Raw genomic sequence first — 57,671 nt, forward strand, 5'->3', positions numbered from 1 at the left:
TATGTTTGTACTAAGTGTTTAAGCCGCCAATGTGCGTAACTCACCGCAACCACACAAAGAAATCCTTCTCCTCCTCCCCATCCTCCCCATCCTCCCCATCTCCCCCATCTCCCCCATCCCCCATCCCCCATCCCCTTAAGAAAAATTTTCAACCTACGGGATCCCAAAAGGGGGCGATCGCGATTAAAATCTTGGTAGATCTACCCGAGGAGTTAACGCAATGGAGTCTCTTGCATACATCCATCTTGCTGAAGCCTATAATGAACCTTTAGAAATCCCCTCAGTCCAGGTAAACTGGCCTAAAAAAGGCTGGGGAAACCGGATCGGAGCACTTGCGCTGAGTGCTGTCACCTCTTTCCTGGCGATGGGTTCTCCCGCAGTTGCATTGATTCGTCCTGGAGATGCCGGTTCAGAAATTACCCAACTGCAATATCGTTTGCAGGAACTGGGCTATTTTACCCCTGAAAAATCGGGTTACTATGGCGACTTGACTAAACACGCCGTCATGGAGTTTCAAGCAAAAAACGGTTTAACTCCTGATGGAATTGTTGGTCCTGAAACGAAAGCTGCCCTTGAAAAAGACTATCCTCAAACTCCAGAACCAACCAGTCAGCCAACAGTCCGACTTGGAAGCAGTGGCGGAACGGTTTTAAGAGTCCAACGGCAGTTAAGCTCATTAAAATACTTCGATTATCAGAAAATGGATGGTGTTTTTAATGAAGCAACTGAAGCGGCTATCAAACAGTTCCAACAAGATTACGGTTTAGAAGCTGATGGTGTTGTGGGGTTAAAAACTCACACGGCCCTGCGCAACTATACTGGGTTATAAGTCTGTTTCCAATCCCTGACTAGAGTTACGCAAATTTTGTCCTGTAACTCCACAGAGGGTAAAAGCCAGTCCTGTTCTGATCCTAATGCCTATGGAGGCAAGGCGTAAGTCCAGGCTGAGTTTCTTTTCCGCTATGGCGCACGCCCTTGTGCGCCCCTTTTGTCCCGGATGAAAGTCGGCCTGATTTTAAGTGGAATCGTCTTAAAAACCCAAGGGACTGTAATACCCACAGCGGCATTGAATAGAGGCGATCGCCTCCAGTAAATATAAATCTCCATTCGTAAATAAATCCTCCCATAGTAGAGGCAAAATTTCTACATCACCCACCTGGGCTAACACTTCCGCTACCTGTTGTCGCACTAAACTATTTCCTTCTTTTAAGGTATAAAGTAAAGCATCAACGGCGATAGAAGTCCCGAGATTTCCTAATGCTTCGATGGCGGTTTTGCGCACGGAATAAGTATTATCAATTAAAGCGACATTCAGCAAAGATTCTACGGCGCGATCGGAGCCAATTTGACCGAGAATTTTAGCCGCTTTTTCCCGAACAAAGCTTGAATTATCGGACAGATTTTCGAGGATTTCATTTAAGGGTTTAGATAGCTCGATCGCTGAGTTTTGGTCATTCCCACAGGCGGGAGCAATCATGGCCGCTCGGATTCGATCTAACCCTTGTTGGGCGCGGAGTTTTACCCATTCATTGGGGTCGGTTAAGGCGGTAGTGAGGGCATTTTCTGCCGCAGTTGTACCAATTTCTCCCAGGGCGATCGCCGCACTTTCTCGGACTAAATATCGGGGATTATGTAACGCCAAAATCACTTGTTCAATGACTGAATCCTGAGCAATTTTAGCTAAACCATAGGCGGCGCGAGTGCGAACAAATTCATGGGAGTCGCCTAATGTATTGAGCAATGCCGTAATGGTTTCTTCATTGCCAATTTCTCCTAAAGCATCCGCTGCCGCAATCCGAGTATTCGTAACCGAATGATTTAAAGCCGCCAAAATGGTATCAATGGCGGGCCGATCGCCTAGTTTCCCCAAGGCGATCGCCACACTCCACCAAGTGGGCGAATAATCTTGATTAGAAAATACTCGTTTAAGTGCAGTAATCGCCACCGGCGTGGCAATTTTTCCCAGTGCTTCTGCCGCACTTAAGGGCACCGTGCGATCCGAGTCTTCTAAGGCTAAAATCAGCGCATCAATTCCGGTACTATACCCCAAATTCCCTAGGATTTCTGCGGATTTTTGACGAATGCTGGGCATTTTATCATTCATCCCTTGAATCAGGGGAAATACCACTGCTAAGGAGGCGATCGCCCCTAATGCTTCCACCGCATTTTCTCTGATCCGATAATCGGGATCATTTAAAGCTTGTTCTAAATAAGGGATAGCATAATTAGACCCACTGATTCCAAACAGTCGAATCTTGAGCTTAGGTGGTAAAACCTGGCGATCGAGTAATTCTAATCCTTCATCCTGAAATGGGGTTTTAACCGAACCCGCTAGTTTTGTCCCCAGTTTTAAATCAATTTCAAACCCTAATTTCACCATCCGAATGGCTTCCGTGCGATCGGTAACCTTTGCCAGCATATTCGCAATAGAATCCGTCCATTGCAAATGGTTGAGATAGTCGCGTTTTAGAGTCTCATCACTCAAATACGGGAGCTGGCTGAGGAGAGTTTGAGCAGATGGCATATTTGTCAACACTGATGGTGGGGCCTGGAATGAATGGAAAAGAATATTAGAAGACTTCAAAAAAAGTGATTAAAGTTAGCTTATTAAGTTTATCCCTTTTTTGCATCTAATCGCCGCTAAATAGAACACAAAATGGGTTAATTGGACCGAAACTTTTCAGCCTAGGGCATCCGAGTATCTATTAAGTAATTGGACCAGCAAGGGGATTTTTACAGCAAAAGGGTTACTCATGGGGGTATCCCTTTGGAAAGAAACCTGGGTTCTAGCCTGGAGGGTACTGATTTTCATGGGATAAACCCATAAGACTGGCACCTTAAACTTGAGCATAAACACCGTTGGCTGCAATTGCAGGTATCCTGGAAAGTTGATGGCGATCGCCGCGAAGGAAACGAACCCGAGGACAAAATTAATGACCCTGATTTTAACCAACGACGATGGAATAGACGCCCCTGGTATTCAAGCCCTTCTGAATGCCGTGGGTGATCATAAAACCGTGATGGTGGCACCCCGAGAGGGATTATCGGGATGTGGTCATCAGGTGATTACCGATCGCCCCATTCACGTTGATCGCCGGTCCCCAACCGAATATGCGATCGGCGGAACCCCTGCCGATTGCACTCGCATCGCCCTCTCTTGTCTCTGTCCCGATGCCGCTTGGGTCCTTTCGGGTATCAACAACGGCGGGAATCTCGGCATTGATGTTTACCTCTCTGGAACCGTTGCTGCCGTCCGCGAAGCTGCCATCCACGGCATTCCCGCCGTCGCTATTTCTCAATATCGCAAAGGCGGACGTTTGGTAGAGTGGGAACGGACGACCCAATTAGCGATCGCTGTCTTGCAGGAATTATTTGATCGCCCTCTTGAACCGGGTACTTTTTGGAACGTGAATCTACCCTTTCTCGAACCTGACGAACCGGACCCGAAAATTGTATTTTGTCAACCCTCAACGCAACCCTTGCCGGTTAAATATCGCATCGAAGACGAGTATTACTATTATGAGGGGGTTTATGGGTTGCGCGATCGCACCCCCGGTACCGATGTCGATGTCTGCTTTTCTGGGAATATTGCCGTTACCCTTTTGGGATTGTAGAACGATCTGCCTAACAAAAAGGTCAGTCGCCTTCTACGGTACAATAAGCCTTGACAACAAAAAAGAGTAACAATCATGCGGATATTAATGATGGGCGGGACCCGGTTTATCGGGGTTTATCTCACTAAAATTTTAGTTGAACAAGGGCATTCCGTCGTTCTTTTCAATCGGGGTAATAAACCCGCCCCCGTGGAGGGAGTTGAACAAATTCACGGCGATCGCACCGATGAATCTCAACTCAAAGAGAAACTCGCCTCCGAACAATTTGATGCCATTTTCGACAATAACGGACGAGAACTCAGCGATACCAAACCCCTGGCTGATTTGTTTAACGGCAAAGTTAAACATTTTGTATATATGAGTTCCGCCGGGGTCTATCTCAAGTCTGACCAAATGCCTCATCGAGAAGGAGATGCCGTTGACCCGAAGAGTCGGCATAAAGGTAAAAACGATACGGAAACCTATCTAGCCCAGCAGGGATTACCGTTTACCTCAATTCGTCCCACCTATATTTATGGACCCCAGAATTATAATCCGTTAGAAGGGTGGTTTTTTGATCGGATTGTGCGCGATCGCCCCATCCCGATTCCGGGAAATGGATTTCATATCACCCAACTCGGACACTGTTATGATTTAGCCAACGCAATGGCAGCAGTCCTCGGTAATGAAACTGCGATCGGGCAGATTTATAATATTTCCGGCGATCGATATGTCACCTTTGATGGATTAGCCCGCGCCTGTGCAGAAGCCGCCGGAAAATCCGAGGTCAAACTCATCCATTATGACCCTAAACAATTTGATTTTGGCAAACGTAAAGCGTTTCCCATGCGAGTCCAACACTTCTTCGCCGACGTCAATAAAGCCATGAAAGACCTGAACTGGCAACCCAAATTTGACCTAGTATCTGGGTTAAAAGATTCTTTTCAAAATGACTATTTGGCAACCCATTCAGACCAAGCAGAAATCGATTTTTCTGTAGATGATGAAATTATCAAAACCCTCAGTTAATTAGGAGTTTCTTAAGCAACTCCTAACAACGTTAGGCGGTTAGCTGAGTAACGTTCGTAGAACTGATACCAAATCCGGTTATTAAAAGTCGGTTTTCTCTCTGACGCCGCGCCCGCTGGCTTCGTCTGATGAGCTGCCACCCTTGAAGGTGCGGGGTTTTATAGGCGTTTCAAAATCGGATTTTCTATGAAGTTCTGGGAACAGGAACAGTCATAAAAATAGAGGTGTAAGAAATACACCTCTATTCCTGAATTCTTAATCGAATCTCAGTCATATCCGCCGAGCATTTTATTCACCCATGAGTTCTTCCAATCGGGTTCTGACTTGTTGTTGAAGTTGTGGATTTTGTTCAATAACAGCCCCAATTTCATTCAAGCGATTGAGATCGAGTCCGAGACTAGCGATCGCTTGCTCTTGTTTCTCCTGAGACTCTTCTTGAATTTGCTTTCCTTCTTCCATGACTTGAACAAATTTTTCTTGTTCTTCTGGAGAAATATTTAGATTAGCTTGAGCATCAGGATTTCCTTGTCCTTGAACGTTCGCTTGATAAATCTCTGCAAACCGTTCTTGACTAAACCCTTGCCGTTCGATGATTTGCAATATGTTTTCTTGAAACTGTTGTTCAATGGTCAACATTTGAAAGATAGCCCGAGAAAAGTTATCGAGTTCCTCATCACTAATTTGAACTCGATCCATAACTTCTATGGGACTCTGTTGCGAGCTTTCCTGGGTTTGTGCGTAAGCAGCAGGTATCATTCCGATCAGCAGCAATACCAGTACGGAACTCGCGGTTAAAAGTCGTTTTAACATTTAAAAGGTCTCCATTATCACTCTTGCTTGTACTGTGTCAGGGGGGTTCAGGCTTGACAAAGCTAGACCCGTCACAGGTTGCGGTGTTGAGTTCGGTCTCAACTCTGGGGTGCGGCAAACTTAGGACAGCCCTAAAAAACAGGATTACTAACAGATGAAAACTATCTGCTGCTGTAGTACAAGTGGAAATCGGCGCTTGTAGGGCATAGTGAGCTTAATGGGGTCAACTTCCCAGACGTGGGGAATCACGCAAACGAGCCTACCCTCAAAGAAGCGAATGGAATACCCAAACAACACAAGATACCAGCTTATATAGGTTGCCTTTTTAACGCGCTCAACCAGTACAGGTTAAACTTTATTTTGGGAAACTGTCAAGTCTATGTTCAGAGGTTTAGAAATCGATGACACAGCACACCTCCAAAAGCACAGTCCCCTGCCTATCCTCAATAGCATCCCCTGTGGGGGAGCAACGTTGAAGGGTTGTTGTGATATGCCATTGCCCGAAATGTGGGTCATTCGATGGGAATAAAATATCGAACTCCCCTTTGTGGGTCTGAATTTATTCCCTAGTTTAGCGATGATCAAAATAAAGCTAATCCCTCTATCGATAGATCGTTTCTCTATTCAATGACTCAGGTCTTGAGTACCCTGCACTCATTGGAATAGAGTTGAACAGAGTGATGGAATTAGGGCAGGTCTTGTTCCATTTTGGCTCACTGGATCTATATCTATAGGAAGAAAATTCAGCAGAATTAAACCTTGATTAAGGATTAAGAGTCACTCCGTTGAGGCCAGAGGTAAATCACACCAGAAATCCAGGTTAGGGCCACAGAAATCCAGAAGGCAACGAGGGCGATCGCCGACCATTCCCCAGGCAGAGGCGCAATCAACAGCGCGATCGCCAGGATTTGACTGACGGTTTTTAACTTTCCCCACAGATTGGCACCGGCGATCGCCGCATTACCCGTTAAAGCGGGATTGATGCGCCATCCGGCGATCGCCAATTCCCTAAACAAAATCAAAAAGACCCCCCAAGCAGGCAACTGTCCCAGTTCTACCAGGGACATCAAGGGAGCCAAAACCAATAACTTATCCACTAACGGATCGAGAAACTTCCCCAACTCCGTCACTTGATCCAGTTTTCGAGCTAAATAGCCATCCAACCAATCCGTTCCTGCCGCCACCAAAAAAATCACCACGGAGATCCATCGCAACCTCGGCGTAGGGTCTGACAGGAAATACAGTAGAAAAGGCACCCCCAATAAACGGGAGAAAGTAATCCAAGTTGAGAGCGTCATAAATGGCTCACGAGAACAGAATAAAAAAAACCTAGGGCCGACCGAAGGATTGGCCCTAGGTTAACATAATTTGACTCAGAATGTTTTGTCCTGTCCTCGGAAACTGCGTTTAGCAGGCTCCTTTTTGGTTAAAAATGACCTGGAAGGTTTTCAAAATTAGGAGGAGGTCATAAAGAATCGACCACTTGCGCTGATACTCCAAATCCAGGTGAATCACTTGTTCAAAATCTTTAATGCTAGAGCGTCCATGAGTTTGCCATTCTCCCGTTAGACCCGGTTTAACGTTCAAACGGTCTAAATGGTGGGGTTGGTAGTCCTCCACTTCTTTTGGAGTCGGTGGACGAGTGCCAACTAAACTCATTTCCCCGCGCAGAACGTTCCAAAATTGAGGCAGTTCATCCAGACTTGTACGACGGAGAAACCGGCCAACTCGGGTGATGCGAGGGTCATTTTCGTTTTTAAATAGATGTCCTTTAACTTCGTTTTTAACCAAATGCTGGAGATGTTCAGCATTAACGACCATTGAGCGGAATTTCCACATCCGAAAATGACGGCCCTTGTAGCCACAGCGGATTTGGCTATAAAGTAGGGGTCCTGGATTGTCTAACTGCATAGCGATCACCAGGGGAATAGCAATTACTGCCGTAATTGCTAACCCGACTAATGCTCCAACTATATCAATGAGACGCTTGGTTTTACTGTCCAGGGAAGGATGACCTTCTTGCCGAATCGTTGGATCAGAATAAGTCGCTTCAATAGTGGAGCTAGTGGCGGGATTAAGTGTAAAGGGAATAGATATATCAATTTTATGAGTATGAGCAGTTAACACGAGAGTCTCCCGTTGGGTTTGGGGTGGTTATCCTGATTCTTTAACCGACTCTACTCAATTTTTTGGGAATTCGGTACAGCTATCCCCTAGTATTTACTTAAACTTTGAAATGTTAGTCTGTTTTGTAAAGTTTTCATGTTGTTTAAAATGAAGTCCGAGTCTTGAGCAACACATGGAGCCTGCTTTTTGACGGTCTGAAGTGCTTCCTAGACATCCTAGACCTTTAAAGTCAACTGGCGCAACCCCACTCTTTAGCGATCGCTCCCTTGAACTTGGACAACGCTGCTATGTCTGAGTCCTAGGTTAGGCCACATATCCGATAAAATCACTTTTTTCTGTATTTTTTAATACATTTCTCACTCATTATCGAGAAAAATTTTCTGAATGATGGCGTGGAGGAGTTAAAAACTCACTTAAATAAAGGAGTAGGGGGTCTTCAAACTGTTGATGAGTGGTTGTGGCGATCGCCTCCAAATATTGTAACAACCGCCGAGACTGTTCAAGATTCACCCGATAAGTACCCTCAACCGGCTCAAACAGCGGGATATCCGATGTGAGAGGATATTCCGTCGTCGTTGCCAGTTCAGGCATGGGGACTACACTGTTCCCCGTTGCACTCAACCCCGGAGGTAAAACCCCCTCCAGGAACCCTTGAATCCGACTACCCAGCGATCGCCCATGAATCCCGCGACGTTCCACCAATGCCACAATTTCCCGCAAGGAACGGGGACAGTCGTCCTCAATGGCGCGTAATAACTCCGCCAGTAAAAAATAATCCCCATACTGCTGCCGATTCAAGTCCAGAACCCGAGGATATAAAGGCAACGCCGCCAACCCGAAGGCAATTCGACTCGAACCCGACCCCCGATTTCCCCGGGGTGGATCGGCAATTAACGTCGCATTCGGGAGTTTTTGCCGCATCCAACCTTTTAACGAGGGGGATTGCGCCGTCCCCCCGGTACAGACTGCGCGTTCAATGGCGATCGCCGATAAACCTGTTTCAATCAACAACCCATTCAGTGCTTGATTCAAAAAATTGAGAAACGGCTCAACCACTAAGCTTTGTAACTCCCGGTGCGCGATCGTCCAGCGAAACTCACCCACCGTCACTGGATATACATCTCGCTCTTGCAGCGCCAACTTCACCTCTTCCGCTGCCGCTAACAATTCTCGTCCGGCGGGATGTTCAAGTAATCGCTGCTGGAACTGCATTCGCCGCACCCCATCCGGTTCTCCTGGACGGGGTAATTCCAAATCGCACCCCAGATACCAATATCCCCAATTTTCCCGACGGGCTACCTCAGTCCAAAATAACTGACAAATTATATCTTGATCTAACCCTTGACCCGCATAAGGAAAATGGCGAGTTTTGAAGTGAGACTCACTGAGTTCTTCCAAATTTTCGGGTACAGCAACCAACGCCAACTCCGTCATCGTCGCACCGGAATCGATCGCCAATCCATAGCGCGTACCCACCGCCCGAGAGCGGTGCCAACTGGCTCCCGGTCCTTCTTGGGGGTGAAAATGTCGAGATAAAACCGAAGGAATCGTCACCCGTTCCCCACCGACTCCCGGAAGCACCGAGAGCCATGCGGCGATCGCATTTTCCACAAATAGCACTTGGGACGGGTCTTTGATTAGTTTCGCACTTAAGATAGATTCCCGAATATTAAAACAATAACTATCCGGCCAACTACCGGGAAAACTCACAATGACCCCGCGCAACTGAGCGATCGCCTGGGGAAACCGATCCGGTTCTAACCCGGCAGCACCCCCAATCGACGCAGAAGGTGTCGCCATCGTTAGGGCTGATGACACCGTAGCAACGGCGTGACTGCGAGGAGAAGAAGCAGAGGGCAACCGGAGCGATCGCCCCGAACCTGATGCCACTTCCACCACCGGCAACCCATCCCCCTGGGCTACTGGAGCCACCCCAGCAGCGGCGATCGTTGCCAACAGCCCACTCAACGCATCCAGCAAGTCGCTTAATCCGAGGGACCGTCCATGCGATCGTAACACCACCTCGCGTTTTGCCCGCTTACGATTCAGCAACTCCAGGGGGACAACCGTCGGGTGCATTCCTCGGTCCCAAGGATTGTCCTTCACTTTCGTTCCCGCAATCCCCGGCAACAACAGCGGTTTAAACGGATGCAACCACCATCCCTGGGACCGGAGATAAACTTGAGAAGGCAACCGAAACGTTGGGTCAGAACCCGGAGAACCCAGAGGATACCAATAGAGCGGATATAGCTGACAGGTGAGGCGATCGAACAAAGCTGCCGAAAGGTGAGTCGTCCCCAGATCAATTCCCAAATACCAGAACCCTGCTGATCCGTTTGGCACTGCCATTCTTCTGTTCCCCCCTTAGCTGGTTGCCGTACCAAAATGAGTTTAACCGTTTACTATCCTAAACGCGCAGGTCTTCCCCGGAAAAACTCAGGTGGGGCATTTTTGAGCCTGCTGACGGATCTGCAATTCCGAGACTAGGTTTTGAGACTTAGCCTTTACCCCGTCTGGGTTTCGGGTTCGGTTCGGATGGCTCGATCCTCTCGAACCTCTGAATTATTCTACAGCACCCCGATGATGATGATAAGGGGCCTATGCTGGCGTCAGACTGTTCCTTGATTTTTCGCTAGATAGAACGAGGGCGATCGGGAATGGATAACCCATACAAAAACAGATGCAAAATTTCTAAGGGACACAGGGGAGGGCTAGGAATCCTCAAATTCTCATGTCCGGGATGAAGATGAAATCTGATTCCTCCCTTATCATTATCATGACCGGGTGGATTGAGGTCAAAACGGAGAAATTTAACAGTAAAATCTTCAGGAAAGCGAATTTCAAAGTTAAATCCCAGAACTTGGGCTTGGTTGGGATTTTCGTCGATGAGAATGGCAAAATCAAACCAACAGCGATCGGCTCTTTCAAAATGAGGAAGGTCTTGACGGCGCTTTAAGTTTTTAGGCCCGCCCATAATCGAAAAGACTTCCTTACCATGCTTCCCGGATTTTTCCATTTTTAGTAACTTGTGAATTTCATGAGGTTTTGTTTTTAAAATCTGTTCATCTGAGGCGGTATTCAGGGTTTTAAATATTTTCCTCTTAAAGATTATAGCACTTTCAATATCAGTTTTTGGGGTAGCCTCCCAGAGTCTATCCTGAATCACCGGCCCCATTTTTTCCCATCCACTGTTACCGTTCAATGAGATCCTCCCGATCTAGAAGAACAAGCCATTCGCCATATTCAGGTTCTGTGGGTAATTCTTTAGCTTCTGCAAGGGCAATCACTTCGGCATCCGACTGTCCGGACCATTCTCGCAGTGCAGATAATCTCGCTTCTCTTTCGTCATCGGTGAGCCAGTCTGCACCTTGATTTAATGCATAAACTCTAGGACTCAACCAACTAAAAAAATTGGGAGCATTGGTCCCGATCGCCCGAAGAGATTGCGAAGATAAAATGACCACTCCTCCTCGCCCTTGGCGGTTTAACCGACTTCTAAGACTGTCCAGATGACGCCAATCGTTAGGGTTCCAAGTTTCCAAATTCCACAGCAGTAGATAATCAGCCCCTGAGTTATGAATGCGCTCAAAGACTGCGCTCACTCCACCCTCCCCAGAAATGCTCTCGACTTCGCACTCCGCCAAAATTTCAATACCCGATTGTAGATCTTCCAGAACTTCATCAACGTTTGAAGGCGTCACAACAAGAATCGACCAAATATTACTTTCAGGCTGGGATCTAACTCTCTGCAAAAACTCATCCAGAGAAACTGACGCAATTTCATTACCCGATACTGATTTTGCCATCAAAACTAATTCTATACTTTACTTTTGGTGATTAAAGGTGAAAGAGCGGGATGAACGGCGTGGCGCAGTTCTGGATATCTGTACTCTAAAATCTTTCCTTCGACCAATAATCTAATATCTTCCTCGGTTCTTGGAATAAATTTGCCTTCTTTTGAAACTCGCTCCAGGGTATCCAGCGATTCATCAGAGATTCCAAAGACTTTAGCTCGGCCAAATGACTGAGCAGCCGCCTCAACATGAGCTTCGTTCAAATTATCGGTACCGGATAAATAGGCTTCCTCAATCGCAGATTGAGTGAGGTTCATCAAATCCCGCAACATTCCCCCGGAATAAAGAATCAAGCGATCTACTGAGGATTGATCCAGAAACCCTTTAGATGCACGAACGGCCAGAATATTGGCAAAGAAATCTCGAGCATCTAGGTCCTTGGCAACATCAAAACAGGGTTGATAAGAAAAGGAGTTAACTGAACTCTCAAAACGGTTTTTATATTGGCTGTAAGCCGCCTGTATTGGGCCAATTAAAACTACTCCTATTCCCAGTTCTGATAAGATTTTTACATCTTGAATAAGTTCCAAAAAAAGTTTATCTTCATAAAGGCGATCTAATCCATCCAATAATAGCACGATTGTACCATACTTTTTGGATAAAGCTTGTTTTATCGAATTTATGGCTGCTAGTAATTTTTGAATTTCTTTAGGTACTTTTGGTCCGATTGGAATAATTCCTTTATGTTCTACAAACTTAAACATAGGATCAGAGTCATAATCATCCTCACCATACCTAAAAACTCTCTGGTTATAACCGTATGCTAATTGGCCAATGGTTTCTATAAATTCACCCATATTTTCGTGGTCCTGATCGGAGACAAGTTCAGATATAGCCACCGCAGCCATTGCCAGTAGCACTCCGGGCTTCATCTGAGAAATATCGGCTTCTAAGCTGACATCCAAATAATGAGCGTAGGTATCTTCTAATTCGTTAATGCGATCGCGAGCAATTAATAGTTCCGTTGTTTTCCCTGAACCAATCCCACCAATTAACAAATGGGTAGAAGAAGGGCGAATCGCGATTCGTCCGGCGATCGTGTCTGCTAGGGATTTTTTCGGATGGGGTACATAGTGACCCCGTTCGACCGATCGCGCTGGATCTGCCGACCCCTCAAAAGCAGCCATTTCTTTTCTAAAACGCTCAAGTCTATTAGACATATATAATGAGGCAATTGCTTGACGTTGGATTAAATCTTATTCTAGCTTAACCGTGCGATGAATAGATCTGTTGTGAAGAGACCCTCTCTATCTCCCTCTTGCCAAGAGGAAGCATTAGATTTGGACCAAAAGTCTAATAAAAAATAACAATTCGGGGCCGTTATGAACTATTGGAGTAGCCGCATTAAGTGCCTACTCCAACAGTTTTGCTGAGGTTAATGTTCCGCATCCAAGGGGTCTATTTAGAGACATTTGGAGCATCGGACCAACTTTCAAAGAAATTATCCAGGGTGGGATTGGCGAGGTCATCATCCGGGGAAATGGGGACCTGTGGGGCATCTGGCTCAGGTTCGGGATCGGGTGGTGCCGTGACCCCCTCCTCATCATCCATGAAGTTAGCGAAAAAGTCTTCTACTGTCTCATGGTTGACATCTTCCTCCGCTGTGACTTTGACCACGGGAGGCGGATTCGTTGCCATCAGTTCGGCAAAAATATCATCTAAGGTGGGCAAAACATTATTTGATCGCCCCGTTGCCTCGGGTTTACGTTCCCCATTAGGACTAGAAGAACCAGCGGTCGGTTTAGAGCCAGTTTTTTGGGAGTTGAGGGAGTTTGACTGAGGTTTAGAAGGTTGAGCTGCTTTTCCGGGCGGTTTTCCCGGCGGTTTCCGACCGGTTTCGGGCGGGGAAGGGCGTTTTATCCCTGGGGTCAAGTCTGCTTCAAGTCCGATCGCCTTCTGGTCCCGGTCCCCTGCCTCTAGGAGGAACTCTCCTCCATCGGCATCTAAAGATAAGGGGTCTGTTGACGAATCCGGGAAAGAAACCTCTCCCCAAACCCCTACCCTATCAGGGGAGGGGTTTTGAGGCTCCCCGGGTTGGGAGGTTGGGTCCAATTCACCCATAAAATCATCTAAAGAAGCCTCTCCGCTTTCTTCCCAAGGCAGGGTTCCATCCAACTCCTCTAAGCTGACTGCCTCGGATAACGGGGGTTCAGCGGCGAGGTCCTCCAGCCATTGTTCGGCGCTTAACTCGGTCCCTTGCCAGTTCGAGGGGTCCTGACTTGCGCCCTTGGTTTTTGCTTCCTCTAATTTGGAAAGGTCTTCATCTAAGCGTTTGATGCCAGTATTACTCAGCCAGAGATTGTCGAGGTCCTCTTCTAAGTCCTCATCTGGGAGTAAATCTTCTTGGGGAGAAGCCGGAATATAGCTGCTTTCTTCCCAGTCTCCCGCTAAATCGAGGTCCGAGGCGATCGCCACCTCTTCAAATTCCGGAAGCCAATCCTCCATCAAGGAATCGGCGGTATCCTCCACCATTTCCGGTTCTTGATCGGGCAACGCTGCGGGTTCTGGGGAGACTGCGGTTGCCTTGGAAACCGTCTCAAAATCAGCAAATAAATCGTCTGTGGGTTCCTCAGTTGGGGTTGCTGGGGGTTTCGGTTCTTTGGGGGGTGCGCTCTTCTGGGGTGGGGGTGGGGCGTTGGGTTCTGAAGCCGATCGCGCTTTGGTGATTTCTTCTGGAATTGAAGCGGAATCGTCTGACTCCGTAAGTAGGGACTCTAGGCGATCGCCAAAGAGAAACTCATCCATATATTCTTCTGAATACTCACCCCCCATTCCTGGGGCATCCGTGCGACTCTCCAAGTCCCCAAATAAGTCATCCTCGCCATAGGGGGAAGTCTCCTGAGTCTCACTACTGTTGGGTTCTGCACTCAGGGCGAATAAATCCTCATCCCCGGTTGACTCCGGGACAAATGGGGAAGGGGGAGGGAGATTTTCTTCCCGATCTAAACCCTCGGATAACTCCCAATTTTCCGGCAAGTCATCCTCCGTTGTTACCCACCCCTCCAAACCTAATTCAGGTAAGTCCTCGAAGTCTAGTTCTGAGGGAGAAATCAGGCTATTTTCCGGGGCGATCGCCTCGGACAACTCCTCCCCTTCAGCAATCTGAGCCCATTGTGCAGCCAGTTCAAAGTTGTCTTGCGACAGTTGCGCCCGCGTTTTGGGGAGGGTTTGAGGCGCTGTCTCCATTGCCTTATCCAAATTCGGAGATGCCTCGGTTATTTCATCCTCCGCTGCCTCCATTTGCGGGGTTAATTCGGCTCCAGCAAAGGGAAAAGTAAGCGGTTCAGGGTGTTCTTCCAAAGAGAGTTGAGACCCTGATACCGGCGCAGAAACTTGGGGCATTTTGGGGCGCTTTTGGGGGAGAGATTCAGCCTCGGGTTCCGGTTGGAGAGAGGGACCCGGAGCAGTTTTTGGAGGGTTCGGGGGAGTGGGTGGAGATTCGAGGCGATCGCCCGCAGAGTCTAGGGTAGAGGGTTCGGGGTCGGATTTGGGGGGGGAATCCAGCTCTTTGGCGATCGCCGCTTGAGTGGTAGAAAGTAGTCGCAGGGATGATTTTAAATAGGAAGAAGTCTCTTGACCTAAAAGCTGGGCCAAGTGATTGACCAAGGCGCTAAACATCAGTTCCCCTTGTTGTCCGAGGCGATGCATCTTATCTAAGCCTTGAACCAGGGAGTCATTGTAACTGTTGACATTGCGTTCCAGGGCTTCAAAGACAACCCGTAGAGTAGAGTCGAGAGACATCAAGAGGCGATCGGATTCCCCCTGTAAGCGCTGCAACTGTTCTAATCGGGCTTCCGGGGATAACAGACCCGAATTCTGGGCTGTAGTAAAGGCGTTGAGATCTTCGCGGAACTTAGATTCGAGAGCGCTTTGTTCCAGGCGATCGCTCGTACCCTCCGTTAAGAGTTGGGTTTCTATCTGTCCGATCGCCTGAGAAACCTGCTGGGTGAGGCGGTCTTGCAGAGGTCCGAGTAAAGCTTGGAGAAAGTCGGCGATCGCTTGCTGTTGATGAGCCTGTTGTCCTGCTAGAGTCTGGTAATGCTGTTGTCTTTGCTCCAACTGCCGGACTTCTTCCATCAAAGAATACCGCTCTTGCCGTAACGTAGCGATTTCTTCCTGTAAGGGCTGCATCAGGTTAGTCCGTAACCCGCTCAAATCTTGCATCAGCGCTTGTAAAACCGCTTGAGCTTCAGCCGCTTCGCTCATGGATCCTGGGGCGATCGCATAAGGCGGCAGGGTACTCACCGCCACCCCTAGGCTGCCCTCGGAGGCCAACTGGGAATCCAGATAAAGACGAACTCGCTCCAAAACCCGGCGAGTCTCTCCTGAACTCCACCACGCGAGGCGGGAGTTCATTTTTCGCAGAATTCCATCAATATCTGCAATCAGTGCTTGTAGTTGATCCCGATTAGAACTCACCATAGAACCTCTGGCGATAAGAACAGCACAGACTTCCCCTCTGCCCCAAAAATACTGGTACTTTTAACGTATCGTAGCTTGGACCGAGGCAATTTTTTGATTCATTTTCCGACGATTCCAATGGATATACCTCGAATCTGGGCTAGGGCGATTGATTAGGGTTATTGCTACTACAGCCCGCCGGGGTACAGTTTGAGATCCCCGGGACAAAAAACCAGGTTTTTGGCCCAGATTTAGGTGCTTTCAAAAGCCAATAGTTTGTCACCAACCGGGTGGGGTTTCCTCAGATTGTACGGACATCCTCAAACAAGAAAACGATTAGGCTTGATTGCCAACGGTTGCCGTTGAATGGATTGGTTTGTGGAGGCTTTACGGACAACTGCCCTAGGGTAGGAGTTAGCCGATGGCAGATTCGGGATGGGAGGATAACTTAATTCTGGATAGAAGCCCGAAGAAACAGTCAAAAACACTGTTCCAGATTCCTGCCACCTTTTATCAGAATGCCCTAACCTCATTTTATTATAAATACCTGACTAAACCGGACCTAGGGAAGGGCTAACCTTAGCAGGATTCACGGTTAAAACCACTTTTCTCAGAAAAGGGTCAGGGCTTGAGCAAAAATAGGGATAGAGAAACCCGGTTTTTGGGTTGGGGTGGGTCAGTCCTGAAAGCGAGGGAGGGTAAAACGCAGACCCCCCAGGGATATTGTCAAGGGTCTGTGGGGTCAGCCTCGCGAATAGGTTATTATGGCTAAGTGTTTTCTGGGATTTTATTAAAAAACGATGTTTCTAGTCGAGTCTGGCTCAATGGGTATCTGGGGACCTTAAAACCAGGGTTCTTAAATTTGGGATGCCTACCTTCGTCATTTCTGAGTCAGGGAGGCGGGTGGGAGATAAAACTGTGCCGAATCACCCTAGGAAAGGGCTTAAAATTCCTGTGGTGCAGGCCCCCAATCCAGATATAGTTAAAGTAGTGAGTACACTAATCGGAAGAGACCCGGCGATCGCCCTCTTAATTTTCCAGTTCTGAACCCCGATGGTCCTTTGAGGACCCAACCTGACCCGGTACAAGGACTTCAGGAATCAGACCCTTGTCCAAGCCAGTGAGCCAGAGGCGATAAATTAGGGGAAGAAAACATCTGGTCTACTCTCTGTGCAACATCGGTGCAATATCGGTGGCGGTTTCTCCCAGGGTGCCGCATGATTTCAGCAGGAAAAGGCACGGGTTCTCCTCCCTTGTCCATTGACAACAACAGCCAACCCCTAAACTTCTAAACTCCTAAAAGTACAAATTGGTTTATGTTTTTATGTTGTCTCTAAATATTGTTTCGGACAGTATCCAGTCGATGCCAACTGTCTGGGCTATCTGTAGCAAGTCCCTAAAAGAGTCCCTAAAAGAATGTAATCGGTCATCTCTTGGTTCAATACAACCCGATTTATGAAAAACATCGATTTACCCCTGGCGCGTTTATAAGAGGATGGCCTAATGGATGAAAGATTTACCTCTCGCGATTCTGTACCCAACGTTGAAGAATTAATTCGCGCAACGCCGTTTTTTAATGGATTACCGGAGTCAGTTGTAGAACGGGCAACGGCGCATATTGTGAGCCGAACCCATCCCCCCAATCAAGTCATTTTGTTGGAAAATGACTGGGGAAGTTCTGTTTATTTTTTATTAGAGGGATGGGTTAAAATTCGCACCTATAACCTTGATGGCAAGGAAGTCACTCTCAATATTTTAGGATCCGGTGAAATCTTTGGCGAAATGGCTGCCTTGGATGAAGTGCCGAGATCGACTGATGTGATTACCCTCGCCCCTACGACGATTGGCAATCTCCCCGCCCAGGATTTTGTGCAGTTAATTCATACTGAACCTTTAGCTGGAATTCGGTTAGCCCAGCTCATGGCACGACGCCTACGCCAAGTCAACCGTCGATTACGGTTGCGAGAATCCGATAGTACCTCTCGGGTGGCAGATATTATCTTATTTTTAGCTGAGGGACAAGGAAAAGAATCTCCTGAAGGGATCGAAATTCCTAATTTACCCCATCGGGAATTAAGTAGTCTGAGTGGATTGGCTCGTGAAACGGTCACTCGCGTATTAAGTAAACTAGAGAAGAAGGGTTTGATTAAGCGCGATCGCGAGATCCTCTGTATCCCAGATGTCAATGCTCTGGAACGGCTCATGGTTTAGGACCCTGAAGCGCGATCGCCTTGGACTTTCCAAAGGGGCGATCGCCCTCTTGACCCCATGCCCCAGACCCAAATACAACCGTTAACGCTTCACCCTAAATCGTTAACGGTTAACTGATTGGACACAATTTGATGGTTGATTTTTCAGACAGTAACCCGAATTCCTCTTCCCAGTCTCCGAATGCCGATCGCAATTCAGAACCCCTCGTTCCTCCCGATTCCTCTGCGGTCCCAGACTCCCTAAATGGGGATCTTCGAGAACCTTCCGCCCCTCCCAGCATTTCTGCTCCCTCCGTTGCCCTAGGCAGGCTCCCCAATAATGCCTTAATCCTGGTCGAAACCGCCTTTTTTGCCAGTACCGCCAGCTTGATTTGGCTGATCAATTATTACTTTCCCCTCGGTCCCGTGTTGCGGATTTTTTTTCCGGTCCCCATCGCCCTCGTTTACCTCCGGTGGGGGAATCGCGCTGCTTGGATGGGTGCGGTTGTCTCCGGTTTGTTACTCTCGGTACTCATGGGACCCACGCGCAGCATTCTCTTCGTGGTCCCGTTTGGTCTTCTGGGGGTTTTGCTTGGTTGTCTCTGGAAGCGTCGCGCCAGTTGGGAAGTTGCGATCTTTTTGGGTTCTCTCCTCGGGGCTTTTGGCTTCTTCTTTCGCCTGTGGCTGTTAGGAATTCTCGTCGGAGAAGACCTTTGGGTGTATTTAACGATTCAAATGACCGAGATTGCGGACTGGCTCTTTCTGCGGATGGGATTGCTCGTTCAACCCAGTCTCTATGTCATTCAAGCCTTAGCCGCAATTTTAGTCTGGGTTCAGAATCTGATCTACCTATTTGCCGTACATTTAGCCGCCTCTCTCCTCCTAGAAAAGATTGGAAATCCCATTCCACCCCCACCACATTGGGTACAAGTTTTATTGGATGAAGAATAAGTCCACCCAACCCCACAGAGTCCCTCAAGGGTGGGGCTATCTTGAACCCCTACATTCCCAGTCCACCCCACCCCCATCCCTGAAGTCTTCCCCACTCAGCCTCTCGTGATCCGAATTTACACTCAGCTTGAACAGGGACAACAGTGGCTCGATCGCTATCGCGGACAGCAACCCCACTTTGCCTGCATTCTCGGCTTTACTGAAACCGGGTTAATTCCGGGGATTTCCGCTGCCGGTGCGACGCCGCGCGATCGCCAATATACTGCGATCGCCGATGCGGAATTTCTCTACTCCGGTCCCCGTCCCCATCCCCAATATCCCCTCCCGCCTCTCCAAGCTGGAGCCTCGCCGGTCCTGATTTCTCGTGCAGTCTTAGAAGCCCAAAACATCCCCCTGACGGTCTTTAATGCCGGTTTACCCCATCCCCCAGCAATCCCAGCAGTAGACCTAGGAGGGACTCCCGCACGCTGTCTGAGTACCGGCGAAGCTTTGGAACTGGCAACGGTTCAACAGTTATTTGAAGCGGGACTCTATTGGGGCCAAAAACTCGCTCAGGAGCATCCAGAGGGCTATCTAATTTTGGGGGAATGTGTTGTTGGGGGGACCACAACCGCTCTCTCGGTATTGATGGATTTAGGGATTGATGCAAACGGCAAGGTCAACAGTTCTCATCCCCTGTGTAATCATCAGCAAAAGTTGGCCTTGGTACAGGCGGGTTTGGCAGAGGCGCACCGAAATCGGAGCCCTTTTAAATCGGTTGGTACGGAAATTACGGGTTCTGAATTAGACCCTTTGAGGACGATCGCAGCGGTGGGAGACCCTATGCAAGCGGTAGCCGCAGGCATGGCGATCGCCGCCAGTCGTCTCTGTGGTGTCCTGTTGGCGGGTGGCACGCAAATGCTGGCGGTTTATGCTTTAATTCGGGCGGTGGCCTCTTATCATGCTCTCCCCTGGAATAACGATCGCATCGTGGTTGGCACTACCCGCTGGGTTACTGAAGACCCAACTGGGGACACAGTAGGACTCGCTCAAGCGGTTGGCCCTATCCCTTTATTAGCAACTCAACTCAGTTTTACCGATTCTCGTTATCCTCAACTCTGTGCTTATGAGCGCGGATTCGTCAAAGAAGGGGTGGGTGCTGGAGGTTGTGCGATCGCTGCACATCTTTACCAAAACTGGAATCAATCTCAACTCTTACAAGCCATTGAAGCGCTCACCATGCGGTATGCTCGCCTGAGTCTTTAACCGTTCGCCTCTCGTTGCGCTCTATGAATGCACTCTTCTAGCCATCAGCTGTTCTTCTAACTCCGCTATCCGTTGGTAGGCAGCCGTTAATTGGGTGGTCAATCGCCGGATTTGAATTTCGGGAGTTAATTCTGAGTCAATATTATTTTGAATGGGTTTCTCGGGTTCATGGCAGTCATTTTTCTCCTTGAGTACATCTTTATGTTCTAACTCTTCCGACTCTTCTAAGTTGTTTGAGAGCAAATTCCCGATCGCATAAGCATACCGCTTTCTCAGGAGGGCTTCGGGGGACTCGCTGGGTGGGGGGGGAACGTTCAAACTCTGCGGTCCCAAACACAGGGAGATTTTTCTATTAAGCTGTTCGATGGTTTGATATAAGTCATCAACTTTATGGTTTAAGACATACACTTGGTGCTGTAAGGATTCCATATTTAGACCCCTATTTTTAGGGCTGCTTTGTTCTCTTCAATCTTAGATAAGGTTTGACCCAACCTTGGAATTCTTTTTAGATTATTTAAGGTTTAAAGATATTTCCCTCAAAACCGGATGAAAATTTAGCTTTTGTTACCCCAGTCTCATTTCACCCTGTCCCTTGAAAATGCCCCATCGAGTTCGGGGGTCACCCTAGGACTAAGGGCAGTTTTATGGTTAATCGCTCTCCCGTTGAGAATCCATCCCGGGTTGAATGGCCCTCCCAAGGAGTCAAGATATATTAAGAAAAGTAACAAAATTGACAACAACTTTCCAGGTCCGATTGATAAGGTTTGAAGGCATCCCCGGAGGTGGTAAAACCGTGATGACTTCGCTCAACCTAGCCCAATTGACAGCCCAATTGACGGAGAAATCCCTGATTGCCGATTTTTTCCAAAAATCCGAGGGCCGGTGGCATTTAGAAAAACGTATCGAGGAATAGGATTTGACCGCTAAAATAGGAAAGCATCGGGAAACGAGAAGGGTTTAATTTCTAACCCTTAGACCCGATGATAGTCACCCAGTTTTCCCAGGGACTGCTGTGATTAAACAAAATTCTATTATTAAGCGCGTGAATCGAAGATCTTTTTTAATGAGCCTCAGTAGCCTCGCCCTTGCTCAAGTATTAAGCGGATGTGGGACTGTTGATCGCCAAACTCTCAAAATTCGGCTGTTGAAAAGTTCCATTCCCGCCCAAGCAATGGGGGAATTCCGCAAGCAACTGGACAACCGGGCGGTTTTAAACTTTTCCCCGGCGGCGCAGTTAGACGAGTTGTTTGGACTCCTGCAACAGTGGAAAAAACCCCCCTCTAACACCTCGGGTCCCCGATGGAATCTGCCGGGGAGGAATCGGGATGCTGAATCCTCAAAGGTGGCGGATTTGGTGACGTTAGGAAATTACTGGTTAGAACGGGCGATCGCCCAAGAACTGATTCTCCCCCTGGACCCCACCACTCTGGACCAATGGGACAACCTTCCCTCCCAATGGCAAACCTTGGTCCGACGAAATGCTGAAGGAAAACTAGACCCTAAAGGTCAGGTTTGGGGCGCACCCTATCGCTGGGGAACCACGGTGATCGCCTATCGGGCGGATAAATTTAGAAATTTAGACTGGACCCCCCAAGATTGGGGTGATTTGTGGCGTCCGGAACTGCGCGATCGCCTCTCGTTACTGGACAGTCCCCGGGAAGTGATTGGGTTAACCCTTAAAACCCTGGGTCATTCCTACAATCGCGATCGCCTTGAGGATCTCCCCGAACTCAAAGATAAACTCCTCGCCCTCCATCAGCAAGCTAGACTCTATAGTTCCGATGCCTATCTGCAACCTTTAGTCCTTGGGGATACTTGGGTTGCGGTAGGATGGTCTACCGATATCCTGGCAACCATGCAGCGCAATCCTAAAATCCGCGCTGTGGTTCCTCCCTCGGGAACAGCGTTATGGTCAGAATTGTGGGTGCGTCCGGCAGGACCCAATCCAGTTAACACAGAAACCCCACCCCCTGTCTCATCCTTAGCGAGACAATGGATTAATTTTTGCTGGAACCCAGAAATGGCAGTTCAGCTTTCCCAATTGAGTAAAGCTGCTTCTCCCCTGTTGTTGAATCGGGACCGAGGAGAGTTACCCATTGCCTTACAAACCGATGGAATACTTTTACCCTCTGCCGAGGCGATCGCCAATAGCGAATTCATCGAACCCCTCACCCCAGAAATTGCGGAAACTTATGAGGCCCTCTGGCGGGAAATTCGGCTGAGTTAAGGATTTAGATAGCCCGATTTTTAGGGCGTTGGGCTATCTAATCCTTGGGAATCGAGCCACAAATTGCAGGCGATCGGTTCCGAGGTACAGGTATAACTTCCTAACAGTCTTTGTTGTCGGGTAAATACTCGAATGTTGTACCCATAATCCCTCGCGACTTGCCCGAAATGATTCAATAACTCATAGCGTTGCAGGTAATCCAATAAACTCCAGCTTTGACGATTGACAATCAGATCCACCGTGCCTATCTCTGCTCCATTCTGGGGGTAGGCTAACCAGTTTTCTACCAGTCTATAACCAAACTGTTCGTTCACCCACCATAAAGAAGGAACCGTCACTCCAGTTTGAGAAATTGTGTAATTTGTAGTGATATTAAATTCGGCTGGATCGATTTCTGGGGGGATGGTTAGGAACTGTAATGGGGGTTTTTCCGGAGGCATCTGTTGGAGTTCTAAAACTGGAGGTTTGCGATCGTCCGGGGGTACCATGTCCTCTACTGCTTCTAATGCCGGGGTAGCTGTTTGAGTTAACCCAACCCTCGCCCAAAATGGAAATAACCCCAGTAGGAGAAAAGAGAGGTAAAAACCTGCACCCTCCCAGGTTAAGAGAGACAACAGACTAGAGACAACTGGATTTTGTATTAGATGATTTTTAGCGCGTTCTGAAGTCATAATTTTAATTTTAAATCGCTGCTATTCTGACGAAACAGTAACAGTTAGAAACCGGATTTATTCCTAAAATTTAGGATGTTTTTTAGACAGTTTTAGCGATAAATCCGGTTTCTGGTTCTCCGGTTTAACGATTTCCATAGGATTACCCCCATAACCGCCGACCGGATTTACCCTTGAGGCGATCCTGTGTATCTTCTAAAAGTGCTGGGATATTCAGTTGTTCGGGACATCGGGGTAAACAATCTCCACAGTTAGTACAGCGATTTCCTTTCATACCGGGAAACCAATGTCCGGCATTTTCAAACATGGAATATCGGTATTGACCATAGTCGGTCATTTCATAGGCAACGGCGAGATTTCTTAATCGTAAAATTTCGGGAATATTAATGGTTTCTGGACAAGGTAAACAGGCATAACATTGACTACATTGGTCTGAACCTAAAACCTGGGTGGCATGGGTTTCTAGGCGGTTGATAGTGTCTTGGGGGATGGGGATAGCGGTGCTGTCGTTTTGGTTTATGGGGTTCTGGAGAAGGGACAGGCGATCGAGGAGGGTAAGTTCTTCGGGGTTGGCTGCACCAAAACTTAAGGTGGTAATGCGCGGGTCACTTAACAAGAACTGATAGTTAAATTCGAGGGGGGTTAAGGGATGACAAAGTTGGGAGAGTTGTTCCGGTGGGGTATGGAGTTTTCCCCCTTTGTCTGCGGGGGAAATAATAAAAATGCCTAAATCTTTTTGATGAGCTAAGGCAACTGCCTCCGCATTCCGTTGGAAAAAATAGTAATAATGCAGATTGATAAATTCAAATAAATCGGTGTTAATAGTGGCTAAAATTAAGTCTAAGCTGCCATGAGTCGAAAATCCGAGATGTCGAACTCGGCGATCGCGTAAGGCTTGGTTAATCCCTTGCATTCCCCCTTGGGCATCTAACACCCATTCTAAATGTTGTCGGGTATTGATTCCATGAAGGGTTAACCCATCCAAATAATCCACCTGGAGGCGTTCTAATGATTCATCAATGCACCGTTCCACTTCTTCTGCATTCCCTGTAGGTGGAAGTTTAGTGGTGATGTACAATTGTTCTCGCTGAATTGGAGAGTTTCCCTGCAACAATTCCATCAGGGCGATTCCGAGGTATTCTTCACTGTCGCCATAACCCCGGGCGGTTTCAAGATGATTGATTCCCCGTTTCACTGCTGCTTGTACCGTGGCGATCGCATTTTCCGGGGACGCTAAATATCGCATTGTTCCCAGGGAAAAAATAGACAGAAATAGATTGGTTTTTCCAAATCGGCGGTAATCCACGATTTACCTTTTTTCCTTAGTTTTCGTTTCGGGGAGGAAGGCCGGGAATTGCGAAATTAGAATGCACAGATCCTCGGGTTGCTCTTGATTCTGAATTCTTGATTCCCCTTGCTTCCGTATCCCCTGAAACGCTCTACGATTCTTGAACTTCTCCACTACCCGAACCAAATTCCTTACGCTGAATGAAATCTTCCGGGCTAATATTAGAAACAAAATCACGGAACGCTTGCCGTTCTGCTTCATCCGCTTCTCGATCCACGGGAATCGAAGCATCCGCTACGACTTCTTCCATTACCCAAATTGGGCTGTTGGTCCGCAGTGCTAAGGCGATCGCATCCGAAGGACGGGCATCAATCTCCTTGACTACTTCTCCATGACGAAGCTTCAGGACTGCATAGAAGGTATTGTCTTGTAAAGTATGAATAATAATCCGGTCTAAACTGATCTCATATTCTTCTAGGATATTCACCATGAGATCGTGAGTTAAAGGCCTAGGCGGTTTTTGGCTTTCCAGGGCGCTAATAATTGACCTAGCTTGGTCTTGGCCTATATAGATCGGCAGAGCTCGTCGATCTCCGGCGTCTCTGAGCAGCACTATGGGACTCCTTGTTGCTGCATCCAATGCAATTCCAGCGACTTTCATCTCAATCATGGGCTCGGCCTCTTTAGAACACGCTATGGGGGATAATGAACTCGACACCTCTGAAGCAAGTCTCGTTCTCCTGTTTTAGGCAGGTCCATGCTTCACTATAACGTTAAGGCAAAACGGTTAGGTTCAACCAGAAGTGCAACCGGCAGGGTCCCTACTTCTGTTCGGCCACTATGCTTTTTTTAGCTTGACAAATTCCAGTATGCCTTCTTCTTTGGCCGCTGAGCTCCCTCTTTTGCCAGGAATTTAATAAAACATTGGACAGGAAATTGGTAAAAATGGTAACAACCTGTCGAGAATTTATGCAATTTCAAGGAAAAAGCTATGTTTACCGGATTAATTCAGGGATTAGGTACGATTGAGGCGATCGGGACAGAAAATCTCAAAATTTCCTGTCATTCCGGCGCTGAGTTGGTGCTCACGGATTTAGCATTAGGGGATAGCGTCGCTGTCGATGGGGTCTGTTTGACCGTCGTCGAGATTTTGCCCCGAGGTTTTGTGGCGATCGCCTCCCCAGAAACCCTCGATCGCACTACCCTCGGGACCGTTTCTCATACCTACGTCAATCTTGAAACCTCTCTGCGCGTGGGTAGCAAATTAGGCGGTCATTTTGTCACGGGTCATGTGGATGCGATCGGCTGTCTGCAACAGTCTATCCAAACCGCCAGTTCCTGGGAAATGACCTTTACTGCACCCCCCTCTTCCCAACTGCTATGGAAGCGCCAAATTGCCCCTTATCTCGTTCCAAAAGCAAGCATAGCGGTGAATGGCATCAGTCTAACTATTGCTGAGTGTGATGAACAAGGCACTTACTTTACCGCCGCCGTCATCCCCCACAGCTACGCTGAAACTAACTTACGCTATCTTCAACTCGGTCACTGGGTTAACCTAGAAGCCGATATCTTAGGCAAATATGTCGGTAAATTCATCCGTTCGAGTTTCGGTTCTTCTCTATCAGATATTCCCTCTGATGCAGTCCCGTCCTCCCTGTCCAGTTTTGACCAGATTTCTCCCTCTTTTTTGGCAGAACATGGCTACCTCTAAATTAATTTTTTAGTTCCCCTTCACCCCGGCGCATTTTTTTTCCTTGCAGGGGTTGCTTTTGGTTCTAAGGTTTGATATATTATGTTATAATAGAAATATAATCAAAAATTTTATTTTAGTCAAGCTTCCCATTATTACATAATACGGCATCGGGTGCAATAACACAAGCCCTGATGCCTATTATTTTTTAGCCGCCGCTATAAACAATTGTTAAGCTAAACCGGGCGATTAATTGGTAGTAACAACTTCAGTCATTAATAGGAGTTTTAGGAAAAATCAACCCAGGTGCTAATGGGGCGATCGCCTTTAAATGCCGAACGACTGAAGTTGTTACTAGAAAACCAGAAGGTTACTCCGTTGCCGGGATACTAACCTCTAAAGTGACGGGAACCGGAGGTAGGGGGACTGGGGGTGGTGTGGGAACATCCAATAAGGTGGTAGAAGCTGTTTCCAGATTCACAGGAGAATTCAAGAATGCCAGGGGGGGAGGGGGTGCTGGCATCTCTAACGAGGGGAGAGTTGTGAGGGTTGATTTATCCGAGGCAAGAGTGGCAAGTTGGGGGGCCGTCTCTAAGGACCGAATGACTTGGGCTAAAGCATACTCCATTTGAGTCCCAGGATCCATTGCCATCCAGCCTTCCGGAGTTAACTCACGCATTTCAAAATGGAGGTGAGGTCCGGTGGAGTTGCCGGTACTGCCCACTTCTCCAATAACTTGACCCTGTTCCACCACTTCTCCCGGTTGGACAAAGATACTGGAAAGGTGAGCATAGAGGGTTTCCAGGGTGGAATTCTGGTGTTGGAGAACCACGGTTTGACCATAGCCTCCCATCCAATCGGCGATGGATACCGTGCCGCTATAGGCAGCCACCACAGGAGTTCCCGTTGGTGCCCCTAAGTCAATGCCGGAGTGAAAACGGCTACCCCCAAAAATGGGATGGTTCCGCCAGCCAAATAAGGAGGTAATTTCCGCCGGAATTGCCAGGGGGAAGATCATGCTGGTGTTGCCGTTCCCCTGACGACCCGAGGACCGTCCGAGGCGTTTCCAGTCAAAGTTTCGCGCAGCGGTTTTGGTGCGATAGTGGATGCCATCAATGTCAGCCTGAACGGACTCTTCCGGGTAGGCATTGCCGGTCCTAAGTGGAACTTGAGGCAGTGCGGCGTAGGACAGTTCAGGTTCGGCATAGTAACCGGATTCCGGTTGTGCCGAGGAAGCGCCTACTGGGGCTGCGATCGCCGGGGATTCCAGGGGTTGTAAGGCGGGGCTATAGAGATTTGCTTGCTGGGCTTGCTGAATGGATGCTGGAACGGGCAGCCGGTCCTCGGCATACCGATGTTGTTCACTCTCCTGAGAGGCTGCCTGGATGGGCTGTTCAACTTGCACCGCTTGTTCTACGACTTCCGGTGGCGGGGGTGCGGTGGCGGTGAAGGGGTCCGACTCTTCCGATGCCGGTGTAGCTACGGCAGCGGGGGAGTCATTGGGGGTAGGCAGACTATACTCCGTGGGATCGACATAAAGATTACTTTGGTGGATATTCTCCAGGGTGGGTTCAGCGGTGGCGGTTTCCGGGGTTGGGTAATCTTCCGGGGGGGCGATCGCCTCTCGTCTGTATCCTTCAATCGGATCCGGTTGCGCCATGAGGGTCTGATCGCCTGCGTCCGATTCAGGATACCACGGGGTCACCCCAGCAGTATCTAAGGGGTCGGGTGAGGCATCTTCCGCAAACCCAGGGTCAGCGGGGGTTTCCTCAACAACTCCTGCGGTAGGATAATCCGAACTTTTTAAGGGTTGTAAGAGTTCAGCCCGAGTGGAGACTTCCGGTTCCGACGGAAGCGATTCAACGGGCGGGGGAGCCATTTCAGCTTGACCAAAAGGGTCTGCTGCATCCGATGGAGTCTGCGCGTTAGCATCTGCGTCTCCACCGAGCAAACTGAGGGAGGGAATCAACGCGAGTCCCTGCAACAGGAGAGAAACCTGACAAATAATACTTAAAGGAGTGCGGGAAAATTGATATCGCTGGCTCATTTTAATTCGCTCTTCGCTATAGATTCCTAGAAGGATTAACGGTTTCAAAGCAGGGTTCTACACAGCAAACACCGCGCAGTTAGGCCCTGAGAATGGGATACCCCTGGTTAATTGTACCGGGCATCAACTCAATTTCTGTACTCGACGCACCGGGGAAAGGAGAGTTGGGATGCGATCGCGCCGATTCGTTGAGACGAATGCGCAATTCTCCGGTATTGCTGACCCCGAGGACAACCCCTGCGGAACCTTCTACCGTAAGGGTTTGACCGATGCCAAGCATCAGGTTTTGATAAGAGGGCAGCAAAGTCCCTACTCCTTTCTCATCAAACGTTTGATATCCGGAGGCGACTGCCCAGATAGTTAGGGCCGCCAACATTTCCAGAGAGGTGATCTCAGGATTAGGGCAGTCGCCTAGGAAGGTTTGGAGGTTAATCCCGGTTTCGGGGACTGGGTTGGACCAATTAATGCCCACTCCGACGACAGCTTTAGTAATTTGTCCCTGATGAATTTTGGTTTCGGTGAGGATGCCCCCCAATTTGTAGCCGTCAAGAATCAAATCATTAGGCCATTTTAGGCTGACTGGAATATTGTAGGCGCGGAAGGTTGTTGCCAGTCCCCAGGCGCTACAGAGGGTCAGCAGTAGTGCATCCCGAGCATTGAGGTTCGGGGTTAGGGCCAGGGAGAGATAAAGACCCCCCGGAGATGAGTCCCACTGGCGTCCCCGTTGTCCTTTTCCCGCCGTTTGACGAGTGGCGATAACCACCGTTCCTGGAGGGGCCCCGTCGGCAAGGAGGGTCCAGAGGGTTTCATTGGTGGAGGGTACTTGATCCAAGATGTGAATAGAAAAGTCAAGGGATGACGGAGACAAGGATGGGTGTGAGGCGAAACCCCCGTCAGTCATTCCAGAATTAAGGGTGTGCTGCGATCGCAGACACTGGAGCATACTTTCTAAACGATCTTGATTCAGGCCCACAGGAGCGGTTCGGATAAAGAGTCCGTGGTCTAAGGTAGCATAAAATGCGACTTCAGGCTGAAAATTTTTGGGATTTTTTCCAGTTGGGATTGTAGTCTGAGCCTGTCGCTCCTCCCCTGAATGATTCCTTGATTAATTATTTATCTTCAAACCAAAGATGCATACTTGGCGCTGGCGGAATTGGAACGGACTGCCCTATCTGACTTGTAGTTTACTGGAACCTTGGGCTCACGGCTTTTTTACTCAGCAATTTTGGCCGCGATCGCCCGAGGAGTTGGTGGAGGTGTTACAACCCACAGCATCGGTGTACCGCGTCAAACAGGTGCATGGGAATACGGTGTTGAGCACGGAAACTTTGACCCCCCAGGTTCGGCAAGAAGCGTTAGAAGAGGATGCGCCACCGAAACCCGAGGCGGATGGGTTAATGAGTGCAGGGTCCCAGGAAGCAATCTGGGTTTGTAGTGCAGATTGTTCGCCGGTATTGATTGGGGATATCCAAACCGGACAGGTGGCGGCGTTGCATTCGGGATGGCGAGGGACTGCGGCTAATATTGTGGCAGTGGCGATCTCTGACATGGTGAAGCAAGGGAGTCAGTTGGAGCAATTACGAGTGGCGATCGGGCCCGCCATCTCCGGCCCAGTGTATCAAGTCAACACCGAAGTTGCGCTCAAAACCTGTGCCAGTCTAGTTGATTTAGACAATTCTGAAGACATTTTAAAAACCCTTCAAGACTTCCCCAATTCTCCCATCTTACCCGATTCCGAACCCGGAAAATCCCGGTTAGATGTCCGACGAACCATTGAGTTACAGTTAGAGCAATTGGGCATAACTTCCGAGCAAGTTGCCATTTCCCCCCATTGCACCTATCAAGACCCCGAAAACTTCTTTTCCTACCGCCGAGACGGACTCAAAAAAGTCCAATGGTCAGGAATTGTTGCTCGGTAATTCAGTCACGGGGGCTGACTCTTTGTCTAAAATTGTTTGTTCTCCACCAAACTTTATAAAGAAGAGTTTTCTCCTAAATTACGCAGATTTAAAGAGATAAGCTTGTAGGGGCGAAACATCAAGTCGCCCCTATAAAGATAGGGGTCCGGTATCCTTCCTGTTGGATACTTTAATATGTCTTCAAGTCGTCGTCTTGATAACTATCAGGAGAGTTCGATGGTGTCGTTTGGGTGTAACCACAGGTGCGAAATCCCACAAAAAATGGGTTTATGCAGTTTATAAAATTTAAAACAAAAATTGATGAACCCAATAAAGCTAACGCAATTACTATTGAAATAAAGCTTTTAATAGCTTCTCTTAAATCGGCGAAAAAGTCTTTTTTCATTTTCTTGGCAATCAGTAATAAGTGTTTAAACTTTTCCCGTTATTGAACCCATGAAAATCGTCTTGATGAGGTTTGATGATATTGAGGACCTCAGTTGGTTATGGATTAGTCATAATCATTATCTGGATCGTACATCCAGCTAGAAGAATCATAATCATCCATTGGTGTATAGTTAGGGTTGGGTTCCCTGTAATCATCATCTGAAGCGTCATCTATATCTTCATAGTCTATCGAGCTGCTGAAACTGGACCTTTGGCTATAAGAATTTGTATTAGCAGATTGATTGACGGGTTGAGGCTGGAAGTTATCAGAATTAGACTCTTCTTTTGTCCATCCAAACAAATGACCGAAAAAATTAAACATAAGATTTTCTCCTAAAGGGAATTAGTTGATTTTATTTTTTTGCCCTGACAATCAATTTATGGGAATTCCATGTCTTGGTTCGCGATTTACATTATGGAGTCTCATAAATTAGATTTGATTAGGAAGCGATCGCCTTTTAGAAGATAGAGGGGCGATCGCTCATATCTTTAAATCAGGGCATACCTCGCCTTAAATCAGTTAATCTTCTTTTGAATTAAAACCTCGAATGCTAGGAACGTTGCGAGGAGTTCCCAGAATCTTCATTGAGGAGAAACCCTTAAAACTACCAGAACCCGGACTAAAGCCAGGAATAATTAGTTGACCACCTGATTGTGCTGTATAATGTTTACGGAATTCACTAATTGATCCAGTTGTCTTATTTTCAATTAGACAAAGCAGTGATAAACAAGGAAACCTATCTGCCCCTTTTGTATTAATGCGAAAGCGTTGAATTTCTTCTGTAAGAGGACGAAAAGTTTTTTCGATTAGCCCATTTAGGCTATTCCTTTCTTCCCCAGCATAGGTAACAACTTCAAAGGGTTTCCAAGCAGCCAGCGCACAAGCAGCATCGATAATTTCTAAACTGCTGTTAGTTCCCATATAAAGGACAACGCCATACTTCCTGAGCGTTCCAACTGCATCCCCATATTTGTTAATCAGGTAAGTGATTGCTATATCAAAGAATCCGGTGTTTATTAAACACATGGCTTCTCTAGCTAAGTCCTTATTTTTAACTACAGGTAAGTAGCTTTCAAAGTCATCGGTTTCAAAAGGAACTTTTAATGTAAAACCCGCCATTTTAAAGTCCATTGATGCTAAAGTTTTAGAGTTTTTTGAAGCGAGTTCATATACTGTTTGTGTAATTTTGTTAACACAATTTAGTAAAGTCTGAGCTTTTTCTCCTGCGTGGATTTGCCCCGTTTCTCCCAGCCACGCAAAAATTGCTTCTATGAGTGCAGGTGATCCCTGATTAAGAAATATTTCTACCAGCCTAGTATAATCCGGTTTAATTTTTAGCTCAATCTCCTGATTATTTTTGGAATCTGACGGACCCTTACCAAAATTCGGATCAAGCTTTTGACGACGTTTAGATTCTCCCATGTTTTTATCTCTTCTCTATAGCTCTTTTCATATCATTAATCACTTGTTCTACCGCATCCTCAAAACTTAGGTCTGATCGCCAATAATGACAGGCTAAAGATGCAGTTAGAAAAACTTCAACAAGCTGCGGATCAGTTGGAATTAAATTGAAAGCCAAGGTTGTTAACACCCTTTCTTTCAAATCGCTAAGTTCAGCAGGGGAAAGAAATATATATTCTGGTCGTCCAGAACGACCGATTTCAACTACTTTAATTTTCAGCTTTTGCCTATCATTAGAATCTGACGGACCCTGACCAAAATTCGGGTCAACCTGTTTACGCCGTTTAGCTTCTCCCATACAATGCAGTTTCTTATTGATTTCCTAGGCTTTAAATGTCATAAGTCTAGGATAGAACGATTAAAATATTCTGTATAGACGGAAAATATCTGATTTTATCGGAAATTTTTAGTAAATTTTTTGCTTAATATCGGAAAATGTTGGAAAATGTCTGATATAGTAATGTAAAAACTCTGACATTGACCAAGACGGATGAATCTTAAGGAAATGTTAAAACTCGCTGATGAACTGGTGTTCGCAAAGACGGGTCAACACCTCGATGACTTGCAAGAAGCCGTACTGCGGGGAACAATCCAAGGGGAGACTTATCAAAAAATCGCTGATGAGTCTCATTGTTCTGAAGGTCATGTTAGGGATGTGGGTTCTAAATTGTGGCAAATCCTATCAGAAATGTTAGGAGAAGATATTCATAAAGGGAATTATAGAGCCACAATGGAAAGGTTAGAAATTTCGATTTTTTCGGATAATTCTCATCGAGATTCTGTAAAGATTGGTAGTGTAAATTTTTGTAGGGAAAACAGGCATCCCTCGGATATGCCGCCCAGCAAAAATAATCTAAAAAATCCTGGCACTACAGGAACCGAAACCCTGCATGAAGACTTGAGCGAAATGCCAGATTTGCGGATTTGCTATGATCGCACCGATGAACTCAAAACCCTGAAAAAATGGGTGATTCAAGACAATTGTCGCCTCATCACCATTGAGGGTATTAGCGGGATTGGCAAAACTACCCTGGCAACAGAACTAATCCGCGAAATTAAAGATGAATTTGACTATGTAGTGTGGCGCAGTCTGGAAAAATGCCCCACCTTTGCTCAACTGGAGGAAAATTTGATTGATTTTTTTTCCGAACGGTCAAAAATTACATTAAGTAAAAAGAGGCATCAGCCTTTATCTTTGAGTAAATATCTACAAAAGCATCGGTGTTTAATCGTATTCGATGATATTCATAATTTATTTAGTTCGAGAAAATTTGCGGGAGAATATAAACCTGAAAACCAAGATTATGCTACTTTTTTTAAACAAATTGAGGAATTATCTCATCAAAGTTGCTTGTTACTCCTTGGGTGGGAACAACCGAGACAAGTTCCCCAGCACAATAACGAGTACCATCCTATTCATAGTCTCAAACTGCGGGGCTTAAACTATAAAACGTCACTAAAAATATTTAAGGATAGAGGGGTTGTCAGTTCAGAAATCAGTCAACCCTTGATTTCCCTGTACCAAGGTAATCCTTTATGGTTAAAAATATTGGCTACTTTGATGCAAGATTTGGATATCAGCCCTCGGGAGTTATTTTTGGAAAATACTATTTTATTACCCGAAGATTTGAAGGATAATTTAAGGCAACAATTTAAGCGGTTATCAAAAATTGAAATAGAGGTCATTTCCCGGTTAGCCCAAGAAGAAAACCCAGTCACTTTGGCTAGGTTGCTAGAAGATAATAATATTTCAGCGTCAGAGGTGCTGAATGCCCTGCAATCTTTAACCCGGCGGGGTTTAATTGAAAAAAACGAAAAATCTTATCTGTTACCCCCTATATTGCGGTATTACGCGATTTCTTCCATGACTCTTGACGGTGATTAAATGCATGATTTGGAGAATAACACTGCTGCCGATACAACGATTAGACCTCTTGGAAACTACTGGATTGCTCTCCCCCAATGAAAATTGATAATCTAGTCATCCATAACTTTAAAAAATTCTCGGACTATAGCCTCCAACTGCATCCCCAGTTTACTCTACTCATTGGTGACAATGGGACTGGTAAAACCAGCCTATTGGATGCATTAGCGATTGCGGCAGGCGTATGGCTAGTTAGTCCACCGGATAGCACTCTATCTAACAGTAAACGGAATATTTTACCCGGGGAAATTCGACTAGAAGCAGTGGAAACAGCCGGAGTCACGCAATTTATTGAACATAAACCTGTTGAAATTAAAGCCAGGGGCTATATTGATAATTCTCCCTATAAATGGTGTAGAAAAATCAACTTCAACGGTTCTCGAACCTCGAATACAGAGGCTAAACAAGTTATTGATTTTATTAGCAATCTCTTTAGAAGAGACCAATCAGGAGAAATGATTTGGTTTCCGGTAATTGCTTATTACGGAGCAGGTCGAACTTGGCTGCCTTCTAACACCAGTCGCAAAACCGCTAAATTGGAGCAAGGGATAAACCGGAGATGGGAGGCTTTTTATGATTGCTTTGAAGAACGAATTAGACTTGCTGACTTGCAAACTTGGTTTCAGAAAGAAGCGATCGCAGCTTTACAACGTAATGGAAAAATGCGCCCTAGTTATGATGTGGTGAAATGGGCCATTTTACGCTGTATTCCGGGAGCAGATGACCTGTGGTTTGATGGCGATCGCGCTGAAATCGTCGTTTCTTTGGAACATCAACCTATCCCTTTCAGCAACCTCAGTGCAGGGCAAAAAATGATGGTTGCTCTCATTGCTGATATTGCCATCAAAGTCGTCAACCAAAATACTAAATTTTTGACGGAAGTTATTGACCCTAATCCCGAAATTATACCCCCTATTCTGCAAAAAACACCCGGGTTAGTCCTAATTGATGAGATTGATGTGCATCTCCACCCTAAATGGCAGCGGCGGGTTGTTAATGACCTCAAAACCACGTTTCCTTCTATTCAATTTGTTTGTACCACCCACTCCCCCCAAGTCATTGGTCAAATTGAACCCGAATGCTTGCGGATTCTCTATGAAGATAATGCAGGAAAAATCTGTACCATTACCCCCAAGCAAGGGTTAGGGATGGATAGCTCATGGATTTTACAAAATCTGATGGGAGCCTCAGCCAGAGATATTAAAATTGAACAAGATTTAGACCAAATATTTGATACAATTAATGCCGAAAATTATTCCCAAGCTAGAGAAATGATTCAATCCCTTACCCAAAAAGTCGGGGAATTTCCTGAACTGCAAGAAGCAACTTCATTTTTAGATAGACTTGAACTCTTAGAAGACTATGAAAAGGATTAGAAAAACCCATCCTCCCAAAGAATTTTTAGACTGGCTTAAGGAAAATGAAAAGCTAGACTGTAGTTATGCCGCACTCCAAGGAAAAGAAGCACATACAGTTTTAAAAAATCATCTGTTAAGAGAGCAGGGATTTCTTTGTGCTTATACCGGGGTAAGCATATCTGAGGAAGATTCTCATATAGAACACATTAAGCCTCAATCCGTATGTAGAACAGTCCCCAATCCAGGAAAGACCTATTTAGAGGATGTTGAATATCGCAATATGGTCGCTTGCTTCCCGAAAGATGGCGGCGATGTCTCTCATGGTTATGGTGCGCCAATCAAAGGAGGATGGTGGAATGAGGAACAATTTATTTCACCCTGTCAAGAAGATTGTGAAAGAAGATTTATTTATGGATGGGGTGGGAAAGTTTCTCCCTCTCAGGAGAAGGACCAGGCTGCTAATACAACGATTGATATCCTAGAATTAAATGCTAAGTCGTTACAAAAAAGGCGGTACCGAGCCATTGTGGGTTTCTTTGGCTTTAGCAGTAAACGCAAAACGAAGGAACTAAGTCAGCGAGACGCTAAAACGCTATTGACAATTATTGGTAAGCCTAATTCAGGGGGGAAACTTCAAGAATTTTGCTTTGTTTTTGAGCAACTTTTGCCCCGATATATCAAGTAAGGACTTACCACTTATGCTGTAAAATTAACAAATTATAACTTTACCAGGGTAAGCGAGTTCCGTCCCAGGAGAAAAACTCACCTGTATCGGTTTGTTCTAGGTTTTCTAAAACCGTCCAGAGTTGAGAGACGGTTTTTTCTATGGGGAATAATTTTTCTGGAGGGACGTTGCGTTGGAAGGGTTTGGATAGGCGGGTGTCGGTGGTGCCGGGATGGAGGGTGATGACGATCGCGTTTGCACCTTTGCGGGGATATTCGATCGCCACGGTTCGCATGAGCATATTTAAGGCGGCTTTTGAAGCACGATACCCATACCAACCGCCGAGTTGATTGTCGCCGATGCTGCCGACTTTGGCGGAAATGGTGGCGAAAATACTGCGCTGAGGATGTTGAAATAGCGGCAGTAAGTGTTTGGCTAATAAGACGGCACCGATGCTATTAACTTGAAAGTATCGCATTAAGTTTTCTGAGTTAATTTGCCGCAAACTTTTTTCCGGTTGCAGGGTGGAATCATGTAACAGTCCGACGCAATTAATGACGAAATGGAGGGAGTCGGTATGTTGCTGAATTTGAGCCGTCGCCTCTTGAATTTGTGCTTCGTCAGTGATGTCCATTGGTAGGCAAATTAGCCGATCGCAATGGTGATGACTCAGGGTTAATAATTCTGCGGCAGTGTCGGGATGGCGATAGCTGGCAAAAATGGTAGAAATACTTGGGGTTTCTAAGCATTTTTTCACAAACCCCAGTCCGATTCCTTGACTGGCACCAATAATAAAAGCTTTTGGGGATTGATTCATAGTAAAGCTCACTAAATGGGTATTCTTAAATTAAACCGGGACTACTGGGGGAATTTTTTCGGAATAGGGGTCCAAAGGCGGGTTGGACAAGTTTTAAAAATAGGGATTTTTTACCCAATTTCAGCCCCCAATCTGGGTCTTTATCCCGTGAATCTAATTCGGTAACGACTCTCTAGTAATAGGGGTTTACAGAGTCTTTTATCGAGGAATCAGGGTGGCCCTTTGAATACAGAAGGAGGAATTATCAGAGTGTCGTGACAATCAGGGTCTTGACTTGGAACCGGCTTTACCTAGCCATGACCCCTGATCCCTGATGAATTCGCGATCGCAGTATGGCAGATCAGCAGTGCAATGGGACGAGAGGAACGGATCTCCGCTAGGAGCGGTCTGCAAGATAAACTAAAGAGGAATACCCATTATCTGGGGGGTTAGGTTAGAGTTGAGACACCGTTGGGTAAATTGTCTAGGGAATCTCTGCGATCGCCTCGGAACGATGCGAAAGCAGTCAAGTTATTCTAGTAATTACTCCAAGGGAACATCAATATTTTCTATTGAGGACTCGATTTCACAGTGGGACTCTTGGCAACTCCCCTGTTCATCCCCGATTTTGCCGCGCAATCTCGGAAAAAATATAATCATGATTGAGTCTACAAGTCTTTATTTTAAGTAGCTTGACCCTGGTCCGGGTAATTAAAGCAGGGGACTTGTGGACAGGTGACCGTTAATGGTAGTTTAAATAAGAGGTGGAAAAAAAATCAGATGAGCGAATTAAGTTGCTACGAACAGTTAGGAGTCTCGGAAAACGCTTCGTTTGAGGAAATCCAAGAAGCCCGCACTCGCATGAGCGAACTCCATAGTGGCGATCGCAAACAAGTTGATCTTATTGAAGCGGCTTATGATCAAATTTTGATGCAGCGTTTGCGGCAGCGTCAAGAAGGCAAAATTAAAGTCCCGGAACGAATTCGCTTTGCTGAACGGGAAGTCCGCACCACCCCTGCTGCACCCCCCACTCCCACAAAAGAGGCTCCAGCGTGGTTACAAGGACTATTAGATACCCCCTCTCGGTCTGATATTATCTGGCCTGCGGGAGGGTTTTTTGCCTTGAGTCTTTTGAGTTTATTGAACCCTGCTTCTGCACCTTTAGCATTAGCCGTGGGTGTGGGTGTGGGTCTTTATTTTCTCAATCGTAAAGAGAAGAAATTCGGTCGCGCTTTGGTGATTACGGTGATTGCCTTGCTGGGAGGATTGCTAATTGGTGCGCCCCTAGGTACTTGGTTAACCAGTATGGGTGTGCTGTTCCCTGCTGATGGTTTAGCCGCTAGTTTTACCTTTTTTGTATTGTGGTTGGTGAGTAGTTTTTTACGTTAATCTGCTCCCCCTCAATACTGAAATAAAAAAGGTAGAGAATTTGAATTCTCTACCTTTTTTTTGAGGATTTCAAAGGGATATCAGGAGTAGTCGTTTAACCGACGATGGAGACGACTGACGCCTGATCCAATCTTTACCTATTCCGCTGCTTGAGGCAGAAGTTCACGTTGTTCACCGGGTCGGACAATGACTTGACCTTCTTCCCCAATGTCTACGATCGCTGTCTCTCCTTCTTTAACACGACCGGAGAGGATTTCCTCAGCTAAAACGTCCTCTAATAGACGCATAATGGCACGGCGCAGAGGACGCGCACCATAAGCCGGGTTATACCCTTCTTCAATCAACCGTTCTTTAAAGCGATCGGTGACTTGTAAGGTAATTCCCTTCTCGGTTAAGCGGCTGAAGACTTCTTTCAGCATGATTTCCGAGATGAGTTTCACTTCGTCCTTGACCAACTGACGGAAGACGATAATCTCATCTAAACGGTTGAGGAATTCTGGACGGAAGTAGTTTTTGAGTTCTTCGTTGACCAAGCTGCGAATGCGGTTGTACTGTGCATCAGCTTGGTTTTCAGAGAATTCAAATCCGAGTCCGCCGCCACCTTTTTCAATGACTTTAGACCCAATGTTTGAGGTCATGATCAGCAAGGTATTTTTGAAGTCTACCGTGCGACCTTTGGCATCGGTGAGGCGTCCGTCTTCGAGGATTTGCAGGAGCATATTGAAGACGTCGGGGTGAGCTTTTTCGATTTCATCGAACAGCACCACAGTGTAGGGACGACGCCGAACCGCTTCGGTAAGTTGTCCGCCTTCGTTATACCCGACATAACCCGGAGGTGACCCGATGAGTTTGGACACCGTGTGGCGTTCCATGTACTCGGACATATCCAAGCGAATCATAGCTTCTTCGGACCCGAAGAAGTAAGACGCCAGGGCTTTGGTCAGTTCGGTTTTACCGACTCCCGTAGGACCGGAGAAGATAAAGCTGGCGATCGGGCGGTTGGGGTTTTTCAGGCCGACGCGAGCACGACGAATGGCGCGGGAGACGGCTTTGACGGCTTCTTCTTGACCGATTAAACGTTGATGCAGGGTGTCTTCCATGTGCATCAGTTTCTCGGATTCGGATTCGGTGAGTTTGTTCACTGGAACGCCGGTCCAACTGGCGACGATTTGGGCGATGTCTTCTTCCGTGACGACGGGGGAGAGTTCGCTGCTGTCGCTGACCCCGGTTTTTTTGTTATTGGCGATCGAGCGAATTTCGGCTTTAATCTCCATTTCGCGATCGCGCAGTTCTCCGGCGCGGTCAAAGTCCTGAGAACGAACGGCGTCGTCTTTTTCTTTGAGCACTTGCCGCAGTTCTTTATCCAGTTCTTTAGCGGCGGGAGGTAGTTGAGAGTTGATCAACCGCACCCGAGAACCGGCTTCGTCTACGAGGTCGATCGCCTTATCGGGTAGGAAGCGATCGCTGATGTAGCGATCGGACAGCTTGGCGGCAGCTTCAAGGGCTTCATCGGAGATTTTCAGTTTGTGGTGTTGCTCGTAGCGATCGCGCAAACCAAACAGAATCTCAATGGTTTCATCTACCGTCGGTTCACCCACCATCACCGGCTGGAATCGGCGTTCTAAGGCCGCATCCCGCTCGATGTGCTTGCGATACTCATCTAAGGTGGTCGCCCCGATACATTGCAACTCACCCCGGGCTAAAGCCGGTTTAAGGATGTTTGCCGCATCGATCGCCCCTTCGGCTGCACCCGCCCCAATCAGGGTATGGACTTCATCAATCACCAGGATGACGTTCCGCGCCGAGCGGATTTCATCCATAATTTTCTTAAGGCGTTCTTCAAATTCACCCCGATATTTGGTTCCGGCAACCAGTAACCCAATATCTAAGGTAACGACCCGTTTATCTTCGAGGATATCCGGTACATCGTTATTGGCAATCCGTTGGGCCAATCCTTCAGCGATCGCGGTTTTACCCACCCCGGGTTCCCCAATCAGGACCGGGTTATTCTTAGTCCGACGACCCAGAATTTGGATCACCCGTTCAATTTCTTTCTGACGCCCCACCACCGGATCCAGCTTGCCTTCGGCAGCCATTTGGGTCAGGTTAGCCCCAAATTCATCCAGGGTGGGAGTCTTGGTGCGAGCATTGCTGGCCCCAGAGGTCACTTCGGCAGTTTCTCCGAGCATCCTAATCACTTGCGTGCGGACTTTCGAGAGGTCAACCCCTAAGTTTTCCAGAACTCTAGCTGCGACGCCTTCGCCTTCCCGAATCAATCCCAGTAGGAGGTGTTCGGTGCCGATGTAGTTGTGGCCGAGTTGTCGCGCTTCTTCTAAAGAAAGCTCCAGAACTCTCTTGGCTCTAGGCGTGAACGGAATTTCCACCGCCACAAAGCCCGACCCCCGGCCAATAATTTTTTCAACTTCAATGCGGGCATCTTTGAGATTAACCCCCATTGACTTGAGCACTTTGGCTGCAACTCCAGTACCTTCTCCAATCAGACCTAGGAGGATCTGTTCGGTACCTACAAAGTTATGTCCCAGGCGGCGTGCTTCCTCCTGGGCCAGCATAATCACTTTAATAGCTTTTTCTGTGAAGCGTTCAAACATGGCTTAATCCCTTTACCGACACATTTGGCGCGTAAGAACCTGCTTTCTACCCCGGCTGAGACAAAAACTACAAGCACCGCACCCTTCAAGACTATTCTTTTCAGTGGCCCAGGCCGCTTCTAATTTCCCCACAGCTATGGTTTTCAAGCACCTTCAGAAGCATTCCACCATTTCTGAACCCTCGCTCTCTATATCCTAGGGAATTTGCCCTAGTCACGAGTTTTGAGTTATACTGTGCGTTTGGGTATCGCAAGCGTTAACTCTCGACTCCTGAGATTGAAGGGGATTCGGAAGGGGATCGGAAGGAGGATTTGAAGGCCGAAGCCAGTTGGCTTTGGGTCAATTCCCGCCATCCCTTTGGTACTTTGACCTTAAGCATAGCAAAACTCTTCCTTTTCGTGCCACCGCTTTCCGATTGGGCAAAAGTTTTGATGTTCGGAGATACTGAGGCGATCGCTCCTGTGCCGGGATCAGGGCGATCGCATCCCAAACAGGGGTTCTCCACTTCAGGTCCCCTCCCATACCTTGGCAAGGGAGAGATATCCGATCCTCACTCCGGATTGTTCCAGTCCTTTTCCCTCCCACAGACAGCAGCCATGACTAAAATTTTGCCTTGGGGTCACTTTTTGCCTACCGATGAAGCGGGATTTATTCTGAATGATTGTCATTGGGACAAAATTTTACCCCCTTGGACGGCTTTAGTTGAAGAACTTCGCCAAACTTGTTGGGGGGTTTGGGACTCTCGTTTACAAGCACTCTATTTACGGGGTTCGGTCCCTCGCGGATTGGCAATTTTGAAGGTTTCCGACTTAGATAGCTTTGCAATTTTAGCCGGGGAAATTACCGATGAAGATATCCATCAGGCTCACAAAATTTCCGAAACTCTGAACCGGCGTTATTTGTTCTGCAAAAAGGTCGAGTTAATCCTATTTGACGAAAGTTTAACCCAAAAAACTCATTCAATTTGGCCCATTATCATTCAAACCCAAAGTTTACAAATTGCAGGACAACCTCATCCCTTATCTGAAAATAAAACGAAACCCGGGCTTGACTTAATTAGCTATAGTTATACTTGGCACACCGATTTAGAGCAAACGTTGGATATTTTGAAACGACTCTCTCCCCAGTCTTGTCAGTTTTCGACGCAAGTTAAAAAACAATGTGCTTGGATTACTCGCCGGATGATTAGAGTTGGACTGGAATTAGTCATGGAACAAAATTCTGGCTATACTCCCGATTTATATCATTGCTATGAACGCTTCTCTACTTATTTCCCTGAACACCGTTCATCTATGAGAAAAGCCTTAGAATTGGCGATAGATCCTTCTCGCAATCTTCCGGGTTTAATCATTTTTTTACAAGAAGTTGGGGGATGGTTAGCCACACAAGTCAATCAAAAATTTTATTCATCCCCTGTGGGAGAAGTATCTACCAATAAAAGACCCTGAGTAACTAAGCTGGTTAACAGAGGAACAACTTCATTTTCTACGTCAAGGGACGGACACCAGTCGGCTAAATCCAAAAGGCTAAATCCTCCAGAATTAAAGAGTTTTTCGACTAAATGAGTATCCAGTCCTTTAATAGTGGCTTGTTTATCCGCAATAATGACTTGAGTCTGATTTTCCCCGAGGGAGACAATTTTCACCGGATGTAAGGGAGACAAGATAAAGCGGGTGTCTAATCCAGAGTCAAAAATTTGGCTACCGAGTTGATAGGGGAAAGAAAAGGGGAGTGAGGTGCGATCGCTATAGCTCAAATACTCTAAATACCCTGTGATTGCATCGGGATGTTGCAGCAATTCAACGAGGCGATCGCGAAGCTGTTCCAAATGTGGTTTTACCGCCGATGTATCTCCTTCCGGAATCACTGGCAAACTTGCTCGCCATTCGGGATTATCTTGCAATTGTTTCCCTAACCAATTTATCCAATCGAGTCCCGTTTGACAATCAATTCCTAATGTCAAATGCAGGGATGGAGAATAATCATCCAAAGAGGGATTACCACAGGCGATCGCATAATGCCAATGTCCCCGAGGAATGTACAACACATCTCCCGGTTTGAGGGTACATTCCAAATAAGGCGGTACATCCGGAGGGATTTGATTTGCCGATCGCATGGTGGAAATTGGAGAGGCGATCGTTTCAGGAAAAATTAACCAATCTTTCTCCCCTTCAATTTGTAGAATCAGCACCTCATGGCTATCGTAATGACAGCTAAACCCTTTTTCTTCCCTTGGTGAACAATAGAGATTAATTTGGCTGCGATATCCCGTCTCTTGCCGAATATCCGAGACTAACCTTTTGAGTTCAGGAACCCGTTCATGGACACTATCAATAATTAAGGTAGCTCCTTCCTGAACTCTCTCTAACCAGTGTTGCGATCGGGTCGCTGGTAGTGATTGTCCATCTAATGAAAACCGTAAAGAGGGATATTCAAGTTGATGGTAGTTTAGCAAGTCATTGAAATTATTCCATCCAAAAACATGATTAAATTTAGCACAATTATTACTCGGCAAAAACACGGCTTTCTTTAACCAATTTTCCTCAAAAAATTTTTCAATAGAATAAGGAAAAATGAGAGAATTTAAAGTTTTCATAAAGTTCATAAATAATTCAAAAAAGAGTTGTTTTTAAAATAAAAAATCCCAGCAAATTATATAGACAGACAGGCTTTTAAAAGGAAGACTAGAAAAATTGTGCATCCAATGAAATCCAGGAGTCTATGATAAATAATGGGTTGATTAAACTTATATAGAAAGTCTAACTCAAAATAAGAATCACATCAAGAAGAGGCAGAATCTGAGTCTATTGCTGTACTCGCCAGATGCAGATATTCCCTCTTCTGATGAGAAATTCTCTCCCTTATCGAGAGATACTATACCTCACGGAAGAATCGGGCTTGAGTGGGAGCAACATCTTGGTTCAGGTCTTGGTTCAGGTCTTGGTTCAGGTCTTGGTTTTGATCTACACTCTCTTGAGCTACTAACCTTGGGTCTTCCGAGGATTCATTCGCCTTGATGAGATTAACTACTTCTACCTCTACGAAAGAATGAACAGAAGTTTCACCCGAGGAATTACTAACCGCTGATTGAACAGGTGCAACTAAAAAAAAGCTGGCTTTAGCTCCCAGAAGGCAGGCCATTAGTAGATTAGAAGATTTCAAATAAGCCATAAAACAAGATTCCTTAGTCAATGAATAGGTTTTTACTCAACTTACAGTAAGTGTATCATAACACGATGATTACCTAATAACAACAAGATATCTTTATCTGTCTCAACTTAAGCTGGTTTTGGAGTATAGGGGTTGAAAAACTGGAGGCCGATTTTAGAAAAAAGGAATTAAACAATTTCAGCCTATCTCACTTCGCTGATTGTAATCTTCTTCATAGACACCCAATTTGAGAAATTTAATATTATACTTCTTACTCAATCATTTTATGCTAAAGTTAGAAAACTACGCCCTTCTAATTTACCGATTCATTTAGACCTCTTCCAAAAATTTGCATTGATTGCCCTTTTCCTTCCCCTTGAGTTCCCTCCCTGGGTCTCCCTTAAATTCCCCTTAGATCCCCCTTAAAAAGGGGAAAGCCAGAGGAATCAATCTTTAATTCCTCGGGGAGGCTAGAGGAATTCGTGTTGAGTTCACAGGGGAAGCGAGAGTAATAAATACTGAAAAATTAAGCGGAGAAGGCCGATTTTTTTTGTAGACAGAGAAAGGAGTTAAGACTGATAATCTTCTTGTAACTTTACGAGTTGATCGGGAGTATCCATGAATTAAACTCACTGGATAAGGTTCTGACTTCTGTTTTCAGCAAACTTCTATCTTCCACTCTTGCTCTTTTACCTGGGTAATATTAACCATGCAATCCCTAAAAAAAGCTTTCTGTATCAGCTTCTTAGTTTTATCGGCTTGTACTTCTAGTCCCGTGAATGATGTCAGTTCTCCCCCAAAGGAGACTACTCCTTCTGTTCCCTCTGTCCCGCAGAATGTTCCGGTTTCACTAGGGCCTATTCCTAATCCCATTTTCGAGGCAATTCTACCCCAAATTAAAGAAGGTACTCAAATTCCTATTCTCCTGCCTGATTATATTTTTGGATCCGATGGCGCCACTCCAGTTTATGCCATCATTGAGACCGTAACGGCCTCAGAATATCAACTCCTCTTAGGTTTTGCACCGGACTGTAATGGCGGTACTGCTTGTCGGCTTGGCACTGTTTCAGGACAAGAACTTTCCCCCGATAGCCCCGATTTAGAAGGTAAAGCTGTCCCCTTAGATGAGGGAATTACGGGCTATTTTATAGAGAGTGTTTGTGGTGCAAATTGCTCCGATTCTACGATGAGTTGGGACCAAAATGGCGCGCGCTATCAGATGGGAATCAAAGCTGGAAAACCGGAAGATTTGGTAAAAATGGCTAATTCTGCGATCGCCAGTGGGACCTATTAAGCTCAAGAGTGAGTGAGGCCGATCGCTCTTCAATTAAATACTTTTTTAGAGGATTTTGGCAACGGTCACAATCCTCTATTTTTTGGGGGCGATCGCTGAGATATCCTCTTTTGATTATCCCGTTCTAAAAATACTGAGTTAATAATCTGTTATTAATAATCTGATAAAAACCAGGCAAATTGTTTAAATGTAAAGATTTGTAAATCTACTTGCGGGGTATCACCCCTCGCTGCTATATTAAATGGAGTAGATGCACCCTGATGGCAACGCCCACTCACCCAGTGGGCGTTTTTTTATCTACAATTTTGCAAATTGCAGTAGTGTAATTCGCTACAAATTCCCTAATCTCCAAGATTTGTAAAGATTTGTAAATCTACTTGCGGGGTATTACCCCTCGCTGCTATATTAAATGGAGTAGATGCACCCTGATGGCAACGCCCACTCACCCAGTGGGCGTTTTTTTTGGATTTTTAGCAACAAACTGACCCGAGGCAGCAAGTTCCGCCCGGATCAATAAAACCCACACTCTCAAGGGTTGGGAGGAAGGCAAACAAAGCCTGCCTAAGCCCACTAATGGCTAAAAACGACTTGTAATGCCCTCATGAGAAAGGGACCCTTACCACGATCGCAATGCCCGCAGTTGAGGGGTCTTCTTGGACTGATGCGCCTGCATCCGGATCAATACATCATCTAAAATCTGCACAGCCTCCAAAATAAAAGGCCCTTTATTCAGCATCACGCATTCCGCCCGTTCCGCCATTGCTGCATCGGTAATTTCTGCCCGAGAGGGAATCCCCGTTTTAGCAAGGCTTTCGAGCACTTGGGTTGCCCAAATCACTGGAACTTGTGCGGCTTCACATAACCAGAGAATTTCCTCCTGAATTTCTGCTAACCGTTGAAAACCGAGCTCTACGGCTAAATCCCCACGGGCAATCATTACGCCAAAGGGTTGTTTACTCGCACCTTGCACAATTAATTCGGGGAGATTTCGGACGGCTTCTTGGGTTTCGATTTTGGCAACGATCGCTAAAGTACGGGCTTTTTCCGGCGATCTCCGACTTAACTCCTGTTGCAATTGCCGCATATCTTCGGGAGTTTGGACGAAAGAATAGCCGACAATATCTGCGTGTTTGGCGACAAAATCCAAATCCTGTAAATCTTTATCCGTGAGGGAATTCAAGGGTAAAACTGTCTCAGGAAAATTAATGCCTTTATCGGTTTTGAGTTTTTCCCCTTGGGGACGGGTGTGCGTCACGCGGAGGATTACTCCATTAGGCAGAATTGAGTCAACCATTGCCCCAAGTTTGCCATCATCAATCCAGACTGGATCACCGACTTTTAATACAGCGATCGCCTGGGGTAAGGTACAGCTTATACTAGATATTCCCTTTTGAGATTTGAGTTGAGTTGCCGATAAGACAAAGCGATCGCCAGGAAATAAGCGCTTCTTTTTATCCGAAGCGATTAACTTGCCGGTGCGAATTTTGGGACCGCTTAAATCAAAATAAACTTTGCAAGGATAGCCGGTTTCTACTTCTGCCCGTCGAATGGAATTCAGCATTTTTTCCCATTCCGATAGCGTATCATGAGCACAATTAATCCGCAGACAATTTGCACCTTGAGTCAGTAAATTTCGGACTAATTCATAATTGTCAGCCGCTTCCGTGGGGAGAGTGACCATAATTCGGACACGGCGACTGGGGGAGGGAGAACCAAAGACGGCGCGGGCGCGGTAATTCAGAAGGCGATCGCCTCGGAAGAATGCCCGTAACGGAGGGCGTTTCGGCAAGGTTGCGGGGTCACGATGACAAACAGCCCCTAACGTGGCGATCGCTGCATCTAAATTCGGCAAAACCCGCGCCTCACTGCGTCCCAGAGAAGATAATCCCCAGGGAGTTAATGCCATTTGTAAATCGCGTAAATCCTGCCTTCGCAATGCTAAATAATAGGCAAAATTTAACCCACTAATTAAAAATGACCGCCTTTGAATTTCGGGTCGCCATTGTTCAAACAGTTCCCGACCCTCATTCTCAACGGTTTCACGCAGTTTAAGTAAAGCATTCAGAAGGTCTTCTGGGCTGCATAATTCAGGAATAGGGAGTTGTAGCGGTTCAGAAATTAAGGTTGGCATGATACGTCACTGAATAAAATACTGAGTCAAATTTTTAGAAGATTTTTCACACAGCCGAGTCCGGAGTTTTCTCAGGTTGGTCTTGATGAAGATACTTCTATTCTATAAGACTCAAGGAATTTGACGACTGGGGGAGCAATAAATCTTAATGTGTAAGGCTGAAACCGATGGTAATTCAGGAAAATAGGGCGCTAACTGTTCAGGGATTTGACGTTAAGATTTGGGTAAACAATGTAACTTAGGTTCTATTCTTTTGGGTCCAGATATGCAGAATGGCAGGAGTTGCTTAAAAGTAACAATACAACGGCGATCGCTCCCTAAGAATCAGCCCAGCCTAAACCCAATGAGTTCTTCTCCACAACACAATGCTCGTGAGCACCACAAATAACAAGCCAAACCACAAAAAATAAGCGACATTCGTAGCTTTTTCAGCTTTAGAAGCCAGTCCCCATTCCCCGGGACGAATCTTTTGCACCGAAAAGGTCAAAACCCCAGCTAAATTCAAGCAAACTAAATTCGTCAAAAACAGTAATATTGCCCCAACAGCCGCTTCCCACCGTCCCGAACCTAGCAACATCCCAAACGTCACTAAAGGGGGCAATAATGCTACAGAAACCATTACCCCCACCAGTCCACTAATCGTTCCGGAAGTAAACGACAATGCGCCAGCAATTCCCGACGCTAATGCCAACAAAACATCGGACCAGCGAACCCGAGTTCTTAAAGCAATTTCGGAAATATCCAAATTAATGGGAATAAAAAATCCAATCACTAGGGATACAATTAGGGCTAGAGAAATTCCAAATATCCCAATTTGTAATGCTTTTTTGGCTAGGGTCATATCGCCCAAAGTCGTTGCCAGAGATAAGCCCATATTCGGACCTAATAAAGGGGCAATTACCATCGCTCCAATAATGATAGTCGAATCATCTCGCAACAAGCCGATCGCAGCAATAGTTACTGAAATCAACACCATGACAATATGCTGAAAATTCAATTCTAAATCTCGGTTAATTTGTTGTTGAAGTTCTTGTCGATTCCGCCTTGTACCCTGGGGGTATAATTCCACCTCGGGCAAAGGGCTATTATCCTTTTTCTCTGATGATTCACAAGGCAAAGGATGAGGCAAATAGGCACTAATCGGCATGAGAACAATCCGAAAATCCTCCAGGGAGGAGAAATGACAAGAGAGGGTATCGATCGCCTCTTCGGCTTGTTGAGAAGACAGGATAATTTTAACTAACGTCTTCTCTTCAGAAATCGGGCTCTGCCAAATTGCCGTAACGGAGTGTTGTGGTAGCAACAACTCTACTTTTTCAGCACTTTCTTTGGGTAAAAATAATTCAAGTTGTCTTAGACTCATTTAAAAAGTAATTGAATAAAGATAAGGACAACCGCATCGGGTTACCTTTTAATTTATCATAAATAGATAGCCACTGACCTGATCCGATCGGTAGAGATAAGCGAAGATCATGATAAAATCGGGGCGAGTCGAGATTAACTGCCACTCATTTGAGGTATGAAATTTTGTGAATTTTGCTCCTAAGCTCTGCCCATTCGGGACCACTTCAGCTTAGGGATTTCCATAAAAAAACTTCTGCATTAGAAGTAATGCCGAATTATTCAAGCCGATTGGCGTTCTCTTTTGGGGGGTTGGGGGGATCTCTGATAGAAGATTTTATTTTGTGGAGTTCCCTTAGAGTATAATTGTCCAGCTAGTTTCAGGCGACATCTTCTTAAGTTGTTACAAATCGGTTCCCGTCTGGAAACGAGAGGAAGTTCCTGGAGTGAGGAGTCCCAGGTTATACCTGGGAACGAAAACAGATTTTATAGGTACGACGTATTTGATGGTAAAAAATTATGCTTTGGTGCATGAATGGCTGACGCCTTATGCAACTGGGGGTTCAGAATTGGTGGTTCAAGAAATTCTCAAGGCAGTGGATGCGGATCTGTATGCCCTGATTGATTTTGAATCAAAAAATCCCGAGAGTTATTTATTTAAACGGCAGATTGGCTCTACTTTTTTGCAACAGTTTCCCGGAGCGAAAAGAGGGGTACAAAAATATTTACCGTTGTTACCCCTAGCGATTGAACAATTGGATTTGCGGGAATATCCGGTGATTTTATCCTCGTCTCATGCAGTGGCGAAGGGTGTCCTGGCGGCACCGCATCAGATGCACGTTTGTTACTGCCATACCCCGATGCGCTATGCCTGGGATTTAACCTTTGATTATCTTCAGAACAGTTCTGCGGGACGAGGATTACCGGGAGTATTGACGCGGTATTTGCTGCATCAATTGAGACAGTGGGATGTGATTTCGGCGAATCGGGTGGATTATTTTATTGCGAATTCCCAGCATACCGCGCGGCGGATTTGGCGCTGTTATCGGCGGGAATCGGAGGTGATTTATCCCCCGGTGAATGTGGAACGGTTTCGGTTTGAACCCCAGAAGGATGATTTTTATTTAACCGTGGCGCGGTTGGTGCCTTATAAGAAGGTGGGGACCATTGTGCGGGGATTTAATCAGTTGGGGAAACGGTTGGTGGTGATTGGGACGGGTCCAGAGTTGGCAGAAATGCGGGCGATCGCCGGGCCCAATGTAGAGGTTCTGGGGGAACAACCGGATGCCGTAGTAGAGGATTATATGGCACGAGCGAAGGCGTTTGTGTATGCTGCCTGCGAGGATTTTGGGATTGCCTTAGTGGAGGCGCAAGCTTGTGGGACTCCTGTGATTGCTTATGGTGCCGGTGGAGCGTTAGAGACGGTCCTAGATATCCGAAATCATCCCTCTAAGGGGACTGGATTATTTTTTACTCAGCAAACGGAAGAGTCATTAATGGAGGCGGTGGAGCGCTTTGAAGGGTTGCGATCGCAGTTTAATCCCCAAGCGGGGCGGGACCAAGCGGCCCTGTTCACCCCCCAGGTGTTTCAGGAGCGTTACCGCCATTTTATCGAGGAGTGTTATCAGGAATTTCAGGCAAGAGATTGATAAAAATTCGGTTTTATGGTATATGGGTAAACAAGACTTGCTGGGACCCTTTAAGTTGGGCGATCGCACCACCAAATCAGCCAAACAATCTGGAATGCTGGGTTCCATCCCCTGTATCAATAATCTGCGATTTGAAAAGATTGAGGCGATGAGGGTGTAATCAACTCCTCCTGACGGGAAGTAAATCGGCATGAATCGCTCAGACTCAGAAAGACAGGCACTTTGAAAGAGTCGGTTTTGTCTGGGTGTCTGTGACCTGAACTCTCCAGACGCGGTGCAAAACGTCTGAAGGCTTTACAATCAGGACTGTGTGTGGTGTGAATTAAAGGAGTAAGATGACTGCCGATAGCCAACTCATCTCCGGCAAAGTGATTCGGGCGGTTGCCAGACGGACCTTTTGGCCTTTCGTCCTGAGTGGGATCAACGGAGAATTTTCCAAGCGGCTGTTCGACGTTGTGTTTTCCCTGTGCGTTCTAATCGTGTTTTCCCCGGTTTACGCGATTTTGGGTCTGCTGATTTACATTAGCTCCCCCGGCCCAATTTTTTATGTGCAGGAGCGCGTTGGCAAGAACCGCCAAAAATTCGGATGTATTAAATTCAGGACAATGGTACTCAATGCCGATGAAGTTTTGCTGGATATCATGGAAACTTCCCCTCATCTGCGTCAAGAATTTGAGGATAATTTCAAACTCAAGCAAGACCCCAGAATTACTTGGATCGGGCATTTTCTAAGAATCACTAGCCTGGACGAATTTCCCCAATTTTGGAATGTTTTGAAAGGTGAAATGAGTGTGGTTGGGCCTCGACCTTTAGTGGTTGAAGAATTGCCCAAATATGGTCGATATATCGATAAAGTCCTGACTATTAAACCGGGCATTACCGGATTGTGGCAGGTCTCCGGTCGAAATGACATTCCCTATCCCAAACGCATCCAAATTGACGTTTATTATGTCAATTTTAAAAACTTGTGGATGGACCTGTGGATTGTCTTGAAAACCCTTAAAGTGGTGCTGTTCCCTAAAAATAATGGGGCGTATTAACGGGCGTTGTTGCTCTGAACTGCATCGGCGCTGGGCTGGTGCAGTTCATCCCCTTTAACAAACCGACTGCGATCGGGAATTATGCTGAGGACGTAAGGCTTCAGCAAATTTTTTGCATTTCCACCCCAAACCCCGGGAAAAAATTCAAGAAAACGGTGACAGTTGATACCCAGAGGAAGTACAATCCAGTAACATCCGGCAACGAAAACCGGATGACTCGATTGACCAAAAATTCGCAAACACTACGCCAAAACTATAGGGTTCCTTCACAGTAACTGCCAAAATTCACGATAAAGTGAAAGACTGATTTGATAAATCCCCACCTGAGCGAAAAATTCCCAGGATCGGGGTCAAGACAAAAAATCATTAGGGTGCGGTTCAGTACAGACTCTGGCGATCGCCACTTAGAGTCCAAAGACTTAATTTGAGGTTGAGAGGAAAAATCAAAAATGACGCAGCAACGTAAGCGGGCATTAATTACCGGCATCACCGGCCAAGACGGTTCTTACTTAAGCGAATTATTACTAGAAAAAGGCTATGAAGTCCACGGGATTATCCGCCGGACTTCCACCTTTAATACCGACCGGATCGATCATCTTTATGTGGATCCCCATAGCGAAGCAGCCCGGTTATTTCTACATTACGGGGACTTAACCGATGGGGTCACTCTCCGCCGGATTCTTGAAGAAGTCAAACCCGTGGAAATTTACAACCTGGGGGCTCAATCTCATGTCCGAGTCAGCTTTGACTCCCCAGAATACACCGTGGATACCGTGGCAATGGGAACCCTGCGCCTGTTAGAAGCAATCCGCGACTACCAACAGCGCACCGGGATCCAAGTCCGGTTTTATCAAGCGGGTTCCTCGGAGATGTTTGGGAAGGTCCTAGAAGTCCCCCAAAAGGAAACGACCCCGTTTTATCCCCGCAGTCCCTATTCCTGCGCCAAAGTTTACGCCCATTGGCAAACGGTCAATTATCGGGAATCCTATGATTTATTTGCCTGTAATGGTATTTTGTTCAACCATGAATGCGTGATTGATCAAACGCCGGTGTTCATCCGTCAGGATGGATTAATTGACCTGGTGTCCATTGCGGAAATTGTCCCCCATCATACCGATGCAGGTCACAAAAATCGCTACACGACAGATATTAAAGATGGGAATGGGTTTGAAGTCTGGGATGCCACCGGATGGGCGCAAGTGACTTGCATGACTGCTACCTGGAATGGGGCCACAGAACAAGCCAATAAAACCGTACATCGGATTGCCGCAGAGGGCGCGGTTTATCATGCCACAAGCGATCATGTGGTGTTTGTGGAACAAGGAGAATTGGCCGTCGAAAAACCTGCCGGTGAGGTCAAAGTTGGGGATTCCTTGGCTTTGATTGACTTGCCGCGATCGCCTGAACAAATTGACATCACCGAAACTGAGGCATGGTTACTCGGGGTATTCGTTGCTGCCGCAGAAATTGACAGTCAAAGTCAAGTAACTTTGACAATTCCCGACGCAACTTTAACCAGTCGCCTCGCCGCCTCTTGGCGAAAAATCTCCGGCGGAAATTGCGATCGCCTTGCGGCATCCCGTCTCCAGTTATCCGGCAACGCCGCCTACAGTGACTACTTACGATCCGAACTGTACAGCAAATCCCAAGATAAACGCATTCCCAAACGGATTCTGAATGCAGGCGATCGCGAACGGTTAGCCTTTTTAGACGGATTTAAAGCAGTTTCTCCCCTTGCTGGAGAATCCTTCACCGTCCAAACTCCCTCTGCCGTCCTCGCCGCCGGACTCTACTGGATGTCCGTCACCACCCTGCAACAACCCGCCTGGATTGCCACCGAATCCCAAGGCGACTGCCTCCAGTATCAAATTCACATCAACGCCACCCGACCCCAAGACAACACCCCGGCCCAAGTTGTCACCGCTGAACCCATCCACTATCAAGGATGGTTGTTTGACTTGGCAACTACTAGCGGGACCTTTCATGCCGGAGTCGGCCAGGGCTGGATCCATAACTCCCCCCGCCGAGGCGAAACCTTCGTCACCCGGAAAATTACTCGGGCCGTCGCCCGCATTGTTGCTGGAAAGCAGAAAAAACTCTTCCTCGGTAACCTAGATTCTAAACGGGACTGGGGCTATGCCAAAGACTATGTTCGCGCCATGTGGTTGATGCTGCAACAAGACGAACCGGATGATTATGTGATTGCCACCAATGAAACTTATACCATCCGCCAATTTTTGGATTTAGCCTTTAATTTCGTTAATCTGAATTGGGAGGATTATGTGGAATTCGACTCCCGGTATCTGCGTCCTGCGGAAGTTGACTTATTAATTGGTGACCCCAGTAAAGCAAAGGAAAAATTAGGGTGGGAACCCTCGATTACCTTTGAACAATTGGTCGCCTTAATGGTGGATTCTGACCTTAAGGCGATCGGGGTAGAGTCTCCCACGGGACAATCCATTATCGATCGCGCCTTCATCCGCCAAGACAGTGGTCACATGGTGGACTAATTCATCACCGCATCCAGTCCCCTCCTCAAGACCCTGGGGAGGGGGCCTCTTCTTCAATCAAGGTAAAGTGCGATTGCCGACCCGTTCAAGTATTAAGTATCAGAGGTCAAGATAAATGGAATCATTAGACTTAAAAGACAAACGCATTCTTGTCACCGGAGGTGCCGGATTTTTAGGGCGGCAAGTTATCGACCAATTAACCGAAAATGGGGCCGATCGCGATAAAATCACCGTCCCGCGATCGCGTGATTCTGACCTGCGAATCATGGAAGTGTGTCAGCAGGTTGTCCAACAACAAGATATTATCATTCACCTCGCTGCCCATGTCGGCGGAATTGGATTAAATCAAGAAAAACCCGCCGAACTCTTCTATGACAACTTGATGATGGGGACACAACTCATTCATGCCGCCTATCAAGCAGGTGTGCAAAAATTTGTTTGTGTCGGCACCATCTGCGCCTATCCCAAATTTACCCCCGTCCCTTTCAAAGAAGATGACCTCTGGAACGGATATCCGGAAGAAACCAATGCGCCTTACGGGATTGCCAAAAAAGCCTTATTAGTCCAACTGCAATCCTATCGGCAACAATATAATTTTAACGGGATTTATTTACTGCCAGTTAACTTATATGGACCGGAAGATAACTTTGACCCCAGTAGTTCTCACGTTATTCCGGCTTTAATTCGCAAAGTTCATGAAGCGCAAGAACGAGGTGATCAAGAATTAGTTGTCTGGGGCGATGGTAGCCCTTCTCGGGAATTTCTCTATTCTACCGATGCCGCCCGAGGCATTGTGATGGCTACCCAATCCTATCATAAATCCGACCCGGTTAACTTGGGAACAGGGTATGAAATCACCATTCGCAATTTAATTGAACTGATTTGCGAATTAATGGGATTTGAGGGCAAATTAGTCTGGGATACGGACAAACCCAATGGTCAACCTCGCCGCTGTTTAGATACAGAACTGGCTCAAAAAGAGTTCGGATTTACGGCAGAGGTTGGGTTTAAAGAAGGCTTACAAAAAACCATCGCCTGGTATCGGGAAAACGCAGCTTAAGGGGCAATTTAGGTGAATAGAAACGGCTAAAGACAGGTTATTATCTTGTTTTTAGCCGAATTTGAAACAACAATTTTATAGTTGTATAACTCCCCAATGTCTCTCGACCCTCAACTGGAGAAAGCCGAACTCAGACTCACGTTACTGCAAAAGCGAAAAGCTCTTTCTTTAGGAGAATGGCAAGAGAAAAGTCATCGCCTTTGTTGCCATTTAAAATCGTCAGATTTATATCAAAAATCCCAAACTATTTTAGCCTATATTAGTGTTCACCAAGAACCGGATTTAAGTCCTTTATTCACGGACCAAACCCATCAATGGGGGCTTCCCCGGTGTGTCAAGAAGCAGTTAGTTTGGCATCGCTACGGTATAGGAGATCAACTACAACCAGGAAAATATGGAATTTTAGAACCGCTACCGGATGCGCCAATCTTGACAGCGGAGGAAGTGGATTTAATTCTAGTCCCATCGGTGGGATGCGATCGCCAGGGGTATCGCCTCGGATATGGCGGAGGATTTTACGATCGCCTGCTGTCTCTTCCAGAATGGCAGTCTAAACCCACCCTAGGTATTTTATTCAATTTTGGTGATTTACTCCAGTTACCCATCGCCTCCTGGGATAAACCCTTGCAGGGAGTTTGTACCGAAGTCGGGTTGAGACAAATCCCCTTGAAATTGACAGGGTAACTTCCCTCTTCTATACAAAATGAAACCAAACCCTGAGAATCCTGCTAAATTCTCAAGGTTGCATGATGAATATGGACTACTTCTCCGTTAAGGTTTCAATCCCATCCCAATCTAATGGCAGGGGAGAAGATAACCATTTTTGACAGCGGAGTTTATGCAATTGGGCGGCTTTGTCTCCTGGAGAAATAGCCAGTAATTTTTCAAAGGTTTCTAAGGCTGTTGAAAACTGGCGGTTGAGATAATGCTGGCGTCCTTGTTGATAAAGTTCGATGCAGTTTTGTTTGATATCTGCGATCGCATCGGAACGTAATCCCACTAATTCATAGAGGCTCACGGGTTGATTTCTGCCCTTGACTCGCACGATATCGAGTTCTCTCACCCACAGCCGATCGCTGCAAGGTTGATAGGTACTGCCACTGAGAATAATGTCACAGCCATACATTTTTGTGGTTCCTTCTAAACGGGAAGCTAAGTTGACATCATCCCCAATTACAGTAAACTCCATTCGTCGGGAATGTCCGACATTTCCGCTAATGGCTTCGCCGGAATGGATGCCAATGCCGATGGTGATGATTTTGTTGGTGTCGGATTCGCGTTTGGCGTTGAATTCCCGCAAAGCCGATCGCATTTCTAAGGCAGTTTGAACCGCATTCCAAGCATGGTTTTCTAAGGGGACTGGGGACCCAAAGACGGCCATAATTGCATCGCCAATGTATTTATCTACCATGCCTTGATGTTTGAAAATAGCATCTCCCATCGGTGCAAAATAATCGTTGAGCATACTCACAACTTGTTCGGCTTCCATGCTTTCAACTAGATTAGTGTAGCCGCGAATATCTGAAAATAATACGGAGACTTCTTTGCGATCGCCTCCTAATTTTGCGCCTCCACTTTGCAGGAGTTTTTCGGCTAATTCCTGAGTCATATAGCGATACATGGTATTTTTTAGCCGTTTTTCGTCGCTGATGTCGTCTAAAACGACCAATGCACCATAAACTTCCGAGGGGTCACTGGCGGCGGCGATCGAGTTAATGGATAAATGAACGCTGCGAAGTTCTACTCCGTCTGAGATTAAGGTGCGATCGGGATAATATTGTTGACGTGACTGAGAGTCACATCCCGATAAAGCCGCTTCCACCCAAGGCGCAAAATCCCCTTCTTTGATTTGAATTAAATCTAAGATAGAACAACCTTCAAGGGAATCGCTTTCCCTCAATCCCAACAAGTTTTTAGCACTGGGATTCGCTGCAATAATTTCCCCGTTTTCATTGGTAGAAATAACGCCATTGGTGAGGCTACGCAGAATATCCCGTTGCACCTGTTCTTGTTGCTGAATTTTCGCATATTGTTTTTGAATGGTATCATATTGGTGTTTAACCATTTCAAAGAGTTTGGCATTTTGCAAGGCAATACCAGCTTGGATATTAAAGGCTTCCATAAACTCCATATCGCCCCGATTAAAACTGGCTTTCCAGCATTCAGGCGCTTGAGGCCAATTTTCAGGATGGTAGGTGGACAATTCCCCCGCTTTCTTTTTATTGACTAATTGAGTTACCCCAATTAAATCGCCATCACAGTTGAAAATTGGCATACATAACAGGCTACAAGTCCGATAGCCATTGGCGCGGTCCAGATTTTTAGAAACGATAGAGTCTGGGTCTTTATAGAGGTCAAAGGGCACATTTAAGGGTTTCCCAGATGCCGCAGATTTTCCGACATATCCTTGTCCGACTTGGACTTGCAATTTCTTGGATGAGCCATCGGGCTGAGTGATATTCGCCCAGAGTTGGTTACCTTCTAGCAACCAAAGGGTACTGCGATCGGCATTCATCAGGGTTTTGGCTTCATTCATCACCCGATGCAACGTTTCTTCTAAATTTAAGCTACTAGAAGCCAATGAGCGTGTAGCAGCCAGTAAGGCTTCGGCTGCGCGATTTTTTTGAGTGGCGGTATAAAAGGATTTAGAGCTTTCAATCAGCAGCATAATTAAGGGCGACAACTCTTCAAAGAGTCGTTCGTCATCACGGGTAAAGCCACTCAAATCAATGCGGTCTTCTAAAAGGTCACTGGCATTACAATCGAGTTTTAATTTGTTGAGAACTTGAACCACAGCAACTAAACCATTTTGGTCATTGAGTAAGGG

At 46.5% G+C, this 57,671-nt stretch carries 47 protein-coding genes and 1 pseudogene (1 of these 48 running past the window's edge); 23 read left to right on the forward strand and 25 right to left on the reverse strand.

The window, feature by feature from the left end:
• The first annotated feature begins 220 nt into the window (after positions 1 to 220).
• On the forward strand, positions 221 to 829 hold the full coding sequence (locus NG796_RS07000; RefSeq protein WP_261205185.1) for a peptidoglycan-binding domain-containing protein: 609 nt from the start codon (positions 221 to 223) through the stop codon (positions 827 to 829).
• Between the two features lie 201 nt (positions 830 to 1,030).
• Here the strand turns inward: NG796_RS07000 and NG796_RS07005 are convergent, their stop codons facing one another.
• Positions 1,031 to 2,524 carry a HEAT repeat domain-containing protein gene (locus tag NG796_RS07005; RefSeq protein ID WP_261205186.1) on the reverse strand — a complete coding sequence of 498 codons (1,494 nt, stop codon included), beginning with the start codon at positions 2,522 to 2,524 and terminating at the stop codon, positions 1,031 to 1,033.
• Between the two features lie 409 nt (positions 2,525 to 2,933).
• On the opposite strand from NG796_RS07005, the gene surE reads away from it, so the two are divergent.
• Complete coding sequence (surE, locus tag NG796_RS07010) at positions 2,934 to 3,614, forward strand: 5'/3'-nucleotidase SurE (protein WP_261205187.1); 681 nt, start codon at positions 2,934 to 2,936, stop codon at positions 3,612 to 3,614.
• A 75-nt stretch (positions 3,615 to 3,689) separates the two neighbouring features.
• On the forward strand, positions 3,690 to 4,622 hold the full coding sequence (locus NG796_RS07015; protein ID WP_261205188.1) for an NAD-dependent epimerase/dehydratase family protein: 933 nt from the start codon (positions 3,690 to 3,692) through the stop codon (positions 4,620 to 4,622).
• Positions 4,623 to 4,910: 288 nt separating this feature from the next.
• On the opposite strand, the gene NG796_RS07020 is transcribed toward NG796_RS07015, so the two are convergent.
• The 8 genes from NG796_RS07020 to NG796_RS07055 form a co-directional block, all read right to left on the reverse strand.
• Entirely contained in the window at positions 4,911 to 5,432 is a 522-nt protein-coding gene (locus tag NG796_RS07020) for a DUF4168 domain-containing protein (protein ID WP_261205189.1), read from the reverse strand.
• A 770-nt stretch (positions 5,433 to 6,202) separates the two neighbouring features.
• Entirely contained in the window at positions 6,203 to 6,730 is a 528-nt protein-coding gene (gene pgsA / locus NG796_RS07025) for a CDP-diacylglycerol--glycerol-3-phosphate 3-phosphatidyltransferase (RefSeq protein ID WP_261205190.1), read from the reverse strand.
• A gap of 109 nt (positions 6,731 to 6,839) precedes the next feature.
• The gene (locus NG796_RS07030; protein WP_317619283.1) at positions 6,840 to 7,559 is read right to left on the reverse strand and encodes a sugar transferase; all 720 of its coding nucleotides are present in this window, start codon (positions 7,557 to 7,559) and stop codon (positions 6,840 to 6,842) included.
• Between the two features lie 363 nt (positions 7,560 to 7,922).
• Entirely contained in the window at positions 7,923 to 9,908 is a 1,986-nt protein-coding gene (locus tag NG796_RS07035; RefSeq protein ID WP_261205191.1) for a hypothetical protein, read from the reverse strand.
• A gap of 283 nt (positions 9,909 to 10,191) precedes the next feature.
• Entirely contained in the window at positions 10,192 to 10,761 is a 570-nt protein-coding gene (locus NG796_RS07040; RefSeq protein WP_261205192.1) for a hypothetical protein, read from the reverse strand.
• A complete protein-coding gene (locus NG796_RS07045) occupies positions 10,751 to 11,365 on the reverse strand; it encodes a hypothetical protein (protein WP_261205193.1) in 615 nt (204 codons plus the stop codon). The genes NG796_RS07040 and NG796_RS07045 overlap by 11 nt, the downstream gene beginning before the upstream one ends.
• An 11-nt stretch (positions 11,366 to 11,376) precedes the next feature.
• Positions 11,377 to 12,573 (reverse strand): hypothetical protein, encoded by a 1,197-nt coding sequence (locus NG796_RS07050; protein ID WP_261205194.1) that lies wholly within the window; start codon positions 12,571 to 12,573, stop codon positions 11,377 to 11,379.
• 238 nt (positions 12,574 to 12,811) lie between these two features.
• Entirely contained in the window at positions 12,812 to 15,835 is a 3,024-nt protein-coding gene (locus NG796_RS07055) for a hypothetical protein (RefSeq protein WP_261205195.1), read from the reverse strand.
• 1,482 nt (positions 15,836 to 17,317) lie between these two features.
• Between NG796_RS07055 and NG796_RS07060 the strand changes: the two genes are divergently transcribed.
• From NG796_RS07060 to cobT, 3 genes are all read left to right on the forward strand, one after another.
• Complete coding sequence (locus NG796_RS07060; protein ID WP_261205196.1) at positions 17,318 to 18,025, forward strand: Crp/Fnr family transcriptional regulator; 708 nt, start codon at positions 17,318 to 17,320, stop codon at positions 18,023 to 18,025.
• A 131-nt stretch (positions 18,026 to 18,156) separates the two neighbouring features.
• A complete protein-coding gene (locus NG796_RS07065) occupies positions 18,157 to 18,954 on the forward strand; it encodes a DUF2232 domain-containing protein (protein WP_261205197.1) in 798 nt (265 codons plus the stop codon).
• 105 nt (positions 18,955 to 19,059) lie between these two features.
• Positions 19,060 to 20,199 (forward strand): nicotinate mononucleotide-dependent phosphoribosyltransferase CobT, encoded by a 1,140-nt coding sequence (gene cobT / locus NG796_RS07070; protein WP_261205198.1) that lies wholly within the window; start codon positions 19,060 to 19,062, stop codon positions 20,197 to 20,199.
• 21 nt (positions 20,200 to 20,220) lie between these two features.
• Here cobT and NG796_RS07075 read toward each other — a convergent pair whose 3' ends face one another.
• Positions 20,221 to 20,628, reverse strand: coding sequence for a hypothetical protein (locus NG796_RS07075; protein WP_261205199.1), 408 nt, complete (start codon positions 20,626 to 20,628; stop codon positions 20,221 to 20,223).
• A gap of 301 nt (positions 20,629 to 20,929) precedes the next feature.
• Between NG796_RS07075 and NG796_RS07080 the strand changes: the two genes are divergently transcribed.
• Positions 20,930 to 21,112, forward strand: coding sequence for a hypothetical protein (locus NG796_RS07080; RefSeq protein ID WP_261205200.1), 183 nt, complete (start codon positions 20,930 to 20,932; stop codon positions 21,110 to 21,112).
• A 150-nt stretch (positions 21,113 to 21,262) separates the two neighbouring features.
• Complete coding sequence (locus NG796_RS07085; protein WP_261205201.1) at positions 21,263 to 22,426, forward strand: extracellular solute-binding protein; 1,164 nt, start codon at positions 21,263 to 21,265, stop codon at positions 22,424 to 22,426.
• 20 nt (positions 22,427 to 22,446) lie between these two features.
• Here the strand turns inward: NG796_RS07085 and NG796_RS07090 are convergent, their stop codons facing one another.
• From NG796_RS07090 to NG796_RS07100, 3 genes are all read right to left on the reverse strand, one after another.
• On the reverse strand, positions 22,447 to 23,097 hold the full coding sequence (locus tag NG796_RS07090; protein ID WP_261205202.1) for a hypothetical protein: 651 nt from the start codon (positions 23,095 to 23,097) through the stop codon (positions 22,447 to 22,449).
• Between the two features lie 142 nt (positions 23,098 to 23,239).
• Complete coding sequence (locus NG796_RS07095) at positions 23,240 to 24,403, reverse strand: aldo/keto reductase (RefSeq protein ID WP_261205203.1); 1,164 nt, start codon at positions 24,401 to 24,403, stop codon at positions 23,240 to 23,242.
• A gap of 133 nt (positions 24,404 to 24,536) precedes the next feature.
• Positions 24,537 to 25,055, reverse strand: coding sequence for a bifunctional nuclease family protein (locus tag NG796_RS07100; RefSeq protein WP_261205204.1), 519 nt, complete (start codon positions 25,053 to 25,055; stop codon positions 24,537 to 24,539).
• A gap of 321 nt (positions 25,056 to 25,376) precedes the next feature.
• Between NG796_RS07100 and NG796_RS07105 the strand changes: the two genes are divergently transcribed.
• On the forward strand, positions 25,377 to 26,096 hold the full coding sequence (locus NG796_RS07105) for a riboflavin synthase (protein ID WP_261205205.1): 720 nt from the start codon (positions 25,377 to 25,379) through the stop codon (positions 26,094 to 26,096).
• Positions 26,097 to 26,445: 349 nt separating this feature from the next.
• Here the strand turns inward: NG796_RS07105 and NG796_RS07110 are convergent, their stop codons facing one another.
• Positions 26,446 to 28,122 carry a M23 family metallopeptidase gene (locus tag NG796_RS07110; RefSeq protein ID WP_261205206.1) on the reverse strand — a complete coding sequence of 559 codons (1,677 nt, stop codon included), beginning with the start codon at positions 28,120 to 28,122 and terminating at the stop codon, positions 26,446 to 26,448.
• 79 nt (positions 28,123 to 28,201) lie between these two features.
• Positions 28,202 to 29,065, reverse strand: coding sequence for a biotin--[acetyl-CoA-carboxylase] ligase (locus NG796_RS07115; protein ID WP_261205207.1), 864 nt, complete (start codon positions 29,063 to 29,065; stop codon positions 28,202 to 28,204).
• A gap of 187 nt (positions 29,066 to 29,252) precedes the next feature.
• Here NG796_RS07115 and pgeF point away from each other — a divergent pair, with 187 nt between their 5' ends.
• Positions 29,253 to 30,041 carry a peptidoglycan editing factor PgeF gene (pgeF, locus tag NG796_RS07120; RefSeq protein WP_261205208.1) on the forward strand — a complete coding sequence of 263 codons (789 nt, stop codon included), beginning with the start codon at positions 29,253 to 29,255 and terminating at the stop codon, positions 30,039 to 30,041.
• Positions 30,042 to 30,531: 490 nt separating this feature from the next.
• Here pgeF and NG796_RS07125 read toward each other — a convergent pair whose 3' ends face one another.
• The 3 genes from NG796_RS07125 to NG796_RS07135 all read right to left on the reverse strand — a co-directional run bounded on the left by NG796_RS07125 (position 30,532) and on the right by NG796_RS07135 (position 32,227).
• Entirely contained in the window at positions 30,532 to 30,789 is a 258-nt protein-coding gene (locus NG796_RS07125; protein ID WP_261205209.1) for a hypothetical protein, read from the reverse strand.
• Positions 30,790 to 30,987: 198 nt separating this feature from the next.
• Positions 30,988 to 31,890 carry a hypothetical protein gene (locus tag NG796_RS07130; protein ID WP_261205210.1) on the reverse strand — a complete coding sequence of 301 codons (903 nt, stop codon included), beginning with the start codon at positions 31,888 to 31,890 and terminating at the stop codon, positions 30,988 to 30,990.
• Positions 31,891 to 31,894: 4 nt separating this feature from the next.
• Positions 31,895 to 32,227, reverse strand: a complete 333-nt coding sequence (locus tag NG796_RS07135; RefSeq protein ID WP_261205211.1) for a hypothetical protein — start codon at positions 32,225 to 32,227, stop codon at positions 31,895 to 31,897.
• A 207-nt stretch (positions 32,228 to 32,434) separates the two neighbouring features.
• Between NG796_RS07135 and NG796_RS07140 the strand changes: the two genes are divergently transcribed.
• The 3 genes from NG796_RS07140 to NG796_RS07150 all read left to right on the forward strand — a co-directional run bounded on the left by NG796_RS07140 (position 32,435) and on the right by NG796_RS07150 (position 35,896).
• Entirely contained in the window at positions 32,435 to 33,814 is a 1,380-nt protein-coding gene (locus NG796_RS07140; protein WP_261205212.1) for an NB-ARC domain-containing protein, read from the forward strand.
• Between the two features lie 77 nt (positions 33,815 to 33,891).
• The gene (locus NG796_RS07145; protein ID WP_261205213.1) at positions 33,892 to 35,229 is read left to right on the forward strand and encodes an AAA family ATPase; all 1,338 of its coding nucleotides are present in this window, start codon (positions 33,892 to 33,894) and stop codon (positions 35,227 to 35,229) included.
• The gene (locus NG796_RS07150) at positions 35,216 to 35,896 is read left to right on the forward strand and encodes a retron system putative HNH endonuclease (protein ID WP_261205214.1); all 681 of its coding nucleotides are present in this window, start codon (positions 35,216 to 35,218) and stop codon (positions 35,894 to 35,896) included. The genes NG796_RS07145 and NG796_RS07150 overlap by 14 nt, the downstream gene beginning before the upstream one ends.
• Positions 35,897 to 35,936: 40 nt before the next feature.
• Here NG796_RS07150 and NG796_RS07155 read toward each other — a convergent pair whose 3' ends face one another.
• A complete protein-coding gene (locus tag NG796_RS07155; RefSeq protein ID WP_261205215.1) occupies positions 35,937 to 36,692 on the reverse strand; it encodes an SDR family NAD(P)-dependent oxidoreductase in 756 nt (251 codons plus the stop codon).
• Positions 36,693 to 37,451: 759 nt separating this feature from the next.
• Between NG796_RS07155 and NG796_RS07160 the strand changes: the two genes are divergently transcribed.
• A complete protein-coding gene (locus tag NG796_RS07160; RefSeq protein ID WP_261205216.1) occupies positions 37,452 to 38,060 on the forward strand; it encodes a CPP1-like family protein in 609 nt (202 codons plus the stop codon).
• Positions 38,061 to 38,197: 137 nt separating this feature from the next.
• Here NG796_RS07160 and NG796_RS07165 read toward each other — a convergent pair whose 3' ends face one another.
• Complete coding sequence (locus NG796_RS07165; RefSeq protein WP_261205217.1) at positions 38,198 to 40,669, reverse strand: ATP-dependent Clp protease ATP-binding subunit; 2,472 nt, start codon at positions 40,667 to 40,669, stop codon at positions 38,198 to 38,200.
• A gap of 311 nt (positions 40,670 to 40,980) precedes the next feature.
• Here NG796_RS07165 and NG796_RS07170 point away from each other — a divergent pair, with 311 nt between their 5' ends.
• Positions 40,981 to 42,117, forward strand: coding sequence for a hypothetical protein (locus NG796_RS07170; RefSeq protein ID WP_261205218.1), 1,137 nt, complete (start codon positions 40,981 to 40,983; stop codon positions 42,115 to 42,117).
• Here the strand turns inward: NG796_RS07170 and NG796_RS07175 are convergent.
• Entirely contained in the window at positions 42,072 to 43,274 is a 1,203-nt protein-coding gene (locus NG796_RS07175; protein ID WP_261205219.1) for a cupin domain-containing protein, read from the reverse strand. The two genes, NG796_RS07170 and NG796_RS07175, sit on opposite strands and share 46 nt — an antisense overlap.
• A 269-nt stretch (positions 43,275 to 43,543) precedes the next feature.
• On the reverse strand, positions 43,544 to 43,840 hold the full coding sequence (locus tag NG796_RS07180; protein WP_261205220.1) for a hypothetical protein: 297 nt from the start codon (positions 43,838 to 43,840) through the stop codon (positions 43,544 to 43,546).
• 688 nt (positions 43,841 to 44,528) lie between these two features.
• On the opposite strand from NG796_RS07180, the gene NG796_RS07185 reads away from it, so the two are divergent.
• Positions 44,529 to 45,113, forward strand: coding sequence for a hypothetical protein (locus NG796_RS07185; RefSeq protein ID WP_261205221.1), 585 nt, complete (start codon positions 44,529 to 44,531; stop codon positions 45,111 to 45,113).
• A gap of 616 nt (positions 45,114 to 45,729) precedes the next feature.
• On the opposite strand, the gene NG796_RS07190 is transcribed toward NG796_RS07185, so the two are convergent.
• Both NG796_RS07190 and NG796_RS07195 read right to left on the reverse strand, forming a co-directional pair.
• Positions 45,730 to 47,244, reverse strand: a complete 1,515-nt coding sequence (locus tag NG796_RS07190) for a pyruvate kinase (protein WP_261205222.1) — start codon at positions 47,242 to 47,244, stop codon at positions 45,730 to 45,732.
• Between the two features lie 334 nt (positions 47,245 to 47,578).
• The gene (locus NG796_RS07195) at positions 47,579 to 48,607 is read right to left on the reverse strand and encodes a TIGR00341 family protein (RefSeq protein ID WP_261205223.1); all 1,029 of its coding nucleotides are present in this window, start codon (positions 48,605 to 48,607) and stop codon (positions 47,579 to 47,581) included.
• Positions 48,608 to 49,091: 484 nt separating this feature from the next.
• Between NG796_RS07195 and NG796_RS07200 the strand changes: the two genes are divergently transcribed.
• From NG796_RS07200 to NG796_RS07230, 7 genes and pseudogenes are all read left to right on the forward strand, one after another.
• Entirely contained in the window at positions 49,092 to 50,234 is a 1,143-nt protein-coding gene (locus NG796_RS07200) for a glycosyltransferase (protein WP_261205224.1), read from the forward strand.
• A gap of 22 nt (positions 50,235 to 50,256) precedes the next feature.
• Positions 50,257 to 50,394, forward strand: coding sequence for a hypothetical protein (locus NG796_RS07205; protein WP_261205225.1), 138 nt, complete (start codon positions 50,257 to 50,259; stop codon positions 50,392 to 50,394).
• A gap of 175 nt (positions 50,395 to 50,569) precedes the next feature.
• Entirely contained in the window at positions 50,570 to 51,274 is a 705-nt protein-coding gene (locus NG796_RS07210) for a sugar transferase (protein ID WP_207087562.1), read from the forward strand.
• 449 nt (positions 51,275 to 51,723) lie between these two features.
• A pseudogene (locus NG796_RS07215) lies at positions 51,724 to 52,302 on the forward strand (GDP-mannose 4,6-dehydratase); the annotation flags it as partial.
• A gap of 768 nt (positions 52,303 to 53,070) precedes the next feature.
• Complete coding sequence (locus NG796_RS07220; protein ID WP_261205316.1) at positions 53,071 to 53,784, forward strand: GDP-mannose 4,6-dehydratase; 714 nt, start codon at positions 53,071 to 53,073, stop codon at positions 53,782 to 53,784.
• A 115-nt stretch (positions 53,785 to 53,899) separates the two neighbouring features.
• Positions 53,900 to 54,844 (forward strand): GDP-L-fucose synthase family protein, encoded by a 945-nt coding sequence (locus tag NG796_RS07225; RefSeq protein ID WP_261205226.1) that lies wholly within the window; start codon positions 53,900 to 53,902, stop codon positions 54,842 to 54,844.
• 96 nt (positions 54,845 to 54,940) lie between these two features.
• Entirely contained in the window at positions 54,941 to 55,528 is a 588-nt protein-coding gene (locus NG796_RS07230; protein WP_261205227.1) for a 5-formyltetrahydrofolate cyclo-ligase, read from the forward strand.
• A gap of 76 nt (positions 55,529 to 55,604) precedes the next feature.
• Here the strand turns inward: NG796_RS07230 and NG796_RS07235 are convergent, their stop codons facing one another.
• Positions 55,605 to 57,671 carry the 3' portion of a GAF domain-containing protein gene (locus tag NG796_RS07235; RefSeq protein ID WP_261205228.1) on the reverse strand. Its footprint extends 474 nt past the window's final position, so the window shows 2,067 of its 2,541 coding nt (coding positions 475-2,541); its start codon lies off the right edge, out of view — the gene reads right to left on this strand; its stop codon occupies positions 55,605 to 55,607.

This window comes from Laspinema sp. D2d (genome assembly GCF_025370755.1).
Lineage (GTDB): Bacteria > Cyanobacteriota > Cyanobacteriia > Cyanobacteriales > Laspinemataceae > Laspinema.

Bases quoted from the DNA above. Each gene is read 5' to 3' on its own strand.
- NG796_RS07090 (WP_261205202.1), bottom strand. From the start codon at position 23,097: ATGACTTCAGAACGCGCTAAAAATCATCTAATACAAAATCCAGTTGTC.
- NG796_RS07085 (WP_261205201.1), top strand. From the start codon at position 21,263: ATGAGCCTCAGTAGCCTCGCCCTTGCTCAAGTATTAAGCGGATGTGGG.
- NG796_RS07055 (WP_261205195.1), bottom strand. From the start codon at position 15,835: ATGGTGAGTTCTAATCGGGATCAACTACAAGCACTGATTGCAGATATT.
- NG796_RS07155 (WP_261205215.1), bottom strand. From the start codon at position 36,692: ATGAATCAATCCCCAAAAGCTTTTATTATTGGTGCCAGTCAAGGAATC.
- NG796_RS07230 (WP_261205227.1), top strand. From the start codon at position 54,941: ATGTCTCTCGACCCTCAACTGGAGAAAGCCGAACTCAGACTCACGTTA.
- NG796_RS07015 (WP_261205188.1), top strand. From the start codon at position 3,690: ATGCGGATATTAATGATGGGCGGGACCCGGTTTATCGGGGTTTATCTC.
- NG796_RS07190 (WP_261205222.1), bottom strand. From the start codon at position 47,244: ATGCCAACCTTAATTTCTGAACCGCTACAACTCCCTATTCCTGAATTA.
- NG796_RS07035 (WP_261205191.1), bottom strand. From the start codon at position 9,908: ATGGCAGTGCCAAACGGATCAGCAGGGTTCTGGTATTTGGGAATTGAT.
- NG796_RS07145 (WP_261205213.1), top strand. From the start codon at position 33,892: ATGAAAATTGATAATCTAGTCATCCATAACTTTAAAAAATTCTCGGAC.
- NG796_RS07125 (WP_261205209.1), bottom strand. From the start codon at position 30,789: ATGTTTAATTTTTTCGGTCATTTGTTTGGATGGACAAAAGAAGAGTCT.
- NG796_RS07075 (WP_261205199.1), bottom strand. From the start codon at position 20,628: ATGGAATCCTTACAGCACCAAGTGTATGTCTTAAACCATAAAGTTGAT.
- NG796_RS07210 (WP_207087562.1), top strand. From the start codon at position 50,570: ATGACTGCCGATAGCCAACTCATCTCCGGCAAAGTGATTCGGGCGGTT.
- NG796_RS07065 (WP_261205197.1), top strand. From the start codon at position 18,157: ATGGTTGATTTTTCAGACAGTAACCCGAATTCCTCTTCCCAGTCTCCG.
- NG796_RS07005 (WP_261205186.1), bottom strand. From the start codon at position 2,524: ATGCCATCTGCTCAAACTCTCCTCAGCCAGCTCCCGTATTTGAGTGAT.
- NG796_RS07165 (WP_261205217.1), bottom strand. From the start codon at position 40,669: ATGTTTGAACGCTTCACAGAAAAAGCTATTAAAGTGATTATGCTGGCC.
- pgeF (WP_261205208.1), top strand. From the start codon at position 29,253: ATGCATACTTGGCGCTGGCGGAATTGGAACGGACTGCCCTATCTGACT.
- NG796_RS07175 (WP_261205219.1), bottom strand. From the start codon at position 43,274: ATGAACTTTATGAAAACTTTAAATTCTCTCATTTTTCCTTATTCTATT.
- NG796_RS07060 (WP_261205196.1), top strand. From the start codon at position 17,318: ATGGATGAAAGATTTACCTCTCGCGATTCTGTACCCAACGTTGAAGAA.
- NG796_RS07135 (WP_261205211.1), bottom strand. From the start codon at position 32,227: ATGGGAGAAGCTAAACGGCGTAAACAGGTTGACCCGAATTTTGGTCAG.
- NG796_RS07105 (WP_261205205.1), top strand. From the start codon at position 25,377: ATGTTTACCGGATTAATTCAGGGATTAGGTACGATTGAGGCGATCGGG.
- NG796_RS07225 (WP_261205226.1), top strand. From the start codon at position 53,900: ATGGAATCATTAGACTTAAAAGACAAACGCATTCTTGTCACCGGAGGT.
- NG796_RS07115 (WP_261205207.1), bottom strand. From the start codon at position 29,065: ATGCTCCAGTGTCTGCGATCGCAGCACACCCTTAATTCTGGAATGACT.
- NG796_RS07200 (WP_261205224.1), top strand. From the start codon at position 49,092: ATGGTAAAAAATTATGCTTTGGTGCATGAATGGCTGACGCCTTATGCA.
- NG796_RS07160 (WP_261205216.1), top strand. From the start codon at position 37,452: ATGAGCGAATTAAGTTGCTACGAACAGTTAGGAGTCTCGGAAAACGCT.
- NG796_RS07185 (WP_261205221.1), top strand. From the start codon at position 44,529: ATGCAATCCCTAAAAAAAGCTTTCTGTATCAGCTTCTTAGTTTTATCG.
- NG796_RS07100 (WP_261205204.1), bottom strand. From the start codon at position 25,055: ATGATTGAGATGAAAGTCGCTGGAATTGCATTGGATGCAGCAACAAGG.
- NG796_RS07110 (WP_261205206.1), bottom strand. From the start codon at position 28,122: ATGAGCCAGCGATATCAATTTTCCCGCACTCCTTTAAGTATTATTTGT.
- pgsA (WP_261205190.1), bottom strand. From the start codon at position 6,730: ATGACGCTCTCAACTTGGATTACTTTCTCCCGTTTATTGGGGGTGCCT.
- NG796_RS07000 (WP_261205185.1), top strand. From the start codon at position 221: ATGGAGTCTCTTGCATACATCCATCTTGCTGAAGCCTATAATGAACCT.
- NG796_RS07020 (WP_261205189.1), bottom strand. From the start codon at position 5,432: ATGTTAAAACGACTTTTAACCGCGAGTTCCGTACTGGTATTGCTGCTG.
- NG796_RS07140 (WP_261205212.1), top strand. From the start codon at position 32,435: ATGTTAAAACTCGCTGATGAACTGGTGTTCGCAAAGACGGGTCAACAC.
- NG796_RS07205 (WP_261205225.1), top strand. From the start codon at position 50,257: ATGGGTAAACAAGACTTGCTGGGACCCTTTAAGTTGGGCGATCGCACC.
- surE (WP_261205187.1), top strand. From the start codon at position 2,934: ATGACCCTGATTTTAACCAACGACGATGGAATAGACGCCCCTGGTATT.
- NG796_RS07130 (WP_261205210.1), bottom strand. From the start codon at position 31,890: ATGGGAGAATCTAAACGTCGTCAAAAGCTTGATCCGAATTTTGGTAAG.
- NG796_RS07195 (WP_261205223.1), bottom strand. From the start codon at position 48,607: ATGAGTCTAAGACAACTTGAATTATTTTTACCCAAAGAAAGTGCTGAA.
- NG796_RS07180 (WP_261205220.1), bottom strand. From the start codon at position 43,840: ATGGCTTATTTGAAATCTTCTAATCTACTAATGGCCTGCCTTCTGGGA.
- NG796_RS07150 (WP_261205214.1), top strand. From the start codon at position 35,216: ATGAAAAGGATTAGAAAAACCCATCCTCCCAAAGAATTTTTAGACTGG.
- NG796_RS07050 (WP_261205194.1), bottom strand. From the start codon at position 12,573: ATGTCTAATAGACTTGAGCGTTTTAGAAAAGAAATGGCTGCTTTTGAG.
- NG796_RS07045 (WP_261205193.1), bottom strand. From the start codon at position 11,365: ATGGCAAAATCAGTATCGGGTAATGAAATTGCGTCAGTTTCTCTGGAT.
- NG796_RS07220 (WP_261205316.1), top strand. From the start codon at position 53,071: ATGTCCGTCACCACCCTGCAACAACCCGCCTGGATTGCCACCGAATCC.